Annotated in this window: 49 protein-coding genes, 2 tRNA genes, 1 other RNA gene and 1 pseudogene (1 of these 53 only partly in view); 30 read left to right on the forward strand and 23 right to left on the reverse strand. The window is 72.1% G+C overall.

Annotated features, from left to right (window positions below):
* Positions 1-485: 485 nt before the first annotated feature.
* On the forward strand, positions 486-1,034 hold the full coding sequence (locus ABZU53_RS08915; RefSeq protein WP_355064808.1) for a cyclase family protein: 549 nt from the start codon (positions 486-488) through the stop codon (positions 1,032-1,034).
* A 27-nt stretch (positions 1,035-1,061) separates the two neighbouring features.
* On the opposite strand, the gene ABZU53_RS08920 is transcribed toward ABZU53_RS08915, so the two are convergent.
* Positions 1,062-2,885: a VanW family protein gene (locus tag ABZU53_RS08920; protein WP_355064810.1), complete on the reverse strand. Its 1,824-nt coding sequence runs from the start codon at positions 2,883-2,885 to the stop codon at positions 1,062-1,064.
* A gap of 197 nt (positions 2,886-3,082) precedes the next feature.
* Between ABZU53_RS08920 and nudC the strand changes: the two genes are divergently transcribed.
* Positions 3,083-4,003, forward strand: coding sequence for an NAD(+) diphosphatase (nudC, locus tag ABZU53_RS08925; RefSeq protein ID WP_355064812.1), 921 nt, complete (start codon positions 3,083-3,085; stop codon positions 4,001-4,003).
* Positions 4,004-4,022: 19 nt separating this feature from the next.
* On the opposite strand, the gene ABZU53_RS08930 is transcribed toward nudC, so the two are convergent.
* Positions 4,023-5,228, reverse strand: a complete 1,206-nt coding sequence (locus ABZU53_RS08930) for a polysaccharide biosynthesis protein (protein WP_355065023.1) — start codon at positions 5,226-5,228, stop codon at positions 4,023-4,025.
* 77 nt (positions 5,229-5,305) lie between these two features.
* A complete protein-coding gene (locus tag ABZU53_RS08935) occupies positions 5,306-7,528 on the reverse strand; it encodes a hypothetical protein (protein WP_355064814.1) in 2,223 nt (740 codons plus the stop codon).
* 137 nt (positions 7,529-7,665) lie between these two features.
* Between ABZU53_RS08935 and ABZU53_RS08940 the strand changes: the two genes are divergently transcribed.
* Positions 7,666-9,381, forward strand: a complete 1,716-nt coding sequence (locus ABZU53_RS08940; protein WP_355064816.1) for a hypothetical protein — start codon at positions 7,666-7,668, stop codon at positions 9,379-9,381.
* Positions 9,378-9,545: a hypothetical protein gene (locus ABZU53_RS08945; RefSeq protein ID WP_158609830.1), complete on the forward strand. Its 168-nt coding sequence runs from the start codon at positions 9,378-9,380 to the stop codon at positions 9,543-9,545. The genes ABZU53_RS08940 and ABZU53_RS08945 overlap by 4 nt, the downstream gene beginning before the upstream one ends.
* A 57-nt stretch (positions 9,546-9,602) precedes the next feature.
* Here the strand turns inward: ABZU53_RS08945 and ABZU53_RS08950 are convergent, their stop codons facing one another.
* On the reverse strand, positions 9,603-10,763 hold the full coding sequence (locus ABZU53_RS08950) for a glycosyltransferase family 4 protein (protein WP_354859328.1): 1,161 nt from the start codon (positions 10,761-10,763) through the stop codon (positions 9,603-9,605).
* 257 nt (positions 10,764-11,020) lie between these two features.
* Here ABZU53_RS08950 and ABZU53_RS08955 point away from each other — a divergent pair, with 257 nt between their 5' ends.
* The 6 genes from ABZU53_RS08955 (at position 11,021) to ABZU53_RS08980 (ending at position 21,617) form a co-directional block, all read left to right on the forward strand.
* Positions 11,021-12,691 carry a substrate-binding domain-containing protein gene (locus ABZU53_RS08955; RefSeq protein ID WP_355064818.1) on the forward strand — a complete coding sequence of 557 codons (1,671 nt, stop codon included), beginning with the start codon at positions 11,021-11,023 and terminating at the stop codon, positions 12,689-12,691.
* Positions 12,688-16,962 (forward strand): alpha-(1->3)-arabinofuranosyltransferase, encoded by a 4,275-nt coding sequence (locus ABZU53_RS08960; RefSeq protein ID WP_355064820.1) that lies wholly within the window; start codon positions 12,688-12,690, stop codon positions 16,960-16,962. Before ABZU53_RS08955 ends, ABZU53_RS08960 begins: the two co-directional genes overlap by 4 nt.
* Positions 16,959-17,756 carry a class I SAM-dependent methyltransferase gene (locus ABZU53_RS08965; protein WP_354859333.1) on the forward strand — a complete coding sequence of 266 codons (798 nt, stop codon included), beginning with the start codon at positions 16,959-16,961 and terminating at the stop codon, positions 17,754-17,756. Before ABZU53_RS08960 ends, ABZU53_RS08965 begins: the two co-directional genes overlap by 4 nt.
* 91 nt (positions 17,757-17,847) lie before the next feature.
* Positions 17,848-19,014, forward strand: a complete 1,167-nt coding sequence (locus tag ABZU53_RS08970) for a DUF3068 domain-containing protein (RefSeq protein WP_354859335.1) — start codon at positions 17,848-17,850, stop codon at positions 19,012-19,014.
* Positions 19,015-19,397: 383 nt separating this feature from the next.
* A complete protein-coding gene (locus ABZU53_RS08975) occupies positions 19,398-20,021 on the forward strand; it encodes a DUF6230 family protein (RefSeq protein ID WP_354859338.1) in 624 nt (207 codons plus the stop codon).
* A gap of 75 nt (positions 20,022-20,096) precedes the next feature.
* Positions 20,097-21,617, forward strand: a complete 1,521-nt coding sequence (locus ABZU53_RS08980; protein WP_354859340.1) for a DUF6114 domain-containing protein — start codon at positions 20,097-20,099, stop codon at positions 21,615-21,617.
* 82 nt (positions 21,618-21,699) lie between these two features.
* Here ABZU53_RS08980 and ABZU53_RS08985 read toward each other — a convergent pair whose 3' ends face one another.
* Complete coding sequence (locus ABZU53_RS08985; RefSeq protein ID WP_355064822.1) at positions 21,700-23,370, reverse strand: DUF885 domain-containing protein; 1,671 nt, start codon at positions 23,368-23,370, stop codon at positions 21,700-21,702.
* A gap of 120 nt (positions 23,371-23,490) precedes the next feature.
* Between ABZU53_RS08985 and ABZU53_RS08990 the strand changes: the two genes are divergently transcribed.
* On the forward strand, positions 23,491-24,480 hold the full coding sequence (locus ABZU53_RS08990; protein WP_355064824.1) for a DMT family transporter: 990 nt from the start codon (positions 23,491-23,493) through the stop codon (positions 24,478-24,480).
* 18 nt (positions 24,481-24,498) lie between these two features.
* Here ABZU53_RS08990 and ABZU53_RS08995 read toward each other — a convergent pair whose 3' ends face one another.
* Positions 24,499-25,569 (reverse strand): PHP domain-containing protein, encoded by a 1,071-nt coding sequence (locus ABZU53_RS08995; protein WP_355064826.1) that lies wholly within the window; start codon positions 25,567-25,569, stop codon positions 24,499-24,501.
* A gap of 29 nt (positions 25,570-25,598) precedes the next feature.
* Positions 25,599-26,360 carry a M23 family metallopeptidase gene (locus tag ABZU53_RS09000; RefSeq protein WP_354859350.1) on the reverse strand — a complete coding sequence of 254 codons (762 nt, stop codon included), beginning with the start codon at positions 26,358-26,360 and terminating at the stop codon, positions 25,599-25,601.
* Positions 26,361-26,422: 62 nt separating this feature from the next.
* Here ABZU53_RS09000 and ABZU53_RS09005 point away from each other — a divergent pair, with 62 nt between their 5' ends.
* The 4 genes from ABZU53_RS09005 (at position 26,423) to ABZU53_RS09020 (ending at position 28,380) form a co-directional block, all read left to right on the forward strand.
* Positions 26,423-26,812 carry a hypothetical protein gene (locus ABZU53_RS09005; RefSeq protein WP_355064828.1) on the forward strand — a complete coding sequence of 130 codons (390 nt, stop codon included), beginning with the start codon at positions 26,423-26,425 and terminating at the stop codon, positions 26,810-26,812.
* Between the two features lie 112 nt (positions 26,813-26,924).
* A complete protein-coding gene (locus ABZU53_RS09010) occupies positions 26,925-27,092 on the forward strand; it encodes a hypothetical protein (protein ID WP_167626078.1) in 168 nt (55 codons plus the stop codon).
* Positions 27,093-27,209: 117 nt separating this feature from the next.
* Positions 27,210-27,737, forward strand: coding sequence for a tRNA adenosine deaminase-associated protein (locus ABZU53_RS09015; RefSeq protein WP_355064830.1), 528 nt, complete (start codon positions 27,210-27,212; stop codon positions 27,735-27,737).
* 196 nt (positions 27,738-27,933) lie between these two features.
* Complete coding sequence (locus tag ABZU53_RS09020; RefSeq protein ID WP_355065025.1) at positions 27,934-28,380, forward strand: nucleoside deaminase; 447 nt, start codon at positions 27,934-27,936, stop codon at positions 28,378-28,380.
* A 151-nt stretch (positions 28,381-28,531) separates the two neighbouring features.
* Here the strand turns inward: ABZU53_RS09020 and deoD are convergent, their stop codons facing one another.
* The gene (gene deoD / locus ABZU53_RS09025) at positions 28,532-29,239 is read right to left on the reverse strand and encodes a purine-nucleoside phosphorylase (protein ID WP_030328147.1); all 708 of its coding nucleotides are present in this window, start codon (positions 29,237-29,239) and stop codon (positions 28,532-28,534) included.
* Between the two features lie 75 nt (positions 29,240-29,314).
* Between deoD and ABZU53_RS09030 the strand changes: the two genes are divergently transcribed.
* Positions 29,315-29,401: transfer RNA gene (locus tag ABZU53_RS09030), tRNA-Ser, on the forward strand.
* 57 nt (positions 29,402-29,458) lie between these two features.
* Here ABZU53_RS09030 and ABZU53_RS09035 read toward each other — a convergent pair.
* Positions 29,459-30,046 (reverse strand): annotated as a pseudogene (locus tag ABZU53_RS09035) (SDR family oxidoreductase); the annotation flags it as partial.
* Positions 30,047-30,126: 80 nt separating this feature from the next.
* On the opposite strand from ABZU53_RS09035, the gene ABZU53_RS09040 reads away from it, so the two are divergent.
* Positions 30,127-30,471, forward strand: a complete 345-nt coding sequence (locus tag ABZU53_RS09040) for a hypothetical protein (RefSeq protein ID WP_355064832.1) — start codon at positions 30,127-30,129, stop codon at positions 30,469-30,471.
* A 4-nt stretch (positions 30,472-30,475) separates the two neighbouring features.
* On the opposite strand, the gene ABZU53_RS09045 is transcribed toward ABZU53_RS09040, so the two are convergent.
* The 6 genes from ABZU53_RS09045 to ABZU53_RS09070 form a co-directional block, all read right to left on the reverse strand.
* The gene (locus ABZU53_RS09045; RefSeq protein WP_355064834.1) at positions 30,476-30,613 is read right to left on the reverse strand and encodes a hypothetical protein; all 138 of its coding nucleotides are present in this window, start codon (positions 30,611-30,613) and stop codon (positions 30,476-30,478) included.
* Positions 30,610-33,039 (reverse strand): hypothetical protein, encoded by a 2,430-nt coding sequence (locus ABZU53_RS09050; RefSeq protein ID WP_355064836.1) that lies wholly within the window; start codon positions 33,037-33,039, stop codon positions 30,610-30,612. The genes ABZU53_RS09045 and ABZU53_RS09050 overlap by 4 nt, the downstream gene beginning before the upstream one ends.
* A 158-nt stretch (positions 33,040-33,197) precedes the next feature.
* The gene (locus ABZU53_RS09055; RefSeq protein ID WP_355065027.1) at positions 33,198-33,692 is read right to left on the reverse strand and encodes a hypothetical protein; all 495 of its coding nucleotides are present in this window, start codon (positions 33,690-33,692) and stop codon (positions 33,198-33,200) included.
* A 93-nt stretch (positions 33,693-33,785) separates the two neighbouring features.
* Positions 33,786-34,340 carry a hypothetical protein gene (locus tag ABZU53_RS09060; protein ID WP_355064838.1) on the reverse strand — a complete coding sequence of 185 codons (555 nt, stop codon included), beginning with the start codon at positions 34,338-34,340 and terminating at the stop codon, positions 33,786-33,788.
* A 214-nt stretch (positions 34,341-34,554) separates the two neighbouring features.
* A complete protein-coding gene (locus ABZU53_RS09065) occupies positions 34,555-34,746 on the reverse strand; it encodes a DUF397 domain-containing protein (protein WP_355064839.1) in 192 nt (63 codons plus the stop codon).
* A complete protein-coding gene (locus ABZU53_RS09070; RefSeq protein ID WP_355064841.1) occupies positions 34,737-35,504 on the reverse strand; it encodes a helix-turn-helix transcriptional regulator in 768 nt (255 codons plus the stop codon). The genes ABZU53_RS09065 and ABZU53_RS09070 overlap by 10 nt, the downstream gene beginning before the upstream one ends.
* A 196-nt stretch (positions 35,505-35,700) precedes the next feature.
* On the opposite strand from ABZU53_RS09070, the gene ABZU53_RS09075 reads away from it, so the two are divergent.
* A complete protein-coding gene (locus ABZU53_RS09075) occupies positions 35,701-35,943 on the forward strand; it encodes a flavin reductase (protein ID WP_354856438.1) in 243 nt (80 codons plus the stop codon).
* 193 nt (positions 35,944-36,136) lie between these two features.
* Here ABZU53_RS09075 and ABZU53_RS09080 read toward each other — a convergent pair whose 3' ends face one another.
* On the reverse strand, positions 36,137-36,976 hold the full coding sequence (locus tag ABZU53_RS09080; RefSeq protein ID WP_355064843.1) for a class I SAM-dependent methyltransferase: 840 nt from the start codon (positions 36,974-36,976) through the stop codon (positions 36,137-36,139).
* Positions 36,977-37,053: 77 nt separating this feature from the next.
* A tRNA-Ser gene (locus ABZU53_RS09085) sits at positions 37,054-37,138 on the reverse strand.
* A gap of 82 nt (positions 37,139-37,220) precedes the next feature.
* Between ABZU53_RS09085 and ffs the strand changes: the two genes are divergently transcribed.
* Positions 37,221-37,310, forward strand: an RNA gene (gene ffs / locus ABZU53_RS09090) — signal recognition particle sRNA small type.
* 189 nt (positions 37,311-37,499) lie between these two features.
* Entirely contained in the window at positions 37,500-40,436 is a 2,937-nt protein-coding gene (locus ABZU53_RS09095; protein WP_355064845.1) for a DNA polymerase III subunit gamma and tau, read from the forward strand.
* A 16-nt stretch (positions 40,437-40,452) separates the two neighbouring features.
* On the opposite strand, the gene ABZU53_RS09100 is transcribed toward ABZU53_RS09095, so the two are convergent.
* Positions 40,453-41,145, reverse strand: coding sequence for a DUF998 domain-containing protein (locus tag ABZU53_RS09100; RefSeq protein WP_355064847.1), 693 nt, complete (start codon positions 41,143-41,145; stop codon positions 40,453-40,455).
* Between the two features lie 274 nt (positions 41,146-41,419).
* Between ABZU53_RS09100 and ABZU53_RS09105 the strand changes: the two genes are divergently transcribed.
* The 8 genes from ABZU53_RS09105 to ABZU53_RS09140 all read left to right on the forward strand — a co-directional run bounded on the left by ABZU53_RS09105 (position 41,420) and on the right by ABZU53_RS09140 (position 49,063).
* Positions 41,420-41,728, forward strand: coding sequence for a YbaB/EbfC family nucleoid-associated protein (locus tag ABZU53_RS09105; RefSeq protein ID WP_220090758.1), 309 nt, complete (start codon positions 41,420-41,422; stop codon positions 41,726-41,728).
* A gap of 8 nt (positions 41,729-41,736) precedes the next feature.
* Entirely contained in the window at positions 41,737-42,330 is a 594-nt protein-coding gene (gene recR, locus ABZU53_RS09110; RefSeq protein WP_355064849.1) for a recombination mediator RecR, read from the forward strand.
* A gap of 103 nt (positions 42,331-42,433) precedes the next feature.
* Complete coding sequence (locus tag ABZU53_RS09115; RefSeq protein WP_355064851.1) at positions 42,434-42,892, forward strand: hypothetical protein; 459 nt, start codon at positions 42,434-42,436, stop codon at positions 42,890-42,892.
* Between the two features lie 227 nt (positions 42,893-43,119).
* Complete coding sequence (locus tag ABZU53_RS09120; protein WP_355064853.1) at positions 43,120-44,793, forward strand: ABC transporter substrate-binding protein; 1,674 nt, start codon at positions 43,120-43,122, stop codon at positions 44,791-44,793.
* A gap of 98 nt (positions 44,794-44,891) precedes the next feature.
* Positions 44,892-45,899 carry an ABC transporter permease gene (locus ABZU53_RS09125; protein ID WP_354856450.1) on the forward strand — a complete coding sequence of 336 codons (1,008 nt, stop codon included), beginning with the start codon at positions 44,892-44,894 and terminating at the stop codon, positions 45,897-45,899.
* A 65-nt stretch (positions 45,900-45,964) separates the two neighbouring features.
* Positions 45,965-46,924 carry an ABC transporter permease gene (locus tag ABZU53_RS09130; RefSeq protein ID WP_354856549.1) on the forward strand — a complete coding sequence of 320 codons (960 nt, stop codon included), beginning with the start codon at positions 45,965-45,967 and terminating at the stop codon, positions 46,922-46,924.
* A 55-nt stretch (positions 46,925-46,979) separates the two neighbouring features.
* Positions 46,980-47,966, forward strand: a complete 987-nt coding sequence (locus ABZU53_RS09135; RefSeq protein ID WP_355064855.1) for an ABC transporter ATP-binding protein — start codon at positions 46,980-46,982, stop codon at positions 47,964-47,966.
* Complete coding sequence (locus ABZU53_RS09140; RefSeq protein WP_354856455.1) at positions 47,963-49,063, forward strand: oligopeptide/dipeptide ABC transporter ATP-binding protein; 1,101 nt, start codon at positions 47,963-47,965, stop codon at positions 49,061-49,063. The genes ABZU53_RS09135 and ABZU53_RS09140 overlap by 4 nt, the downstream gene beginning before the upstream one ends.
* A 128-nt stretch (positions 49,064-49,191) precedes the next feature.
* Here ABZU53_RS09140 and ABZU53_RS09145 read toward each other — a convergent pair whose 3' ends face one another.
* A complete protein-coding gene (locus ABZU53_RS09145; RefSeq protein WP_355064857.1) occupies positions 49,192-49,584 on the reverse strand; it encodes a hypothetical protein in 393 nt (130 codons plus the stop codon).
* Entirely contained in the window at positions 49,584-50,225 is a 642-nt protein-coding gene (locus ABZU53_RS09150; RefSeq protein WP_355064859.1) for an HNH endonuclease family protein, read from the reverse strand. Before ABZU53_RS09150 ends, ABZU53_RS09145 begins: the two co-directional genes overlap by 1 nt.
* 107 nt (positions 50,226-50,332) lie before the next feature.
* Here ABZU53_RS09150 and ABZU53_RS09155 point away from each other — a divergent pair, with 107 nt between their 5' ends.
* Positions 50,333-51,835 (forward strand): MFS transporter, encoded by a 1,503-nt coding sequence (locus tag ABZU53_RS09155; RefSeq protein WP_355064861.1) that lies wholly within the window; start codon positions 50,333-50,335, stop codon positions 51,833-51,835.
* Between the two features lie 32 nt (positions 51,836-51,867).
* On the opposite strand, the gene leuA is transcribed toward ABZU53_RS09155, so the two are convergent.
* On the reverse strand, positions 51,868-53,619 hold the full coding sequence (leuA, locus tag ABZU53_RS09160; RefSeq protein WP_355064863.1) for a 2-isopropylmalate synthase: 1,752 nt from the start codon (positions 53,617-53,619) through the stop codon (positions 51,868-51,870).
* 237 nt (positions 53,620-53,856) lie between these two features.
* A complete protein-coding gene (locus ABZU53_RS09165; RefSeq protein WP_355064865.1) occupies positions 53,857-55,128 on the reverse strand; it encodes an MFS transporter in 1,272 nt (423 codons plus the stop codon).
* A 79-nt stretch (positions 55,129-55,207) separates the two neighbouring features.
* Here ABZU53_RS09165 and ABZU53_RS09170 point away from each other — a divergent pair, with 79 nt between their 5' ends.
* Positions 55,208-56,206 (forward strand): ArsR family transcriptional regulator, encoded by a 999-nt coding sequence (locus ABZU53_RS09170; protein ID WP_355064866.1) that lies wholly within the window; start codon positions 55,208-55,210, stop codon positions 56,204-56,206.
* Here ABZU53_RS09170 and ABZU53_RS09175 read toward each other — a convergent pair whose 3' ends face one another.
* Positions 56,207-56,703, reverse strand: the 3' portion of a protein-coding gene (locus ABZU53_RS09175; protein ID WP_355064868.1) for a nitroreductase family protein. It continues 34 nt past the right edge of the window; only the last 497 of its 531 coding nucleotides appear in the window; the start codon falls outside the window, past its right edge; it ends in the stop codon at positions 56,207-56,209.

Below are 56,703 nucleotides of genomic sequence, written 5' to 3' on the forward strand. Positions count from 1 at the left end.
GTACTGCACTCGTGAGGGTGTGGGAGAGTAGGACACCGCCGGACAATCTTCCAGAAAAGGCCACCCCCAACAGGGGTGGCCTTTTCTGCGTTTCCGCGCTTGGCACCCGATGCCGGTGACCGATACCTGGCCTAGGCTCGTTCCTGTGGATGACCTCCTGGCGAAGGATCAGACCGCGTGACCGGAGGAGTCGATGCGGGGATGACCCCAGAGCGACCGATGCCCACTCAGGACGACGTGCTCGGATACTTCGACACGCTGTCGAACTGGGGACGGTGGGGTGACGACGACGAGCTCGGCACCCTGAACCACATCACCGACGACGTTCGGCTGGCGGCGGCGCGGGCCGTGCGCCACGGCCGGAGCGTGTCCCGCGCGTGGGAGGTCGCCGTACCGCAGGAGATGGAGCGGTCGACGATGTCGTGCCCGTGCGCCGCCGACATGCCGGGCGCGGAGAACATGCCGGTGGCCGCCTTCCACGCCGATTGGTCGACGCCGCGACGGGATCGGCGTGGGCGGCCGTCACGGCCGCGGCGAACGGCATCGTCACCCGTGGTGTGCTGCTGGACGTCGCGGGGGCCCGCGGTGTGCCGTGGTTGGAGCCGGGACAGGGTGTCGTTCCCGAGGATCTGGAGAAGGCCGAGCGCCGCCAGGGTGTCCAGGTGCGACCCGGCGATGCGGTGCTCCTGCGGACCGGCTACGGCCGCTTCCGGCACGAATCCGGTGTGGCCAGCGGTTTCACGCAGGCCGGCTGGCACGCGTCCTGCCTACCGTGGCTGCGTGAACGCAAGGTCGCGCTGATCGGCGCCGACACTCCGCAGGACGTTCAGCCGTCGGGGTACGACGACGTGTTGATGCCGGTGCACGCCGTGAGCCTCGTCGCGATGGGTCTGTGGCTGCTCGACAACTGCGACCTGGAGGCGTGCGCGACAACGGCCGCCGAGCTGGGCCAGTGGGACTTCCAGCTCGCCGTCGCGCCGGTCCGCTTCGCCGGCACGTCCGGCAGCCCGGTCAACCCGATCGCCACCTTCTGACCACGGCGTGAGGGCGGCCGTGGAGGCTCAGGAGGGCTTGGGGCCGCAGACGTAGCGGGGCTCCGCGTCGTAGCGCCAGGTGAACTTCTCCCGCTTGACGACCACGCCGCCCTTCTTGATGACCCGGAAGGCGTCCTGGGCGAAGCCGTTGATGCCGTTGCTCGGAATGCACGACGGGCCGGGTTCGAGGTGGATGACCTTCGGGGTGGTGATGTCGCGCCGAGGGCCGTACTCGGTCTTCACGCTGTCGTAGATCTTCGTGCTCCAGATCGAGACGGTCACCGAACTCGACGTGTACGAGGTGTCGATGAGCAGGCCGTACTCGGTGTTGTTGCGGAACTTGAAGTCCAGGCTCGGCCAGAAGATGGTCGACTCGATGATGGCCGGGTACCTGTCGAACCAGTACGAGTGTGGCTTGTGCTCGACGTCCTCCAGGCCCGCGTAGTAGGTGGCGTTGAACAGGGTGGTGGTGAACTGCGAGGTGCCACCGCCGACGCCCGGCACCAGCTTGCCGTCCAGGATGACCGGCGCGTCCCGGTAGCCCTGCGCGTAGCCACGTTCGCCGGTGTGCCCGTTCAGGGAGAACGTCTTGCCCGGCAGTACGACCGTGCCGTCCACCTCCTTGGCGATGGTGGCGATGTTCTGGCTGCGCGACGACGCCATGCCACCGGTGAACCGCGTGGTGAAGGTGGACACCCGCTCCTTGATGCCCAGACCGGCCAGCTTCTCCGCGGTCAGCTCCGGCGGTGTCGCCTTCAGCTCGCCGGTCACCTCGCGTCCGTCCGACTTCGGCAGCACGGCCAACAGGTCACGACCCAGGGCTGCGGTGTCGAGCTGCTGGCCGGCGCGACCGTCGGTGACCTTGGGTCGGCCGCCGGAGATGGTCATCGACGCGTCCTTCGGGGGCACCTCGATCGCGAGCAGGTCGTCGCCCAGGGCTGCGCGCAGCCGCTTGACGTCGACCAGCGGGGTGAGCTTGCCGGCCTTGTCGGCGGTGAATCGGAGGCTCTTCGCGATGGCCGCCGGTGGCACCTGCACGGAGCCCTTGTCGGTGCGCAGGGTGACCGGCGCGGCGACCGCCGGCTTGGCCAGCTCGGCGACCAACCGGTCCAGCTCCTCGGCGGTGGTCGCCGGCTGACTCTCCACGAGCGGCACGGCGACCGGGGTGCCGGCCAGCCACCCGGTGCGGACGGCGTCGGCGGAGCGCTGCGGGTCGAACGCCAGGCCCGGCTTGGGGCGTACGACCTTGGGGGTGGTGCCCTGGTAGGTGATGGCCGGCATCGTCATCGGGCGGACCTGGTCGCCGAGCACCTTGCGCAGGGCCGCGTCCAGCCGGTTGGCGTCGATGGTGACCACCGGGTCGACGGTTCGGGAGCCGACCAGCCGACTGACCGGGTGCGCGTCGGCCTCGGCCGCCGCGGCCACGCTGGCCGCCACGTCGACGCTCAGCCCGACCTCGGCGGGGTTGATCTCGGCGGTGCGCTCCCCGACCGTGACCCGCAGTGGCGCGGCGAGGGCCGCCGCCCGCCGGTCCAGCTCAGCCCGCAACTCCCGGTCGGCGGCGCTGCGGCTCCGACCGCCCAGCTCGGCGCCGAGCACGCTGGTGCCCCGGGGCACGTCCCCGGCGTACGCCCAGGCGCCGGCGCCCGCCACGGCGGCGAGGACGGTGCCGGTGACGCCGGCCGCGAGCAGCATCCGCACCCGGCGGGGACGGCGTCCACCGTTGCCCGGCTCGGCGGTGGCCGTGGGCGGCGTGACCGGATCCGGCCCGTCGTCCGGCCAGGTGACCGCGGTGACCTGCACGGTGGGTCGGTCGTCGGTGGGTGGACGTTTATCACCGTACAGCGTCACTGCAACCTCGATCGCCAGGTGCCACGGGAGGTCCCCCCTCCCGGAGGACACCACGGTAACCAATGCTCGGCCGTCCGCGCGGGCTGCGCCCGCTCTGCGCTGGCACCGCGTGTCGTTCGGCGTGTCGCGTGGGCCGGGGGCGAGCCAGGGCCAGGGTCGGTGCCGACGCCGGGTCGCCGCCGTGGCACGGTGGCGGGGTGGACGCTGCGGAGCGGGTGTTGGCGTACGGCGGCGGTTGGCTGGAGCGGGCGGGCGCGCTGCGTACCGACGCCGCTCGACTGGACGCGCTGCTGACCGACCCGACGACCGTGGTGCTGCCGCTGTGGCGGGACCGCTGCCTGGTCGACGGGGTCGGGCCGGTCCGGTTGACGGCCGAGCGCGCGTCGCTCGTCCGGTCGGCTGCCGCCGAGACCGTCTTCCTGGGGCTCGACGGGGACGTCGCGGTGTTCGCCGTGGACCTCTCCGGGCTCAGCGAGCCCGCCGCCGTCGAGATGGCGGGCGCGACGCGGGCGGTCGACGTACGGGCCCTGGTCGGGCGGCTCGACCCGGCTGCCGCGGCGGTCCAGGCGTACGCCCGGGGGTTGCTGCACTGGCACCGGCAGCAGCGGTACTGCGGCACCTGCGGCGCGGCGGCCGTCGCCGGCGGTGGCGGGCATGTGCGGACCTGTTCCGGCGCGGAGTGCGGTCGGCTGCTGTTCCCCCGGATCGAACCGGCGATCATCGTGCTGGTCGAGGCGCCCGGCTCGCCGGAGCGCTGCCTGCTGGCCCGGCACGCGGGCGCCGCCGAGGACTCCTACTCGACGCTGGCGGGCTTCGTCGAGGTGGGCGAGAGCCTGGAGGACGCGGTCCGGCGGGAGATGGCCGAGGAGGCCGGTGTCACCGTGACGGACCTGGCGTACCAGGGGTCGCAGGCGTGGCCGTTCCCCGCCGGGCTGATGGTGGGCTTCCGGGCCCGCGTCGCGTCCGAGGAGGTGCGGGTGGACGGCGTGGAGCTGTTGGAGGCGCGCTGGTTCAGCCGGGCGGAGCTGCGCGAGCGGGTCGCCGCCGGTCGTCCACTCGGCCGGGTCGACTCGATCGATCACCAGTTGCTGAGCACCTGGTTGGCAGCGGGCGACTGACCCGGGCAGCGCCCAGGGGTCAGCCACGCGCGGGGCGGGCCAGCCAGACCAGCACGGCTGCGGTCAGCGCGGCGGTGACCAGCGCGCAGCTCAGTACGCCCTCGACCGTGCGCGGCGCCACCAGCAGGGCCGCACCGACCAGGCCGGCGGTGGCCACCCAGAGCGGCGCGGCCGGCCAGCGGGCACCGGTCGCCACTCTTTCGTTGACCAGCATGAACACCACCGCGTAGAGGGCGCCGGTGGCGGCGAAGAGCGGGGCCTCGCCGGCCAGGTGCAGGTAGTCCGCCCCGCCCACCAGCCGGAAGGCCAGCTCACCGGCGACCGCTGCGGCGGCCACCAGCACCGCACCGCAGGCCACGATCAGCCCCAGCGCGAGCGCCCGGGCCCGCCGGTCGCCCGAGGCCAGCCGCGGCAGCACCAGCAGGGTGACCACCTGCGGCGCCCAGAGCGCGCCCTTGGTGAGGACCGCGCCGACCGCGTAGCCGCCGGAGCCGCTGGCCGGCAGGAGTTGGCGGGCGAGGAGCAGGTCGGCGTACGAGATGACCAGCATCGCGAGGGTGGCACCGCACGCCGTCAGCACCTGCCGGCCGCTCAGGGTGCGGTCGCGGTCGTCGGCGAGGGTTGGTGCCACCCCGGGTCCGGGGACGCCGAGGGCCGGACCGCTGGGGGCGGCGGGCGCGGCGAGCCGGGCCAGCAGCGGGAGGACGACGAAGCCGGCCAGCGTCCCGAGCAGCAGGGAGCCGACCGGTCCCCAGCCGAGGGCGAGCCCGACGATGAGACCGCCGTAACGCCCGGCGGCGAGCCCGGTCATCGCGCCCGAGAGCCGCAGGAACCGCTGGTCACCCTGGAGCTCGCCGAGCCAGCGACCGGCCAGCACGGTGGCGAAGGTGGTCGGGGCGAGCAGCAGGGTCAGCGCGACCGGGAGCCGGAGCGCCACCGTGAGTACCGGTGCCGCGACGAGGGTCATCCCGGCGGTGAAGGCGGCGGTGCGCAGCGCCAGTCGTGTCGTCCCGCTGGGCCCCGACCGGGCGCGATGGGCCGCCACCGCGATCTGCAGGCCGAACCCGGGCACCGCCGCGATGGCGCCGAGTGCCAGCACCGTGGCCAGCGCACCCAGGTCGGAGGCGGTCAGCTGGCGGGCACCGAGCATCGGAACCAGGTAGGCCAACCCGTTGGTCAGCATGGTGGCGGCGGTGACCGCCGCTCCGGCGACACCGAGCCGCACGACCCCTGTGTCGCGGGCGGGGCGCTTCGCCGCACCGGGCTGGGCCGGGTCCGCCACCAGCCGGGGTTCCTCGGTGGTCACTCGGGCTTCGGTACCACGTCGCCGACGCTGATCTCGTTCGTGCAGAGCGTCAGGTCCGGCCCGCCGGTCACCGTCAGCTCCACCGCGCCGTCACCGCCGGTGATCTCGAAGAAGCGCTGGTTCAGGCCCCTCTTGACCGGGAACGTGTGGCTGCCCTGCCCGAAGCGCAGCACCGCAGTGCCATCGGCCGAGCTGAGGTACCCGATGCGGACGACCCAGTCCCAGTGGTGCCGTGGCTTGTCCAGCGGTATCCGGACGGTCTGACCGGCTTGCACCAGGTAGCCGCAGCCCTCCTGCGGGCCGGGCACGACGTTGCTGCCCTGGATGATGGCCACCTGGACCCGCCCCAGCCCGTCGAGTATCGAGGCGTTCTCCGTGTCCTCCACGAACTCCGGGCGGGAGCCGGCGGCGGCGAAGAACCGGGACTGATAGTTGTACGGCCAGGACAGATTCGACAACACCTCGCTCGGGAGCGGCGTGTCGAAGAAGACGGTGCCGGGCGGGGCGCTGGCCAGCTCGATCCGGGCCGTGTCGAGGTAGGACCGGCCGTACTTCTTCGCCCACTCGTCGCCGTAGCGCGACGTGGTCCAGACCGTGCCGAACATCGCCGCCACCAGCAGGAGCGCCAGACCAGCCGTCACGACCTCGCGGTACCGCTCGGGCACCGGCCCCAGCCAGTCCGGCGGCACTGGTGTCGAAGGCCGCCGCTCCCGTCCGCCGGCCGCGGACGACGCCGGGACGTCCGGCTCGCGCTCCGCGGAGGGCCGCGCCGTCGCCGGGGCCTCGGCTGCCGGCTCCGGATCGAACTCGGGATCCGGCTCGGTCCTCGGCTCGGCGGCCGGCCCGTGGTACGGGTCGTCCGGGGCCTCGGCGTGGATCACACCGGCCCGGGACGAGTAGGCCGCGACGCCGGAGCGCGGTGCGGCCGGCGACGGCTCCGAGCGCGGCACGTCGGGCTCTGCCGCGCTCGGTGCGGCGGCCGGCTCCGCGTCAGCGGACGGTGCGGGAGCCCCGGCGGGCGGGGACGCCTCGCCGTCGGTCGGTTCGCCGTCGGTCGGCGTCGGTCGGGCAACCCCGACGAGAGCGACACCGACACAGACGGCGGCGACCACCACGGCGTCGCTGACGTAGCGGGGCACCCCGCCAGCGACGCCGCTGAACACGGAGCCGAGCCGGGTGGCCGCCAGCAGCGTCGTGGCGATGATCAGGTAGCCGCCGAGCAGGACCCAGGCGCGGGTGGCCCTGCGGTCCCGCTTCACCGTCAGTACGATCAGCGCGGCGAAGACCGCCCAGGAGATCCAGCGGCCGAGGTCGGGCGGCGCGACCACCGGCGACCCGTCCCCCGCGCCGAGCCAGCCCCAGGGCCCGCCCAGCAGACCCGGCACGAGCGTGGAACCGAACAGTTGGGTGAAGAAGGACAGCACCTCACCCACCGACTCCGGCCGGCGCACGGACGACTCGGCGCGCTGCAGGTAGACCGCGGCGAACGCGCCGACCAGCGCGGTCAGCACCAGCCAGGACGGCCACCAGCGACGCAGCGTCGTCAGCACCGAGCGGACCGGCCCGCCGTCGGTGAGGAAGCAGACGGTGAAGAGGAAGACCAGCGGTACGACCAGCAGTGCCTTCTCGAAGAAGAGCAGACCCAGCAGTACGGCGAGAGCCAGCGACAGCAGGTGCCGCTTGCGGCGGGTGCGGACGTACCTGAGCTGGGCGCCGACGGCGAGCACCATGCTCAACTGCATCGGCAGCATGTTCGCCCCGACCGCCCACCACGAAGTCGCCTCCAGCGTCAGCGGGCTGAACAGGAACATCCCGAGCGGGACGAGCAGCAGCCTGCTCGGTCGCAGCAGGTCGCGCAGCAGCCGGTAGAACGCGACGGAGAGCACCGCCTGACCGGCCGCCATCAACAGCACGTACGGCCAGTAGGTGAGCCCGAAGGCGTCGGTCACCAGCCAGGTGAGCAGTCGGCCGCCCGGCATGAAGTGGTTGTTGTAGAGGGTGAGCAGGAAGCCCGGGGTGAGGGCCGATTCGCTGGACTGCGTGACCAGCACGTAGTCGTCGGCCGCCAGGTAACCGCGGGAGGCGATCTGGGCCCGCCACAGCACGCTGACCACGATCATCGTGACGGCGAGGGGCCGGATCGGATCGGTGCGTACCCGTCCACCGGCCCCGCCGGTTTCGCCACGCGCCGCGCCCACCTCGGATCCGGTCAATGCCATGGCGGGAAGACTGCCACACGGATGACGGGCCGCCCCATCAGGTCAACGGATGGTTCGGGGGCCGCCGGGTGGTCCGCGTACAGTGGCCGCCACCAGCGCGACGGGTGGTCGGGCCGGATCGGGGTGGGGTCGTCAGGATGCGCGAACGGATGGTGCCGCACGGCGTCGCCGCCGCCGTCACGGCGGTGGTCCTGACGCCGCTGCTGCTCCCCGGTTACGTGCTCCGCTACGACATGGTCTTCGTGCCCCGGCAGGCGTTGAGCTGGGAGGTGATCGCCCCGGCCTCGGCGCTGCCCCGGGCCGTCCCGCAGGACGCCGTGGTGGCGCTGGCCAACCAGCTCGTGCCGGGCTGGTTGCTGCAACGGTTGGTGCTGGTGGCGATCATCTACCTCGCGGCGCTCGGCGCGGCCCGGCTGGTGCCGACCGACCGGGTCGCGGTCCGGGTGGTGGCCGCCCTCGGGTACGCCTGGACGCCGTACCTGGCCGAGCGGCTGCTCGTCGGCCAGTGGGGACTGCTGGTCGCGTACGCCGCGCTGCCGTGGCTGGTCCGGGCGGCGATCGGGGTACGGACCGGCCGGCCCGGCGCGCTGCCGCGGCTGCTGCTCGCCGCGGCGGCATCGGCGATCACCCCGAGTGGCGGAGTGATCGCGCTGGTGGCGATCGCGGTGCTGCTGCCCGGACGGTATCCGGGAGCGGCCCGGGCGGTTTCGACCGCGCTGGGCGCGACGGTGCTGCTCAACGCGCCGTGGCTGGTGGCCGGTTTCGTGAGTACCGGCAGCGGCAGGTCGGACCCGGCCGGTGTGCTGGCGTTCGCGGCCCGGGCGGAGAACTGGGCGGGGCCGCTGGTGGCGCTCGCCGGCACCGGTGGCATCTGGAACGGGCAGACCACGCCAGCCTCCCGGGGTGCGCTGCTGGTGCCCCTGGTCACCGTGCTGGTGCTGGCCGTCGCCGGGTACGGCGTACCGCTGCTGTTCCGGCGCTGGCCCGCTCCGGTGGCCGGCCGCCTCGGCCTGCTCGCGGCAGGTTCGTGGCTGGTGGCGGCGCTCGGTGCGCTGCCCGGCGGCGCGGATCTGCTCGGCTGGCTGGTCGCGACGCTGCCCGGCGCGGGTCTGATCCGGGACGGTCAGAAGCTGCTCATCCCGTACGCGTTGGCCCTGGCGGTGGCCGGGGCGCTCGGCGCGGAACGCCTCGCCGACCGGCTCGCCGCCCGGTTCGACCCGGCCACCGGTCGGGTGCTGCTGGTCGGTGCCGCGCTGCTGCCGGTGGCGCTCCTGCCCGACCTGGCGTTCGGCGCTGCGGGTCGGCTCCGACCGGTGGCCTGGCCGGCGGACTGGACCGCGGTGGCGCGGCTGGTCGAGCAGCGGCCCGGTGAGGTGATCTCCCTGCCGTTCCAGGAGTACCAGCGCTACGGGTGGAACCGCGGCCAAGTGGTGATCGACCCGGCGCCCCGGTACCTCGGCGTGCCGGTACTGATCGACGACACGCTGCGCGTTGGTGGGCTGGCGGTGGCCGGCGAGGATCCGCGCGCCGCGCGGGTGCGGGAACTCCTCGCCGCCGGGACGCCGGTGTCGGCGGCCGGCCCGCGCTGGGTGCTGGTGCAGCGGGCGGCGGGGCCGGCGCCGCCGACGTCCCTGGTCGGGCTGCGGATCGTCCACGATGGGCCAGAGCTGACCCTGTACGAGAACCCGCGCTGGTCTCCACCGCCCGCGCCAACCCGGCCCGGACCGGTCGGGCTCGCCCATCTGCTGGCCGGAACGGTGGTGCTGGCCATCGGTTTTTCGGGCACTGCGCGCGCACGCTACCGCGTGGTAGCGTCCCGGCACGCGAGTCCCGCGGAAGGAGAAGGTGGATGAGGAACCTGCCCGCATTCGTTGCCGTCGGGGTGCTCGGGGTCGTGCTCGGCCTGCTCGGTAGCGTCGGTCTGGCGAATGTGCTCAGCCCGTCCGCCAAGGAGGCTGCCACCACGAACGTCAATGGTGAGCAGGGCGCAGAGCCTCCGCTGTACGGCACGCGCTAAGTCAGACGACGAAAGGGCGCCCGCTGGTCGCGGGTGCCCTTTTCGTGGTGCTCGGAGTCAGTCGGCCCGGCCGGTCGCTTGGGTCACCAGTTGGGCGAAGCGGGCCCCGGTCGCCGTCCAGGTGAAGCGGGACGCGTGGTGCAGCGCCGCCTCCCCCATCGCCTTGCGCCGCACGTCGTCGGCCAGCAGTTCGCGCACCTGGTCGGTGAACTCGGCTTCGTCGTCGACGAGCAGGCCGGTTTCGGTGTCGACCATCGCCTCGGCGACCCCGCCGGCGTAGCGGAAGGCCACCGTCGGGGTGCTGCGCGCGGCGGCCTCGACGATGGTGAGCCCCCACCCCTCCTTGATCGACGGGGTGAGCGCCACCCAGGCCGAGGAGAGTACGGCGTGCTTCTCCTCCTCGCTGATGAAGCCGGTGAACCGGACGCGGTCGGCGATGCCGAGCGAGTCACACAGCTCCCGCAGCGGCTGCTCCCACCAACCCTGGCCCGCCACCACCAGCTCCAGGTCGGGCAGCTCGCCGATCAGTTCGGCGACGGCGCGCAATGCGATCTCCACCCGCTTGTGCGGGACCAGACGGCCGAGCACCAGCAGCGACGGGTGTGGGGTGCGCGGCAACGGTGGGCCGGTCACCGGGGGCGTGCCGTTGGGCACCACGTCGATCCGCTCGGCGGCCACCCCCAGTGCGGCCAGCTCCGCCCGGCTGGCCTCCGAGACGGTGACGTACCGGCAGCGGCGGTAGAGCCGGACGGCCAACCACGACTCGATCCACCAGCCCAGCCGGGCCATCCACGGGCCGAAGACGACCGGCCACTGCTCCCGGTGCACGTGGTGCACCAGCGCGATCACCGGGCGGCCGGCGTACAGCGGCGCGAAGAACGGCACCCCGTTGCAGACGTCGATCACCAGGTCGGGCCGGCCCAGGCCGCGCCGGCCGAGCGGGCCGAAGCCGAACCGGCCGGCGAGACAGGTAAGCGCGGCGCGGGCGTACACGGTGTGCCGGGAACCGCGGCGCAGCACGCGGACGCCCTCGGCGGTGGTCTCCGCCGGACCGGCGTTGCCGTGCGCGGCGCAGAGCAGGGTCACCCGGTGGCCCATGGCGACCAGTTCGGCGGCGATCCGCTCGAGGTAGACCTCGGAGCCACCACCTTCCGGGTTGGTGGTGTCGCGCCAGTTGAGGAACAGGACGTGGCGTGTGGGGGCGACGGAGGGGTCCACGCTGCTCCTACCGATGAGTAAGTGAGCACGATCGCGCCACCCTAGGGCTGCCCGGCCGGTGGGCGCAATGGGTCGCACCGGCAGCGAAACTCGGATAACCGCTCGTCGATCGGGGTTTGCCGGCGACGGAAAACCTTGGCAGGGTGTGCAACGCAACCGCGTGCGGCGGCCGGCGTCCAGGTGGCGCCGCCCGACCGCCGCGATGGATTCCGACCTGCGCACGGACGCGCCGGTACGCGACGAGGAGGTGGCCGGCGGTGCTGCGCGACGGACTCGCGCCGGTGCGCTCCCTCTTCCGTCGCTCCCCGGTGGTGCTGCTCAGCGCAGCCCTGGTGCTGCTGTTGACCGGCTGGGCCGCCGTGGCCTACGTGCGAGCGGACCGGGGCGTGCCGGAGTGCGCCGAGCGGGTTCGGCTGCGGGTGGCCGCCGCGCCGGTGATCGCTCCGGCCCTCGACCGGATCGTGCGGGCAAGCGTCGGTCGGCAGCCGTGCGTGTCGATCGACGTGCAGGCCCGGGAGTCCGCCACCGTGGCCGGGGACCTGGCCAACGCGGTGGACGTCGCCGACGCCTGGCTGCCGGAATCCACGTTCTGGCTGCGCCGGGCCCGGGCTGGCGGGGCCTTCGAGGTGCCTGGCGAGGGCACCTCGGTGGCGAGCACCCCGGTGGTGCTCGCGGTGACCGAGCCGACCGCGCGCCGGCTGGGGTGGCCGGCGAAGCCGGTGACCTGGGCGTCGCTGATCGGCCCGAAGGCCCGTCCGACTCCGGTGGGAGTGCCGGACCCGGCCGCCGACCCGTCCGGGGTCGCCGCGCTGCTCGGGGTACGCGCGCTGGTCGCCGGTGAGCGGCAACCGGCTGCCGCGATGGCGGCCGTGCTGCGCCGGCTCGCGGGCGAGACGTTCTCCGCCGGCGAGGGCGGGGGCGTCCTGGCGCCTGGGGGCGGGCTGGCCAACAGGGCCCAGGCGGTCGCGGCCAGCGAGCAGGCCGTGCTCGACCACAACGCGCTGGCCGGCTCGAACAGGTTGGTCGCCGCGTACCCGGAGATCGGCGTGCCGTCGCTGGACCTGCCGTACGTGGTGCTGCCCGCCGCGCGTGGTCACGTCCGGGATGCGGCCGCGGGCTTCCTGACCAACCTGCTCACTGTCGAGTCCCGGGACACGCTGCTCGGGTTCGGCTTCCGGACGGCGTCCGGCTTCCCTCCGGCAATTCCCGACGACGGTCGACTGCGGGCCGAGGAGCGCCGACCGGTGCCGTTGCCCGCCGAGGAGACGGTCACCGAGGTGCTGAACGGCTGGAGCGGCGTGCAGCGCAGCGCGCGAATCCTCACCGTCATCGACGTCTCCGGCTCGATGGCAGCCCCGGTGCCCGGCACCGGCGAGACCCGGCTCGCGGCGACCGTGAAGGCCGCCCGCGAGGGAGCCGGTCTGCTGTTGGACAACAGCGAGCTGGGTATCTGGGTCTTCTCCACGAAGGTGGACGGGGACCGGGACTACCGGGAGATCCTGCCCGTCGCCCCGCTGCGCGCCCAGCGTGCCCGGCTCGCCGACCGGTTGGCCGCCGTCCGGGTCAAGACCGGCGGGGGCACCGGGCTGTACGACGCGACGTTGGCCGCGTATCAGGACGCCCGGCAGCACTGGACGCCCGGCCGGATCAACCTGGTGCTGGTCATGACCGACGGGCGGAACGAGGACGAGGACAGCATCGGCCGGGCGAAGTTCCTGGCCGAGCTGACCCGGTTGCAGGACCCCCGCCGGCCGTTACCGATCATCTTCATCGGGCTGGGTCGGGACGTCGACCCGGACGAGCTGAACGCGATCGTCAAGGTCACCGGCGGCCGGGTGTTCCGTACCGAGCAGCCCAGCGGCATCCGGCAGATCTTCTTCTCCGCGCTCGCCGACCTGAGCTGCCTGCCGCCGGACTGCCGCCGATGAGCCGACCGCACGTCCGCCGGCTGGTACGCGGGGCGCCCTGGACCCCGCTGTCGCTGCTGCTGCTCGTCGCGATCGCCTTCGGGCAGCGGCCCGGCCAGGTCACCTTCGACACCAAGCTCGACCTGGCCGCGAACCCGATCCACTTCCTGAACCGCGCGCTGCACCTGTGGAACCCGGAGGCGACCTCCGGCGAGCTGCAGAACCAGGCGTACGGCTACCTCTTTCCGATGGGGCCGTTCTTCGCCGGCGGGCAGCTGCTGGGTGTGCCAGCGTGGATCACGCAGCGGGCCTGGACCGCGCTCCTGCTGGCGGTGGCGTTCTACGGGCTGCTCCGGCTGGCCCGGGCGTTGAACATCGGCACCGAACCGACCCGGTACGCGGCCGCGCTCGGCTACGCGCTCGCACCCCGGATGCTCACCGAGATCGGCGCCCTGTCCTCGGAGACGCTGGCCGCGGCGCTGCTGCCGTGGGTGCTGCTGCCGCTCGTGCAGGCCCGCCGGATCGGCTCGCCACGTCGGGCCGCGGCGCTCTCCGCGCTGGCCGTGCTCGGCATGGGTGGGATCAACGCGGCAGTGGTCGTGCTGGCCCTGCTGCTGCCCGGGATCTGGCTGCTGACCCGTCGCTGGGACCGGGCCCACCTGCGCCTGGTCGGCTGGTGGTGCCTCGGTGTCGTCGCGGTGTGCCTGTGGTGGATCGTGCCGCTGCTGCTGCTCGGCGAGTACAGCCTGCCGTTCCTGGACTACATCGAGTCGTCCACCACGACCACCGGGGTGGCCTCGCTCTTCCAGGCCGTCCGGGGCACCAACCAGTGGGTGGCGTACATCGTCCAGGGGGATCCGTGGTGGCCGGCGGGCTGGCTGCTGATCGACCACCCCGTGCTGATGGCGCTGACCGCGCTGGTCGCGTTGATCGGGCTGGCCGGGTTGGCCGGCAACCTCCTGCCGGAACGGCGTTTCCTGGTGCTCGGCTTCCTGGCCGGGCTGACCCTGCTCACCATGGGCTACGTCGGCAGCCTGGACAGCCCGCTCTCGGGGCCGGTCCGGGAGTTGCTGGACGGCCCGCTGGCCCCGTTCCGCAACGTGCACAAACTCGACCCGGTGCTGCGCCTGCCGCTGATGCTCGGCTTCGCGCACGGCGTGGACGCGGTGGTCACCCGGCTGCACAACGCCGCCGCCCGGCGCCGGCCCGGCATCCGGCTGCGACCGTTGGCGCTCGTACCGGTGCTGCTGCTGGTCCTGGGCGCCGCCGCGCCGGCCTGGCTGGGGCAGCTGCGACCCGGGCCGGGCTGGTCGGACCTGCCGCCGCACTGGCGGTCCGCGGCCACCTGGCTGGCCGACCGGGACGCGCTGGCCCGGACGTTGATGGTGCCCGGGTCCGGCTTCGGCCAGTACGAGTGGGGGCGCACTGTCGACGAGCCGCTCCAGGCGCTGGCCGGAGCACCCTGGGCGGTGCGGAACCAGATCCCGCTCGGCTCGGCCGGCAACACGCGGGTGATGGACACGGTCGAGACCGTCCTGGCCGGTGGTCGGGGGTCGGCCGGGCTGGCCGACTTCCTGGCTCGTGCCGGCTTCCGGCACGTGCTGCTGCGCAACGACATCGACCGGAGCCAGGTGGACGCTCCGCCGGTCGCGGTGCTGCGCCGTGCGCTGACCGACTCGCCGGGCCTCGCACGGGTGGCGACCTTCGGGAGCACGACCGCTGCCGGTCGCACGCCGGGCAGCCCGGTGGACGACGACGCCGGGCCGGTGCCGGCCATCGAGGTGTACGAGGTGCAGCGCCCGGTACCGGCCGCCTCGGCGGTGCTCACCGACGATGTGCCGACGGTCAGCGGCGGTCCGGAGTCCCTGCTGCCCCTGCTGGAACAGGGGCTGGTGGAACGGGACCGGCCGGTGGTGCTGGCCGGGGACCGCGTCGAGGTGGGGGACGAGCGGTGGATCGTCACCGACGGGCTGCGCCGCCGGGAGCGTGACATCGGCCGGGTGCGGGACAACGTCAGCCAGACGCTGACCGCCACGGAAGCCGGCCGGCAGGGTCGGGTGGCCCTCGACCTGCTGCCGTTCCCCGGCAAGCGGCACCAGACCGTCGCCACCTACCAGGGGGTGCGGGAGGTCAGCGCGAGCACCGCGACCAGCTTCGTGGACAACCTCGCCCCCGCCGACCCGTCGCACCTGCCGTTCGCCGCCGTGGACGGCGAGTACGCCACCGCGTGGCACTCCGCGCCGCTGGCCGGGCCGGTCGGCCAGTGGCTCCAGGTGGACCTGGACACCCCGCGCGCGGTGGACACCGTGTCGTTGGCGTTCGTCGACGACCTCGGGGTGGGCTGGCCGGTGACCCGGTTCCGGATCACCACCGACCGGGGCTCGGTGGACCACGAGGTGGCCGACACGCTGGGTGGGCACTCGTACTACACGCTGCCCGGATCCACCAGCCGCGTACGGGTCACGGTTTTGGGCGTCGCCGGGGAACGACGCGACGGCGGGGTCGGCATCCGGGAACTCACCATTCCCGGCACCACCGCCCGCCGCGCCCTCCAGGCGCCGAACGACCTGCCCAAGGGCTTCCACGGGCCGGTCGCCTGGTCGTTCAGTCGAGGCCCGGCCGACCGGTCCGCCTGTTTCCCGGCAGCCGCTCCCGGCACCGGTTGGGACGCGGCGGGCGCCGGGTCGGCGGGCGACACCGGACTCCGACCGGCCGGCTCGGTGGTGCGGTGCGACCGCTTCCTTGCGCGTGCCGGCGAGGAACCGCTCGGCGTCGACCGGGTGTTCCGCAGCACCACAGCGGGCAACTACCGATTGGCGCTCACCGCCGTGCCCCGACCGGCCGGTCAGCTCACCCTGACCGGCGTACCGGTGGTGGCCACCGTCTCCTCGTACCTGACCGGCGACCCGGCCGTCGCCGGCTACGCGGCCGTCGACGGCGACCCGGGGACGGCCTGGCTGGCCGACACCGGCGACCTCCGCCCCACGCTGCGGTTGCGGTGGCCCGGGCAACGACGCCTCGCCGAGGTGCGGCTACGGCCCGCGGAGCTGCCGGTCGGCTCGCTGCCCACCCAGGTCGAGGTGCGGACCCCGGGCCGCAGCCGGGTGCTGCCGGTCGCCGCGGACGGGACGGTCCGCTTCCCGGCTGTCCGGACGGACCGGATCGAGATCGTGGTCCGGGAAACCGCCACGCGGGTCGCCGACCGGCGCGGTAACGGCTGGACCGCCACCGCCGGCATCGCCGAGGTGGAGATCCCGGCGCTGGACGACCTGCTCCGCCCGCTGTCCGGCGGCACCCGGATCACCGAGAAATGCGGCACCGGACCGGCCATCGAACTGGACGGCTACCGCTACGAGACCTCGGTGGCCTCCACCCTCGCCGACGTGCTGGCTGGCCGGCCGGCGCCGGTCACGATCTGCGGCACCACGGGAGCGGTGGTGGACCTCCCGGCGGGAGGCCACCAGCTGGCGACCGTACCGTCGGCCGGTTTCGTGGTGCAGGACGCCACCCTGCGTCCGGAGGCGGCGGTGCCGGCGGCCCGGCACCGCGAGGTGACAGTGCTCGACTGGGACCCGACCGACCGGCGGGTCCGCGTGGCCGCCGGTGGCGCGGCGCTGCTGGTGGTGCCGGAGAACGCCAACGCCGGCTGGACGGCCACCCTCGCTGGTCAGAAGCTGGCCACGACCCGGGTGGACGGCTGGCAACAGGCGTGGGTGCTACCCGCCGGCGACGCCGCCGACGTCCGGCTGGTCTTCGCGCCGGACCGGACGTACCGGGGCGCTCTGGCGGCGGGTGCGTTCTCCGCGCTCGTGGTGTTCCTGCTGGCCGCGTGGCCGGTCCGCCGCCGCGCCGGGGTGGACCGAACGATTCCGGCCGAAGGCCCGGCGTGGGCGATCGGCGTCCTGCTGGTCGTGCTGCTCGCCGCCCTGGGCGGGGTGCTGCCGGTGGCGATCGTGCTGGCCGCGATGCTGCTGCGGCAGCTCGCCATCCGGGCGTTGCCGGTGGTGGTGCTCGGCGGCCTGGCGGTCGCCACGGTGACCGCGGTGGCGGGCCGGTTGCAGGGCCACGGGCAGGAGTGGGCGTACGGCCCGTGGGTGCAGGCGGCGATGCTTGTCGCGATCGGTGCGGTCACCGCGGCGGTGATCCCGGCACCCGGCACACCGGCCGCGCGAACGGCGGCGGGCGGGGACGAGCCGGCGACGGACCCGCCCCCGCAGCGGACGACTGTGGGCCCGGCGCGGCCGGAACCACGGACCAGGGACCAGGACGAGGACGGGACGATGGCGCGATGACCACAGCAGACGGGGTGGCTGACCGGGGGGCGTACCGGCGGTTCGCCACACTGGGCCGCTCGGTGACGCTGTTTCGGGCGTTCCTGGTCGAGCAGACCGACCCGGACCACTTCTACGGTCTGCTGGCCGGGGATTCGGTACGTCAGGTGGCGGGCTACACCGCGCTCGCCGGGCGGACCGTGCTGGACGTCGGAGGCGGGCCGGGGTACTTCGCCTCCGCCTTCCGCGCCGCCGGTGCCCGGTACGTGGGCCTCGACCCGGACGTCGGCGACTTCTCCGCCGCCGGGGACTCGGTCGCCGGCATGCTGCGGGGCAGCGGCACCGCCCTGCCGGTCCGGTCCGCCAGTGTGGACGTGACGTTCTCCTCGAACGTGCTGGAACATGTCTCCGCGCCGAGCCGGATGCTTGACGAGATGGCCCGGGTGACCCGGCCGGGTGGTGTGCTCTTCGTGTCGTTCACCCCGTGGCTGTCGCCGTGGGGCGGGCACGAGACGGCACCCTGGCACTACCTCGGCGGCGACCGGGCCCGCCGGCGTTACCAGCGGAGGATGGGCCGGCCGCCGAAGAACCGCTACCGCGAGACACTCTTTCCGGTCACCATCTCGGACGCCCTGCGCTGGGCGCGCGGCAGCGGTGACGTCGAGGTGCTGGACGCGCTGCCGCGTTACCACCCGTGGTGGGCCCGCTGGGTGGTCCGAGTGCCCGGCGTACGCGAGGTCGTGTCCTGGAACTTCGTGCTCGTCCTGCGGCGAACCGGTCAGGAACCGGGCGGCGCGGCGGAAAAACAGAGCTGACCGGGGGTCGCGTTGCAATGTGACCAGGTAGTAACCTCGCGGCCACATCACTGATCGATAGCGGCGAAATTAGCTCCTCCAGGGAGGAAACATGAAGCACCGCGCCATAGGTGCCGTGCTGTTCGGTGGCGGCGTACTGCTCCTGGCGTTGGCCGCCGGATTGGTGTTCGTCGTCAAGCCCGCGATGACCAAGCTGCCCTACGATCTGGAGGCGTCGACGTCCGTCGCCGAGGCGAAGGGTGCCACTTTCCTTCAGATCGCCAACGGCGCCATCGCGATCCACCAGGGCGATCTCAAGTCCACCGTCCTGGTCACACCGAACCGCGAGCAGACCGCCAAGCTCAGTGGCGACCTCAAGGGCGACACGGTGGTCTGGACGGTCGGTCAGACCGTCGACCGGACGGACACCAAAGAGCTGGTGAACGCGTACGGCGCCACGCTGGCGCTGGACCGGGTCTCCGGCGCGGCGGTGAACTGGGACGGTCAGTACCTCGACGACACCGGCACCCGGGAGAAGGTGACGTTCGCCGGCCAGGTCTACAAGTTCCCGTTCAACACCGAGAAGCGGAGCTACGACGTCTTCGACCGCGATCTGCGGAAGGCGCTGCCGGCCGAGTTCAAGGGCACGGAGGACGTCAACGGGCTCGAGGCGTACCGGTTCGAGCAGGTGATCACCGACCAGCAGCTGAACCTGGCCTCCGACCGGATGGCCCTGCTGCTGGGTGCCCTCGCCCCCGGTGCGACCCAGGGCAGGATGACCTACAGCAACACCCGGACGCTCTGGGTCGACCCGGTCACCGGGTCGTACGTCAAGGTGCGTGAGGTGCAGAGTAAGGCCCTGGTGCCGGATGTCGGCACCCCGATCTCGCTGCTCAAGGCCGACTTCACCTACAACGACGCCACCATCGAGGCGTCGGTGAAGCGGGCCAACGAGAGCCGTGGCCAGCTCACTATCCTCGGCGTCTACGCCCCGATCGGCGTGGCGGTGCTGGGTCTGGTGCTGATCGTCGTCGGTCTGCTGGTGGCCCGCCGGGGCGGGACCGCGCCGGCGACCGAGGCGCGTCACCGGGCCGACCCGATGCCCACGGGTGACCCGACGCCGACCCGGGTCGACCAGCCGGCGGTGCGGGACGACGAGCGCGAGCGGGAGGGCGGTCCGCTGACCGACGAGATCCCGCCGGCAACGACGAACTGGAAGTCCGAGGATCCGACGGTCCCGTCCCAGCGCTCGACGCCGGGCGGGGTGGAGCAGCGCTGACGCGCGTACGACCGGACGTATGACGAAGGGGTGGGCCGCACTGCGGTCCACCCCTTCGTCATGTCCCGCGACCTGCGCACTTTACATCCGTTACCAGATTGTAATCGGTCTATGCGGCTGTCACTCTCCGTCGCTCTGCCGGGAATGATCACCTGGTTTATACCCTTTTGAAACTCCTCTGTGGTCGATGGTCTCCACATTTCGTGACGGCGCGACACCGCGTGGGCGGCAGTGTGTTACCGCCGGGTAATCAAGGGGTTGTGAGCCGCGCCGCAACGGGTGCACGATCAGGCTCGATCGTTACCCGCCGGTAATAGATGACGGGCCCGGCGTGGGCCGCCGCCGCGAACGGCCGCCGCGCACATCCACCCGAGGAGGAACCCGTGCAGGATCGGTTAGACAATCAGGGTCGTACCCGGTGGCGGCGCTTCGCCGCCATGATGGTGCCCGCCACGGCGGCTGCCGGCGCCATCCTCTTCGGCATGTCGACCGGCGCGATCGCGTCCGACATCACGGTCTCCGGGCAGACGTTCAAGATCGGTGCCGACCGCCTGGAGGGCGACGGCTTCAAGCAGTACGGCGGCATCGTCAAGGAGAAGAGCAAGGACGGCAAGGACGGGCAGGTGCATCCCATCGCGCTCTCCGAGATCAGGAGCGCCGACCTGTACAACCTCTGCCAGTCCGTCCGCGCCGACCTGCCCGGTACGGACGTGGTGCTCACCATCAACGCCGGCGAGGGCAAGCAGCCCGCCCACGCCGAGGACCTGCTGATCGCGATGGACTCGCTCGACGGCAACGCGACGTTCACCAAGATCCAGATTGGTCGGGATGCCACCGACCTGAACCCGACGGCGCAGGAGGGTTCGTTCGGCCAGAACGCCGACCACGTCACCATCACCAACCTGCAGCAGGTGTCCCGGTACACGACCGCGGCAACGTTCAACCTGGTCGGCCTGCGGCTCAAGGTCAACGTGGGCGACGACGCCAAGGGCAAGGAGTGCTTCTGAGCTGAGCGCGGCCCGCGGTGACCGACCCGCCGCGGGCCCGCCCCATCCCCGTCCCCGCTCCGCCAGGAGGAGTACGTGACAACCGCCAACCCGTCCCATGTCCGGCCGAGCAACGCGGCCCAGGCGTGGCGGAGGTTCCGCCGCTGGCGACGGAGCCGGCCGTTCTGGGGCGGCCTTTTCACCATCCTGGCCGGGGTGGAGATGTTCGCCTCCACCCGGATGACCATCAACGGCCTGAGCTTCCACAGCGGAGCCACCGGGCTGCTCTCGCTGCTGATCCCGGTCATCCTGGTGACCTGTGGCCTGCTGCTCTGGTTCACTCCGGCGCAGCGGCTGTTCTACTCGATCGTCGCGGCGGTCACGGCGGTCTACGCGCTCATCGGGCTCAACCTCGGCGGCTTCTTCGTCGGCCTGCTGCTCGGCATCGTCGGCAGCGCGCTCGCCTTCGCCTGGACGCCGACCCGACCGGCGTCCGCCGCCCCTGACCCGGCCGCTACCGAGCCGACCGCCACCGAGCGGTCTGCCAGCGACCCGACCGCCGCTGACCCGGCTGTCGTCGAGCCGGCGGGCACGGGTGAGGCGCCGCAGCACCCGGACGAGCACCGACCCGAGCGGGGCGCCGACTCCGCACCGGCCGGGATCGCCCCGGCCGACGCGACCGACGGCCGGACCGGCTCTGTGGCGGACCCCGACGCGGGCGCGTCCGGCCGTGCCGTTGATCCGCGTACCTTCGGTGTCGCCCTGGTGGTGCTCGGCCTCGCCACCGCCGGCCTGGCCGCCCAGCCACGGCCGGTGCAGGCCGCCCCGACCCTCCCCGCCGCGACCGTCTGCCCCACCCGGCCGGCGACTCCATCGCCCACTCCGAGCGCGCCGACCGCCACACCGGCACCGAGCGCGAGCCCGCACCGGGACGGCAACGTCGTCACCGACATCCTGGACGGGATCGGTGACCTGCTCACCGGCGGCCACCGCCGCGACGCCGCGACACCGTCGACAAGCCCGACCGCCACGCCCTCGGCGAAGCCGACCGCCACACCGACGGCCCGTCCCGGGTCCACGGCCTGCCCGGCCCCAGGCCGGCCGGGCCGACCGGGCGCGACGACGCCGGGTTCGGCGAAACCCGGCAGCGTGGAGCCGGGCAAGCCGCTGCCGCGCATCGCCGACGACCCGACCCTGCCCAGGGTGGCGCAGACACCGTCCAAGCTCACCGGGTCCTCGGTCCGGATGACCGAGCTGCGGTTCGAAGGCGTCACCGAACTGGACACCGAGAAGGGGCACCTCAAGGTCCTGAAGTTCAGCATGCGGGAGGCGGTGACCGAGGACTTCCTGCTGCAGGCCGACGGCCCGCAGGGGCGCAGTCAGCGGTACGCGACCGACCGGCTGACCGTCAGCGGAGACGTGGCCTTCTACGCCACCCGGTTCGTCGGCCGCCTGCTCGGCATCAAGATCACGCTGACTCCGGACCTGCCGCTGCCGAACGGCCTCCCGGTCACCTCACCCATCCCGATCACGTTCACCGACCCCGTCATCGACCTGGCGTACGTCACCAGCAACACCCTGACGGCGAGGCCAGCGCTGGCCCTCACCCTCGCCTGAGTGGTGGGTGGTCGACCGGACCGGGCGCGGACGCGACGGGTGCCGGCGGCCGGCCCGCCGGCACCCGGAGTCGTCGACGGGCTCAGAGCCGGGCCAGCGCCTTACGCAGCGGGTCGAGGCCCAGCGCGCCCAGGTCCAACGCCTGCCGGTGGAACTCCCGCAGGTCGAAGTCGGCGCCCTTGCGGGCCTTGGCGTCCTCGCGGGCCTGCAACCAGATCCGCTCACCCACCTTGTACGACGGCGCCTGCCCCGGCCAGCCCAGGTAGCGGTTCAGCTCGAAGCGCAGGTTCTCGTCCGGCACCCGGCAGTGCGCCCGCATGAACTCCCAGCCCAGCTCGGGCGTCCACCGCTCGCCCGGGTGGAAGCCGAACGGGTTGTCCTTCGGGATTTCCAACTCCAGGTGCATGCCGATGTCGACGATCACCCGGGCGGCGCGCATCGCCTGGCCGTCGAGCATGCCCAGCTTGTCGCCCGGGTCCTCCAGGTAACCCAGCTCGTCCATCAGCCGCTCCGAGTAGAGCGCCCAACCCTCGCCGTGCCCGGAGACCCAGCAGAGCAGCCGCTGCCAGCGGTTGAGCAGGTCGGCCCGGACGGCGGTCTGCGCCACCTGAAGGTGGTGACCGGGCACGCCCTCGTGGTAGACCGTCGTCACCTCCCGCCAGGTGGAGAAGTCGGTGATGCCCTGCGGCACCGCCCACCACATCCGACCCGGCCGGGAGAAGTCCTCGCTCGGGCCGGTGTAGTAGATGGCTCCGTCGCTGGTCGGCGCGAGGCAGCACTCGATCCGGCGGACCTGCTCCGGAATGTCGAAGTGGGTGCCGTGCAGCTCGGCGATGGCCTTGTCGGCGAGCGCCTGCATCCAGTCGCGGAACGCCTCCTTGCCCCGGATGGTCCGGGCCGGGTCGGCGTCCAGCGTGGCCACCGCCTCGTCGACCGTCGCGCCCGAGCCGGCGATGCGCCCGGCCACGACCCGCATCTCCGCCTCCAGGCGGGCCAGCTCCGCGAAGCCCCAGGCGTACGTCTCGTCCAGGTCGACCTTCGCGCCGAGGAAGTACTGCGAGGCGAGTTCGTAGCGCTCCCGGCCGGCGGCCTGCTTGTCCCGACCGTGCGGGGCCAGCTCGGCCCGCAGGAACTGGCCGAACTCGGCGGTCGCCGCGGTGGCCGCCGCCGCGCCCCGGCGCAGCTCGGCGCCGAGCGTGCCGTCCGCGCCCAGTCGTTCGACCAGGCCGTGGAAGAAGTTGTCCCCGGTCGGGTCGGTCCAGGTGTCGCACTGCTTGGCCACCTCGACGAGCTGCACCTTCGAGCTGACCCGCCCGTCGGCGAGCGCCTCGCGCAGCGTGGTCTTGTAACCCTCCAGCGCGCCGGCCAGGCCGTTGAGCCGGGCGGCGATGTTGGCCTGGTCGTCGGCCGTCGCGGTCGGCATCAGGTCGAACACCATGCGGACCTCGTGCAGCCCGCTCTCGATCACGCTGATCTCGCTCGTCGTCTCGCCGGCCTCGTAGCGGGCCAGGTCGAGGCCGAGCCGTTCCTGCATGGCCTCCTTGGCGGTGCGTTCCGCCTCGGTGTCCGGCTCGGTCACCTCAAGCTCGGCGAGTGTGCGGCGGGTGAGGTCGGCCTTGGCCTGGTAACCGTCGGGGGAGAGGTCGTCGAGCTGGTCGTCATGGCCGGCGATGCCGACGTAGGTCGCGCCGGTGGGGCTCAACGGCGCCCACTCGGCCACGTAGCGGTTGGCGAGTTCATCAATTCGTCCCACAGTGCGACACTACGTGACCACCCCGCCTGGATGTCGACGACGTTTGTCGTGTTCAGGTGCCAGATCCAGAGGGCGGAAAGCCGCGGGACTTTGTCGTACCCGTCCGGCAGACTGTCAGGAGTGACCACCGACATCGCTCCTGACAAGGCGCCGTTGCGTGCCTGGCTGCCGGGCTTCTTCGCCCTCGCCGCCATCTGGGGTTCCAGCTTCCTGTTCATCAAGGTCGGCGTGGCCGAGCTGCACCCCGTCCAGCTGACCCTCTACCGCGTCGTCGCCGGCGCGCTGACCCTGCTTGTCGTCCTCGCGGTGCTGCGCGACCGACTGCCGCGCGAGCCCCGCGTGTGGGCGCACCTCTTCGTCGTCGCCGCGTTCGGCGTGGCCGTGCCGTTCACCCTCTTCGGTTACGGTGAGCAGCGGGTCGAGTCGATGCTCGCCGGCATCTGGAACGCGACGACGCCGCTGATCGTGCTGCCGCTCGCGGTGCTGGTGTTCCGCACCGAGCGGTTGACCGTGCGCCGCGCGATCGGCCTCGGGCTGGGCTTCCTCGGCGTGCTCGTGGTGCTCGGGGTCTGGGAGGGCATCGGCGGGGCGCACTTCGTCGGGCAGTTGATGTGCTTCGGCGCGGCCGCCTGCTACGGCGTCGCCATCCCGTACCAGAAGCGGTTCGTGGCTGGCAGCGCGCACTCCGGCCTGTCGCTGTCCACGGCGCAGTTGCTGCTCGCCGCCGTCCAGCTCGCCGTCGTCACGCCGTTCGTCGCGGGTGCGCCGCCGTTGCCCACCGAGCTGTCGCCGAAGGTGGTGGCCAGTGTGCTGACCCTCGGTGCGCTCGGCACCGGGCTCGCCTTCGTCATCAACATGCGCAACATCCGGGTGGCCGGTGCGAGCACCGCCTCCACCGTCACGTACCTGATTCCGATCTTCGCGGTGCTGATCGGCGCCGTGGTGCTCGACGAGCGGCTCAACTGGCACCAGCCGGTCGGCGCGCTCATCGTGCTGCTGGGGGTCGCGGTCGCGCAGGGCCTGTTCGGCCGTCGCAAGCCTCGCCCGGTGGTCGGCGTCGGCGCGCCCGCCGCGCCCGCCGCGCCCGCCGCCGAACCCGCCCGTAGGTGACCCCGACCGGGCCGCTGGTCAGGCCCGGCCGTGTGTCCACTCCACCAGTTGCTCGGCCGACCAGGTGTTGACCACCCGGTCGGCCGGGACGCCGCAGCGGGTCGCCCGCTCGCAGCCGAAGCGCTGCCAGTCGAGCTGACCGGGCGCGTGCGCGTCCGTGTTGATCGCGAAGCGGCAGCCCGCCTCCAGGGCACGACGGATCAGCCGCTTCGGCGGGTCCTGCCGCTCCGGCCGAGAGTTGATCTCAACGGCGGTGTCGTGCTCCGCGCAGGCGGCGAAGACCGCGTCCGCGTCGAAGTCGCTCTCGTTCCTGGTCCGCGCCCGGTGCCCCCGATCACCCGGGCCGGTCACCCCCGCCGGCCGGGACGACACCATCCGCCCGGTGACGTGACCGAGAATGTCCAGGTGCGGGTTGGCGACCGCCGCCAGCATCCGCCGGGTCATCTTGGCCCGCTCGTCCTTGAGGCCGCTGTGCACCGAGCCGACCACCACGTCCAGCCGGGCCAGCAGCTCGTCGTCCTGATCGAGTGAGCCGTCGGCGAGGATGTCCACCTCGATCCCGGTCAGGATCCGGAAGCCCTCGGGCAGCGCCGCGTTGACCTGCGCCACGTGGTCGAGCTGCCGGCGCAGCCGCTCGGCGGTCAGCCCCCGCGCCACCGTTAGTCGGGGCGAGTGGTCGGTCAGCACCAGGTACTCGTGGCCCAGCTCAACCGCGGCCAGCGCCATCTCCTCGATCGGGGAGCCGCCGTCAGACCAGTCCGAGTGGGTGTGGCAGTCGCCGCGCAGGGCGGCGCGCAGCGCCGTGGCCTCGGCGTCCAGGTCGCTGCCCTCGGTCGCCACCAGCCGGCGCAGATAGACCGGTTCCTCGCCGGCCAGGGACTCCGCCACGCAGCGGGCCGTCACGTCTCCCACGCCCGCCAGCTCGGTGAGCGTGCCGTTGCCGGCCCGCTCGGCCACCTCGGCCGTCGGGAGGCCGGCCAGCGCCTTCGCCGCCGAACGGAACGCCCGCACCCGGTAGGTGGCCTCGTTCGCACGCTCCAGCAGGAACGCGATCCGGCGCAGGTCGGCAATGGGGTCCCGGGCGCTCATCCCACCGAACCTAGTGCGTACGAGCCGCGTCAGGGAGCCTTCGGGCAGCCGTGTTCGCGCTGCCACGCGGTCACCTCGGCGGCGGGTTCCCGGTTGCCGCCGCGCCGCCACGAGTCCAGGTAGCGCGCCGGCCAGAGCACACCGCGCCGGATCCACCACCCGTCCTTGCCGGTGCACGGCGGCGAGATGCCGAAGTGCACGTGACAGACGTTGTTCGCGTTGCCGGTGCGGCCCACCTTGCCGAGCTGCTGCCCGGCACGGACCCGAACCCCCGCCTCGATGCCGGCGCCGACCACGCTCAGGTGCGAGCCGTAGTAGCGCACCCCGTCGTCGCCGAGCAGCGACACCGACAGGCCGCCGTTGTCCGGGCCCTGCGGCCCACTCTTGGAGTACCGGTCGACACGACTCACCTCCAGGACCTTGCCGTCGGTCACCGCCACGAACGGCTCACCGCAGTCGGCGAACACGTCCGTCGCCGGGTACGCCCCGTGCGTCGTGTGGTAGTCCACGTTGTCGGCGCGTACCGGAAAGACGTGCCGGAGCCCGGCGCGGGGTGCGGTCGGCGACGGCCTGGCCGACGACGGCGTCGGGCTGGCCGGGCGGGTCGTCGGCGTGGCCGTCGGCGCCGCCGGCTGCTCACCGGTCGCCCAGACCGCCGACGGCGACGCCGCGGCGCCATCCGGCGGCACCCCCGGCCGGGTGGTCGCGCAGCCGGCGGCCAGCACCGGGGCGAGCAGCAGCAGGATCGGGTACGCCGGACGCACGCGGCGACCGATCGTCGGCGAGGGCATTCGGTCATCCTGACAGACCGGTACCGTGGGCACGAGCGACGCGCGTGAGGGGAGGGCAGCCGATGACCATCGCCCGACCCGACCCCGTCCCGGATCCCGGGCCCGCCCGCCCGGCGTCGCGTACCCCGTCGGGGCTCTTTCCGGCCGGGCCGCCGACCAGACCCACCTACCGCGAACCCCACCCGGTGACCGGCGGCGGTGTCGCCGCCGGCGGCGGCGCGGCGGCTGCCTGGCTGCTGCTGTTCGGGATGCTGGGCACCGACGTCGCCAGGTACGCGTGGTGGACGGTGGTGGCCGGCCTGCTGGCCTGGCTGACGGCTCTGGTGCTGGTCCGCTACGGCGATCGCGGCGTGGCCACCGGGGTGGCCATCGTCACCGCCGGTGGTTGGAGCATCGCCGCCGCCGTGGTGGCGGTCCGCTGGGCGACCAGCGGTGACTGGCCGCTGTGGTGAGCGTGTTCCGACCGGCCCGGATTCGGGGGCGGACGACTGCGCCGCGTGCCCGGTTGGCTGCGTAGCGAACGCCGTCTTGACGTGGCTGTCGAGACTCGGCACCCTCGGCACTATGGCCTGGACCACCCCGCGGCAGGACCCGGATCGCAACCGCCGCCGCCTCCAGTTGCTCGCCGAGTTGGCGGGCGCTCGGGCGGTACGCCAGCGCAGCCGGCCGCAGCGACAGCGCACCGAGCGTCTGCGCCAGCTCATCGCCACCCGCCGTCGGGTAGCCGGCTGATCCGACTTTGTCAGGTTTGGCTGGCGTCTCGGGGCGTTGACCGGTCGCCTGCCGATCCGACCGGCTAACGTGCACCCTTGACGAGTCGGCGCTGTGCCGAGGGCTTTTGGGGGAACCGTGTCGTACTTCGCTGCGGCCGTGGTGCGTGACGACAGTGGCTGGACCGCCGCCGAGGTCAGCCTGCGGGGCGCCACCGACATCGATGAGGTCGCCGACCGGCTGCGCGACGTCGACCAGGAAGCCGACGTGTCGCTGCTGTTCGTCGAGGCCGACGATGCGTACCTGGTGATCCTGCGTCTCGACGAGGGCGAGGATCTGCGGGTGTTCGGCTCGGACTCGGCGTTCGCCGAGGAGTCCCGGCTGGGTCAGCTGCTGGTCGGTGACCTGAAGACGTCCGTGACCGGGCTGGACGGCGACGACGAGCCCCGCCTGGCCGCCGGCGGCGACGACGAGAGCGAGCAGCCCGCCGTCGATCCGGAGGCCGATCCGGTGGGCGACGCCGACCTGCTGGCCAACCTGGGCATCTCGGCGCAGAAGCTGCTGACGCTCTGCGGCACCGAGGGGATGCTGCCGGCGGACGTCACCGCCGAGATCTGTGAGGTGCTCGGATGTGCCGACGAGGTCGAGGAGTTGCGTGAGGTCTGACCCCGCCGGGTCGGCAGCACGCGGTGGGATCGTTCCGGCGGGTGGCGCGGAGCCGGCCGACGCCACCGATCCGCTGTTGGAGGCGATCCGGCCGGGGCAGCCGACGCCCGGCGCGGTGGGTCGAGCCGGGCCAGGCGCGCATGAGGAGCTGGCCGACCCGGGTGACCTCGGCCGGCGGCAGCGGCACGAGCTGTGGATGCGCCGGGCCCTGGAGGTCGCCGTCACCGGCCCGACGGTCGACGACGCGGGCCCGGCCGACGTGGACGACGTGCCGGTGGGCGCGGTGCTCTACGGTCCGGACGGCACCGAGCTGACGATCGGGCGCAACGAGCGGGAGTTGACCGGCGACCCCACCGCCCACGCCGAGGTGCTGGCCCTGCGCCGGGGCGCCGAGCGCGTCGGTCGGTGGCGACTGGACGGCTGCACCCTGGTGGTCACCCTGGAGCCGTGCACCATGTGCGCGGGCGCGCTGGTGCTGGCCCGGATCTCCACCGTCGTCTTCGGCGCCTGGGAGCCCAAGACCGGCGCCGCCGGCTCCCTGTGGGACGTCCTGCGCGACCGCCGGCTCAACCACCGCCCCGAGGTCTACGGCGGCGTGTTGGAGACCGAGACCGCCGCCGTCCTGCGCGCCTTCTTTCGCTGAGGCTGCCGCGCCCCCGTCCGCTGTTTCGGCCGCCGGCTGGACGTCGCGCGGCCGGGGGAGGCCGCGCGCCAATGAGCCGTATGACTCAGAGGAATATTTATGACTCTGAGTCATACGGCTCTCGGCAGTGACACCGCCCCGCCGGGACGGATCAGGCGATGATCGTGTCGAGCGCGATCTCGACCATCTGGCTGAAGGTCTGCTCGCGCTCCTCCGAGGTGGTCTTCTCTCCGGTCTTGATGTGGTCGCTGACGGTCAGCACGGTCAGCGCGCGGGCCTTGAACCGGGCGGCGATCGTGTAGAGCGCCGCTGACTCCATCTCCACCGCCAGCACGCCGTAGTCGGCGAGCGTGTCGTAGAGGTCCGGCCGGTCGGTGTAGAAGGCGTCCGCCGCCAGGATCGGTCCGACGTGCATGCTGATGCCGCGCCGCTCGGCCACCTCGACCGAGGTACGCAGCAGCCCGAAGTCGGCCACCGGGGCGTAGTCGATCAGCCCGTCGAAGCGCATCCGGTTCATGTTCGAGTCGGTGGACGAACCGATCGCCGCGACCACGTCGCGCAGTTGCAGGTCGGTGCTGAGGGCGCCGCAGGAACCGACTCGGATCAGCGTCTTCACGCCGTACTCGTTGATCAGTTCGTGGGCGTAGATGGAGGCGGACGGCATGCCCATGCCGGAGCCTTGGACCGAGACCTCGACGCCGTTCCAGCGGCCGGTGAAGCCCAGCATGCCGCGAACCGTCGAGTAGCAGGTGGCGCCCTCGAGGTAGGTCTCCGCGATCCACTTGGCCCGCAGGGGGTCACCCGGCATCAGGACCCGCTCGGCGATCTCGCCCGGCTTCGCGCCGATGTGCGTACTCATGGCAAAGATCCTGCCAGGCCGGCCCGAGCGATACCGGTTCGGCGTCCGAACCGGCGGTCCTGTACCCTCGTCGGCGGTGGCGTGTCCGAGCGGCCTAAGGAGCACGCCTCGAAAGCGTGTGAGGGTTAACGCCCTCCGAGGGTTCAAATCCCTCCGCCACCGCTCGTGAAATGCAGAAACGCCCGGTCGATCCGTGAGGATCGACCGGGCGTTTTCGCGTCAGAGCTGCTGCTGGCCGCCGTCGACGAACAGCTCGCCGCCGGTCATGAAGCTGCTCTGGTCGGAGGCGAGGAAGAGCGCGGCGTTGGCGATCTCGTCCGGGTGGGCCATCCTGCCCATGGGCACGCCGGAGGCGATGCCCTTCAGCAGCCCGGGGGCCTCCTCGGGGCTGGCCGCCAGGCCCGCGAGGCCGGGGGTTTCGGTCGAGCCGGGCACCAGGGTGTTGACGCGGATCTTCCGGCCCATCAGCTCGGCGGCCCAGGTGCGGCCGAACGAGCGGATGGCGGCCTTGGAGGCGGCGTAGACGCTGAACGCCGGAATGCCGCTGACCGCCGACGTCGAGCCGGTCAGCACGACCGAGGCACCCTCGTTGAGCAGGGGCAGCGCCTTCTGCACGGTGAAGATGGTGCCGTAGACGTTGGTGTCGAAGGTGTTGGCGACGTGCTCGACCGTGATCGAGTCGAGCGGGCGGAACTCGCCGCTGCCGGCGTTGGCGAACACCACGTCCAGCCCCGCGCCGCGCTCCTCGATCGCCCGCATCACCCGGTCCAGGTCGTCGAGGTTGCCGACGTCGCTGACGATGCCTGTCGCGTTGGCGGCGGAACGCTTTCGCCCAACCCACCGCGTACGAGGTCGTCGCCACTCTGCTGCGCGAGAACGTGCTCGCCGTGACCCGGCCCGACCGGCCGGCCGGCTGCCTGTCGATCCAGGGCGGCACCGCCTGCTCCGGCGAGAACGCCGCGGTCGCCGGGTTCCTCGCCAGCAGCCGCCTGGCCGGTGAGCTGGCTCTCGCCGACCGGTTCACCCGCGCCGTGGCCGAAGGCGACCTACCCGCCGACGCCGATCCGGCCGCGCTCGCCCGCTTCGTCATGAGCGTCACCGAGGGGCAGGCGATACACGCCGCCGCCGGGGTCGCGCGGGAGGACCTGCGTCAGACGGCGGAGATCGCGCTCGCCGGCTTCGCCGCCGTGTCCGGGGCGCGGCCCCCCGCATCCGCGGACAACCCGGCCTGAACGGTCACGGTCGGACGAGCACCGCCACCCCGTCGAGGAGCCGTTGCAGCCCGAACTCGAAGAGGCTGTCGACGTTGAGGTCGATTGCCGACCGGCGGGCCAGCCCTCCAATGTGGTGGAGGGCCGGCCCGCCGCCCGTCACGCAGTTGGGGCGGTGCCGTCCCGGTGGGTCAAGCGGTACGAGGCATCGACGGCATCCGTCTCCAGGATCACCGTCACCGGACCGGCGGGCAGGGTGCAGGTGATCGTCCGTTCGACGGCCGAGCTGCCGGGGCCGCAGTACCGGATGCCCTGGCTGTCGAAGACCGACATGCGGGCGTCACCGGAGCCGGCGGTACGCGTCCACGTGAAGCTCTCCCGGCTGGCGCGCTGGTCGGCCGGTACTGTGTAACAGACCGCGAAGTGGTCCGCTCCGGTGTTCACCGTTGCGCCGGCCGCGTCCCCCGGCAGGACCGGGCAGGCCGGCGGCCCGTCGGTCCGGGCGAAGCCCACGGCGTACGAGCTGGTGGGGGATCCCTCATCCGCGGTGAGCAGCACGGAGAAGGGTGCCTCGCCGGTCAGCTCACAGCTGTACTGACGCAGCGAGGAGTAGTCGCACACCTGCTCGCCGGCGGCGTTCAGCACGCTGATCTCCGGTGAGGTCGCGGCCGTCACGTCCCCGGCCAGCAGCTCGGCGACGTGGGCCCCCGCCGGACTGGGCAGCTGGAGGCAGTTGTGCTGCCCAGCGGCGTCGAACCCGCCCCGGTGCGGGGCGTCCTGCCAGCCGGTGTCGGACACCGGCGTGCAATCCGACGGCTTCCACGGCAGCAGCGCGACGGCGTAGCGGAAGTCAGTGTCGATCACCGTGCCGGTTACGCCCCCGCTGAGGACCATCGTGTACTTCCCCGCCGCGGGGACCTCGCACCAGGTGTCGGTGCAGACCTTGATTCCGGCTGAGTCGTAGACGGTGGCGTACGACCGGTAGTTCTCCCCGTCCACCGCCGTGACCCGGTACACCCCTGCGCTGGGAAGGTCCAGGGTCCGGCAGCGGATGCCGCCGAGGGCGCCGGCCGGTGCCGAGTTGTACGTGCCCGGGGTGATGGTCGGGCAACCGACCGCGTCGGAGAGTCGACGGACCTGGACCTTGTACGTGAGGTCCACGCTGTCGGCGTCCCAGTTCGCCAGGTAGGAGACGACGCGGTAGGTCCCGGTAAAGGGCAGTACGCACCCGTCCTGCTCCGACCAGTCGGTACACAGCACCGCACCCTGCTCGTCGACGATCGAGGAGGAGACGTCGTTGTACCGGTCCGGGGCCCGGTAGACCATGACCCGCTCTCCGGCCTCGCCGTGGAACGGCTGGCAGTTGGTCTGCACCGCCGAGGTCTGGTGCACCGTCAGGGCCGGCTGGTCCCAGTTGAGTCCGGTGGGGGCGGCGCAACCTTCGGTCTGGTCGAGGCGGGCTGCCGCCACCCGATAGGTGACCGGCTCCCAGTTCCAGTTCTGCGCCACCAGCGTGTAGGCGCCGGCTGCCGGTACCGCGCAGGACCGCGAGGAGTCGTACTCCGTGCACACCACCTGTCCGGCGTCGTCGTACAGCCGCCAGTCGAGGTACTGGTTCGCGTACTGGTCCAAGCGGACGATCAGTCGGCCCGGAGTGGTGACCCGCAGCGACTGGCAGCCGATCCCCTGGTTCGGTGGCACGGTGCCGGTCCCGACCGCCGCGCCCGGGTCTCCGAACGCGGTCAGCGGCAGCGCCGGGCAGCCGACCGACTGCGAGATCCGGGGCATCTTGAGGGTGTAGGGGGCCTTGTTGCCGTAGGTCTCCTCCAGGAACAGCCGGTACGGTCCGGCCTCGCGGAGGGTGCACTCGGTGGGGTAGCGCACCGAGCAGACCGGCTGGAACTGGGCGTCCAGGATGTTGCCCTGGATGTCCTCGACGCCGCCCGGGTCGGCGAGGTGCAGGACCGTGCCGGTGGGCTGCTTGAAGGTGAAGCAGCGGGCGGCAAGGCCGACGGGCAGCGTGCCGCTGCGACCGGCGGAGGCGAAGGAGAAGAAGCTCGCGGGCAGGCTGACGCAGGTGGACGGGGTCCGCATCGACTCGGCCGACAGCGAATAGGCGCCCTTGCCGGTCCCGTAGTCGAGCGTCACCGTGACCGTGTAGGTGCCGGCAGCGCCGAGCTTGCACTCGGTGAGGTACGGACCGACGTAGCAGATGGTGGTGCCATCGCCGCCCTTGACCTGTGCGCCGACACCGTCACCGGAGACCTCGCGGAGCCGGATGAACAGGGTGTCCTGGTCAACCGTCGAGGTGATCGTCCACTTCTGCTGTGCGGCGCCGGCGATCGACGCGCAGTTCTTGACCTGGCCCAGCGGGAGATGGCCGCCGCAGGCGGCCGAGAGGCCAACGACAGTCGTCGGACCCGCGGTGGCCCGGCCGGGGGCGGGAGTCGTGGGTGCTGGCTTCGAGGGTGCGGTGACGGCGGGCGGTTGCTCGGTCGTCAGTGTCGGTCGCGGCGACGGCTGGGCCGTCGGGGCGGCGGTGGCGGGGCCGGCCAGCAGGCCCGCCCCCGTGAGGCTCAGGGCCGCCACGGCGGCCCACCTTGCGAGGTGTCTCCACCATGGATCGGACGCGTTTGTACGCACGATGTCCCCCCGTGTTGTGTCGCGCGATCTGCGCGAGCGAGGGGATAGTTTCACGATGGTCGATCGCGGACAATCGGCTTGTCGGGTCGGACGGGGCGGGTCGTTCAGCAGGGGGCCGCGCCCTCGTCGAAGAGGCGGCGGGCCCAGTCGGCGTACCCGGCGATGGTTTTTCGGACCGTGCGCCCGTCGTGCAGGAACAGGTACGCGCGGTCGCCGCTGCGGGCGAGCAGTCCGTCGAGCCGATGCGTCCCCTGTGGAGCGGGCAGCCGCGTGACGGACGGGTAGCGGGCCCAGACCTCGTCGATCGGCGAGCCGGCGGTGATGCCCTCCGGTGTGCGCATCGGGTCACCGACCCACAGCAGCACCAGTCTGTCCTCGATGAAGACCGGGCTGACCGTGTCGTGGCCGGTGAGCACGGGCCCGCAGGCGTCCTGGTCGGTACGCAGGACGCCCCGGCGGGTCAGCTCGGCCTCGGTGTCGCCAAACTCGATGTTGCGCAGGCCGTTCAGGTCGATGATCTCGACGTTGCCGGCGGGCCGGTGCGGTGGCATCGGGCCGGGTGGTGGCGTCCCGCTGCCCGCGATCGAGGCAGCAGTCAGCAGCATGGCAATAAACGCTAATTGTCGCAATTTCATGGAATCCCCCAGTCCCCCAACGGGACGGGGCCGCTCAGGTTGCTGGCCAGCGCCGGATTACTGGTTTTCCCACTGTTCGACCAGCTCGTCCCAGTAGTCGGCGCTGAGTCGCCGCCGGCCGTGCGCCAGCCAGCCGTCGGTGTTGCGCTCCAGATGCAACCCCACCTCGGCGAACGGGTCGATCCACGCGCCCCGCTCGACGCCGAGCTGAACCAGCGCCGCGTTGATCGGCCACTTTTCGCGCGGCGCGTCGAGGACGTCGTCGAAGCTTGGACCCCAGGACAGGGCGCCGCCCAGCCACACCGCCGCCGACTGGTGGCCGACGCCACCGCCGAACTCGGCCTCCACGTACGCCACCGGCCCCGACCGCGACCAGCGGGCCAGCAGGTCGGCCAGCGCCGGCGACAGCACCAGCTCGAACGGGTGCGCGGTGCTGCGGTCGTCGGTCGCGTAATCCGGCAGCGAACCGGTCAACTCCACCACCAACTGCGGGGTGATCGGCAGCAGCGCGAAATCCTGCCGCAGCTCGCCGAGGACCGCGTGATCCAGCTCGGCGGTCTGCTCGCGGAGCAGGTCCACGTCCGCGACCACCGCGCTGAGCTGGTAACCCATCGAACCCTCCGCCGTCCACAGCCTGTGGATAGAACATGTGTACGACGGTTCTCCGGGTGCCGCCGGTCCCTGGAACGGTACCGGTGTTGCCGGTGATCCGAAGCGGTCAGACCCGTTCCGGCGGCACCGCGACGGCCGCGCAGATCTTGGACAGTTTCCGTTCGGCGCGAACGGAAACTGTCCAAGATCTGCGGCGGTGAGCCCTCTGCGGGCGTCAGGCGCGGCGGGCGAGCTGGGTGACGAACGCGCGCCAGGCCGTCGGCGCGAAGGCGAGCGCCGGGCCGCTCGGGTCCTTGGAATCCCGTACGCCGATCACGCCGGGCAGGTTGTCGGCGACCTCGACACACGCGCCGCCGTTGCCGCTGCTGCGGCTGCTCTTGCGCCACCGGGCGCCGTTCAGCTCCATGTCTCCGCCACTTCCGTCATCAGATCGACCGACTGCCAGTGCGACAGCGCCTCGCCGCGCACGTTCTCCCATGCCGCCATCATGGCCGCGATGTCGTCGGGGTCGCTAGCCACTTGTCCCTGAAGCTGGTTGTCCAGGTAGCCGGCGACCCGATGGTCGTGGCTGTGCGCGATCACGAACGGCCCGTTGAGGCCGGCGTACGCGCCGACCGCGCTGGGCACCACGTGCACCCGGATGTGCGGCTCCGCGCAGGCGGCGACCACGGCCAGCAGTTGCTCGCGCATGGTCGCCCGGCCGCCCACTGGCCGGCGGAGGATCGCCTCGTCGATGACGGCCGTGAACTGAGGCGGGTCGTCCCGCTTCAGCACGCCCTGCCGGTTGAGCCGCACGGTGAGGTGCCGCTCGATTTCGCTCGGCGGGATCAGACCCGCGCCGCCGAGGACCGCGCGGGCGTACGCCTCGGTCTGGAGCAGCCCCGGCAGGACCGTCGATTCGAACCAGCGCAGCGACACCGCCTCGCGCTCGATCTCCTGCCACGGACGAAACCAGATGGGGTCACGACGTCTTGAAGTGTCCGGCCAGATGTCCGACACGTCCTTGTGGAGGGCTTCCGCTGCCGCGAACCGGTGCCGAGGATGCGGGATGCGGCCCTCGGTCAGCCAGCGCGCCACGGTCTTCGGGTCGACGCCGACGGTCTCGGCGAGCGATTCGGTGGTGTGCCCGGTGTCGTTCAGTGCCACCCGCAGCGCGTCGTTCACGGCCCCTCCATCGGATGTCTCGAATATCTGAGAACCATATAGCTACGCCCTGTATCTGCCCGGTGACGCGCCCGAGGGTGGTTGCAGAAGACGGCGTGGCCGGTGGAGGCGCAGCAACCCGGCGGTCGGCGTCAGTCCGGGGTCGCCCCGACGCGGAGGCGGGGTGACTCCCTCCACCAGCGAAGGAGGCTGACTCTTGCCCCGCCGTCGCCACCGGAACCACCTGCCGATCCGACCCACCTGGCGATGTCAGGCGTGCGGCATCGCCTGGCCCTGCTCGCCAGCGAAACTGCGACTGCTCGGGGAGTACCGGCAGGACCGGCTGGCGTTGACCATCTACCTGGCGACGCTCCAGGCCGAGGCCGGTGAACACCTCCGGGACGTCGACCCGGCCCGGCTCACCGAGCGCTTCTTCTCCTGGACTCGCGCCCGGGGGTGAGAGTCTGGGCACGGTACGCGCCGCCGTGGACCTCTGCCGGCCCGCCGACGGGAGGTCCGGCGGGCGGTCTGGCTCCAGATCTTGGACAATTTCCGTTAGCTCCGAACGGAAACTGTCCAAGATCTCGTCGTTTCGGCGCGCGGGCCAGCCGCGCCAGCCCTCGAAGACGCGGCCGCAAAGCTCGCTCCGCCGGTCAGGGTCGCCAGATCACGATGTCGATGTCGCGTCGTCGCTCGGCGAAGCGGCCGTCCCGCGCCGTCGCCGTCAACAGCTCGCGCAGGTCGGCCTCGAACGCGGGCCGCCGATCGCCGAACAGGTGCGGTGCCGAACTGGACAGCGAGAACACCGCCGAGACGACCTCATCTACCGACCGTTTTACGACCATCCCCTGCTCGACAGTCAGTCGGGTGGGACCGGAGAAGCCCGCCGCCAGCATGATCTCCCCCTCGCCCCCGGGGGTGCCGGAGGGCAGTGCTCCCTGACCGGCCCGGCGAATTGGCCCCAGGTAGCGCGCGACCAGCTCGGTGATCTGCGGCCAGGGCGGTCGCGGGTAGGGCAACCTGTCGTCGTTTCCGGTCACGCCCTGATGAGTGGTGGCGCTGACGTGGACCCAGGCCCCGTCGGGCGCGAGCATGTCGCGGACTCGCCGGGCCACCAACGGCCGGTCCATCCAGTGGAACGACTGGGCGAACGTCGCCACCCGGAACGTACCCAGGTCGGCCGGCAGAGCCTCGGCGCGCAGGTGCCGCCACTCGACGGCGGTGGCCCCCGACTCGGCGGCTCTGCGCTGCGCCTCGGCGAGCATGTCCCGGTCGGGGTCGACCCCCACCGCCGCCTCGAACAGCGGCGCCAGCAGCAGCGTCAACGACCCGGGGCCACACCCGACGTCCAGGAGGCGACCGGTGCCATCCAGGTCGAGCGCCGTACGGATGGCGTCGACGAGTTCGGGCGGATAGGGCAGCCGGCCCACGCTGTAGTGGTGCGCGCTGCCCGCGTACAACGTCTCGTCCCACTCCCACGCGGTCTCGGCCATGGCGTCGATGAGACCACAGCAGGAACGCCCAGCCGACCTGTTATCGGTCTGCTGGGCGTTTCTGCTGCTCAGGCGAGCGGAGGATACGAGATTCGAACTCGTGAGGGTGTAAACCCAACACGCTTTCCAAGCGTGCGCCCTAGGCCTCTAGGCGAATCCTCCGCGAGCCAGGATACAGGCCCTTGCCGGCCGGGCCACCCCACCACCCCCTGAAGATCGACGAGCCGTCGGGTAGGGTTGGCGTCACCTCCCGTGCGGCGGTATCTCGTGAACCTCCCCAGGGCCGGAAGGCAGCAAGGATAAGCGAGCTCTGCCGGGTGCACGGGAGGCCTTTTTGTCTCCGGGGCCTTGATCCACTCCAGGTCGCCGATGTGGGGCTGTTCTGGGCCGTGGATACCGCCACGTCGCCGAGATGGAGTCGATCAAGCGCGGCAACCCGGGGTAACCCAAGCTGCCCGGCGGGGTGGGTGGTCACCCGCGCCCGACCGGCGCAGAATGGCTCGGTCGAGAGGAGGCGGGACGAGTGACGCTGGCGCTCTACCGCAAGTACCGGCCACGTACCTTCGCCGAGGTCATCGGGCAGGAGCACGTCACCGAGCCGTTGTCGCAGGCGTTGCGCAGCGGCCGGCTCAACCACGCCTACCTCTTCTCCGGCCCCCGTGGCTGCGGCAAGACGTCCAGCGCCCGGATCCTGGCCCGCTCGCTCAACTGCGAGCAGGGCCCCACCCCCGAGCCGTGCGGCAAGTGTGAGTCGTGCCGCTCGCTCGCCATCGACGGCGCCGGCTCCATCGACGTGATCGAGATCGACGCGGCCAGCCACGGTGGTGTCGACGACGCCCGTGAGCTGCGCGAGCGCGCGTTCTTCGCGCCAGCCAGCAGCCGCTTCAAGATCTACGTGATCGACGAGGCGCACATGGTCTCGACCCAGGGCTTCAACGCCCTGCTCAAGCTCGTCGAGGAGCCCCCGGAGTACGTCAAGTTCATCTTCGCCACCACCGAGCCGGAGAAGGTCCTCGGCACGATCCGGTCGCGGACCCACCACTACCCGTTCCGGCTGATCCCGCCGAAGATCCTCCGCCCGTACCTGGAGCAGCTCACTCAGGCCGAGGGCGTCGCCGTCGAGCCGGCGGTCTTCCCGCTGGTGGTTCGCGCCGGTGGCGGCAGCGCCCGGGACAGCCTCTCCGTGCTCGACCAACTCATCGCCGGCGCCGGCCCGGAGGGCGTCAGCTACGCCCGCGCCGCCGCGCTGCTCGGGGTCACCGACGCCGCGTTGATCGACGAGATGTGCGACGCGCTGGCCGCCGGTGACGGCGCCGCCGCGTACGCCACCGTCGACCGGGTCGCCGAGGCCGGGCACGACCCGCGCCGGTTCGCCTCCGACCTGCTGGAACGGCTGCGCGACCTGATCGTGATCCAGCAGGTGCCGGACGCCGCCGCGAAGGGCCTCATCGACGGCCCCGCCGACCAGATCGAGCGGATGGCCGCCCAGGCGTCCCAGCTCGGCCCGGCCACGCTCTCCCGCTGCGCCGACATCGTGCACGACGGCCTGGTGGAGATGCGCGGCACCACCGCGCCCCGCCTGCTGCTGGAGCTGATCTGCGCCCGGATGCTGCTGCCCGGCGTGGACGACTCCGCTGGCGGCCTCCTCCAGCGCCTCGAACGGATGGAACGCCGGCTCACCCTGGGCGGCACCGACGCGCCGTCGGCCGCCGCCGGTTCCGCGTCAGCAGCCCAGCAAGGGGTACGCCCACAGCACGCCCCTCCGGTCCCGGCTGCCGCCACCCCGGCACCCGCCAATGCCCCGACCTCAGCACCGCCGTGGGACGTCGACCCGACCGCGTCCCCGACCCCGGGCGCGCGGGCCGCAGACACTGCGGGCTCGGGCGTTGTGGGTTCGGGCGTTGTGGGTTCGGGTGCTGCGGGCTCGGGCGCTCGCGTTCCCGGCGTACCGGCCGCGCACGCGCCCTCGGGGGCCGACTCACCGATTCCGGCCTCGCCCGGTGCGTCGGCCGTCGCCGCGTCGACCTCCACTGATCCGGCCGCTGCACCCGTCTCGCCGGCCCCGCGTCGCGTGGTGCCGCCGTCGGCCGTGCTGCCCGACCCGGCGACACCCGTGCCGCCTCGCCCCGGTGCGCCGGCCGCCGCGCTGGACGCGGTGGCCGTTCGCCGGGCCTGGCCCGACGTGGTCGGCAAGGTCAACCGGACCAACAAGCGGATCGCCGCCCTCATGCGCGACGCGGTGGTGCGGGAACTCGACGGCGACATGCTGGTGCTGACGGTGAAGTCCACCGTGCTGGCCAAGATGATGGCCGACCACTCGGCGGTGCTCACCGACGCGCTCTACGAGGAGCTGGGCGGACGCTGGCAGATCCGCTGCGAGGTGGCCGGCGAGCGGGGTGGCGTGTCGCTGTCCGGCCCACCGCGCTCCCAGCCGGCCGCGCCGCCCCGCCCGACCGCTGCCGCGCCGGCACCGACCGCGCCGACCTCGGCCGCTCCGACCGCTGCCGCGCAGCCGTCCGCGCCGGCCGCTGCCGTGCCGGCCGCTGCCGCCCAGCCGTTCGCGCCGACCCCGACCGCTCCGACCTCTGCCGCGCAGCCGACCGCGCCGACCCAGGCCGCGCCGACCGCGGTTGCGCCGACGTCGGCCTCGGTTGCCGCGCCGGCCGCTGCCGCCGCGTCGCCTGCTTCGGCGGATGTCCGACCTGCCCCCACGAACACATCGCCCAACGTGTCTCCGGCCTCGACGAACACGGCCGCCGCGGCTGGCTCGACGAACACCCCGGCGGCTGCGACACCTGACGACGAGGACGACTGGCCGGAGGCTGCGCGCCCCGGTGGCAATGCTCCCGCCGCCCAGGCGACGGATGACGACGACTGGCCGGAGGCCGCCCGGCCGGGCGGTACCGCCGTGGACGACCGCGACTCCGCCTCGGGCGGCTCCTCCGCACCCGTGTCGACCAGCGTGAACGGCGCCGACGCGGCCCACACCAGATCGAACGGCGCGGCGAACGGTGCCGGCCCGGGGGCGAACGGTGGCGGCTCCGGCGGCTCCGGCGCCGTGACCGGTCAGCCGGACGCACGGGCGGCCAACCCGACGCCGGCGGCCCGGCAGCCGGCGGCAGCCGGTGGCGCACCGGTGAGCAGCGCCATCGCCGCCGCACGAGCGGCGGCGGCGGGGCGCGGCGCGCGTACCGCATCGGCGGCCCGGCCCGTCGCGGACGCCGAATGGGCGGGCGAACCGCCTTACGACCCGGACTTCGACGGCCCGCAGCGCGGTAGGCGCCCGGGTGGCGCGGCACCGGCGGCGGTACCGACCTACGAGGGGTTCGACCCGGGCGACGAACCGTTGGACGAGGTCATCGACGAGAAGACCGCCCGGGAGTCGAGCGAGGAGCAGGCGGTACGGCTGCTCCGGGAGACCTTCGGCGCCGAGAAGATCGACGAGGTGGACGCCCGCTGACGCCCTGCCCCGTCGATCATGAAGTGGTGTGGCTCTCGGCCGACACCGCGGCCTCCTGAGCGACGGGGCCGGGCGGGGTTTCGGCGAGCAGGGCGCCCAGGCAGCAGGCCCACACGGGGAAGGGCAGCACTGCTACGCGTTCCATACCGCCCACTCCGATCCCGAAACCCTGCTGGGCGAAGAACAGCACGGTCCCCGCAAGCGCGGTCAACCCGGCGGCAAGGGTGAGCGCTCGCCACCGGCCGAGCACCGTGGTGTGCGGCGCGAAGCCGGCGAGGAGCAGCCCGACGTTGCCCAGTCCCATGATCAGGAATGCGCCGAGGACGTGCAGGTTCTCGTCGACGTCGGCCGGGTAGCGGGCCGCCAGGGCGTACCCGCCGGCTGCCAGCAACAGCAGCGTCTGCGCGGAGCGCACCACCGCGCCGCGACCGAGCAACCGCCAGGTCAGCAGGAGCCCGGCGGCGAGCAGCACGGCCGTGGCCAGTGTCGCGGCGTTCATCAACGGGTGCCAGGGGGAGCAGACGTACCGGGGTCGGGTGGTGTCCCAGATGCCGCAGTGGACGTTGCCGAGGTCGCTGATGTTGTGGCTGGCCCAGCTGTAGGCCGGCCCGCGCCAGCGCAGGCCGGCGACCAGGCTGGCGACGAGGAAGACCGGTGCGGCGATCACCCAGCACAGTGCGCCGACCCGGCCCGCGGGGTTGAGGTTCATGCTGTCGAGCAGACCAGCGCGGTGGGTGCCGACGCACTACCCCCAGATGGCCGGTTCGGGGTGGTGCCAGCCATACCTCGCAGGTCGTTCGGGCGGGCGGCTCGTCGACGGCTGTGAACCGGGTCATCCCCGGTCCGCGTGGAGGAGCCGGCATGGCCCGGCGTGGGCGGACGCACCGGGCGGGGCGGGGTCGGTCCCAGCGGTTAGGCTGGTCGGCGGCCGAGCAGACGAGTGCGAGAAGGAGCCATCCGTGCGCCCAGGTGGACAGCCGAACATGCAGCAGATGCTGAAGCAGGCGCAGAAGATGCAGCAGCAGATCGCCGCCGCCCAGGCCGAGCTGGCCGAGGCCGAGCTGACCGGCACGGCCGGCGGAGGGCTGGTCACCGCGACCGTCTCCGGCTCCGGTGACCTGAAGGCCATCAAGATCGACCCGAAGGCCGTCGACCCGGACGACGTGGAAACCCTCGAAGACCTGGTGGTCGCGGCCGTGCACAACGCCGCCGAGGCCGCGCGCGAGTTGACCGAGCGCAAGATGGGTCCGGTCGCCGGCGGCATGGGCGGCCTCGGCCTGCCCGGTTTCTGAGCCGGCAGATGTACGAAGGCGCCATCCAGGATCTGATCGACGAGCTGGGACGACTGCCGGGCGTGGGCCCGAAGAGCGCCCAGCGGATCGCGTTCCACGTCCTGTCGGCCGACCCGGCCGACGTCAACCGGCTGGCCGGCGCGCTGCGCAAGGTCAAGGAGCTGGTGCGCTTCTGCACGACCTGTTACAACGTGGCCGAGTCCGAGCAGTGCCGGATCTGCCGCGATCAGCGCCGCACCGACGAGGTGCTGTGCGTGGTGGAGGAACCCAAGGACGTGGTGGCCATCGAGCGGACCGGTGAGTTCCGCGGTCGCTACCACGTGCTCGGCGGCGCGATCAATCCGCTGGAGGGGATCGGCCCGGACAATCTGCGCATCCGGGAGCTGCTGATCCGGCTCGGTGGTGGTGCGGTGCGGGAGTTGATCCTGGCCACCGATCCGAACACGGAGGGCGAGGCGACCGCCACCTATCTGGCGCTGATGGTGAAGCCGATGGGGATCGCGGTGACCCGGCTGGCCAGTGGGCTGCCCGTCGGCGGCGATCTGGAGTACGCCGACGAGATCACCCTGGGCCGGGCCTTCGAGGGCCGCCGAGCCGTCTGATCCCGTACGCCGTCAGGGCTGTCGGCGGCCGATACAACTGAGGTGATCCGGTGGGTCCGTGCGACGAGCGCGGGCCCACCGGCGTACCTCGGGGAGGTGGCGTGTGGCGACGCGGCGGCCGGCCCAGCGGTCCTGGGCTCCGGCGGTGCTGGTGGTCGTGCTGGCCCTGGTGATCGCGGGCGTCATCGTGGCGATCGAGGTGGGGAGCCGGCGACTGGCCGCGGACACCCGCGCGGAGGAGGCCGGGGCCGAAGCCGCCGTGACCCGTGACGCCCAGGCGTACGCCGCCGCGGTGGTCGCCACCGGCGACCCGGCGCCGACCGACGAACGGTTGGCGGTGGTCGCGGAGGGTGCCCGGGTCGAGGTTCGGGAGGTTCGCCGGACTTCCGGCCTGGTGGTGGCCGTGTACGGTTCCGCCCCTGTCGGCACGTTGTTCGGAGCGAGCAACGTGACCGCCTGCCACCGCGTGACCTTCCACGACCTGGGTACCGCTGCGGCGGGTTCGGCCGTCGAGCGGCTGGCCGACTGCCCACCACCCGTGGCCTGGCCGTCGCCCTCCTGACGCGCCCCGAGTCGTCGACACCCGGCGTCGACGGCCGGCTTCGTGGCGTCGGGTTATGTGTCGCTCTATGTATTCGCCGTGCCGTCGACTGTCAGACGTCCGCGCAAGGTGTCGGCTTGGTAGCGATTGCCTGACGGCCGTTCCGCTTCCGGTGTTACATGTCATAGCCTCCCGCACACGGACCGAGCCACAGCTCGGCGTGGTCATGCGCATGACAGAGGTGAGAGATGCAGGCGAGAAGGCTTAAAACGGCCATGGCCATCGCGGCCGTAGCCGCTCTGGCGGTCGGCGCGGCCGGCTGCGCGAAGAGCGAGCGCGACGGCGACAGTGGCGAGGCCAAGACTGGCGGCACCTTCATCTTCGCGGGTGCCGGTGACCCGAAGAACTTCGATCCGATCTTCAACGATGACGGTGAGTCGTTCCGGCCGGTCCGGCAGATGTTCGACACCCTGGTGAGCCACAAGCCGGGCACCGCGGAGCTGCAGGGCGGCCTGGCCGAGAGCTGGGAGCACGACCCCGACGGCAAGGTCTGGACGTTCAAGCTCCGCCAGGGTGTGAAGTTCCACGACGGCACCCCGTTCGACGCCGCGGCGGTCTGCTTCAACTTCGACCGTTGGTACAACATGAAGGGCGCTGCCGCCCAGTCCCAGATGATCTACTACATGGACGTCTTCGGGGGCTTCGCCAACAACGAGAGCCCGGACGCCGGCAAGCCGATCTACAACAAGTGCGAGGCGAAGGACGGCGGCACCGCAGTCGTCACCCTCAACCAGTACAAGGGCGCCTTCCCGGGTGCGTTCGCGCTGACCTCGCTCTCGATCGCCAGCCCCGAGGCGCTGAAGAAGTACGACGCCAACACGGTGAAGCAGAACGGCGACTCGTTCGAGTACAGCGCGTTCGCCACCACCAACCCGGTCGGCACCGGCCCGTTCACCTTCGGTGGCTGGGACAAGGCCAAGAACGAGATCACCCTGAACCGCAACGCGGACTACTGGGGTGACAAGGCCAAGGTCGACAAGGTGATCATCAAGGTCATCAAGGACGAGAGCACCCGCAAGCAGGAGCTCCGCGCCGGCACCGTCCAGGGCATCGACTTCCCGGCCCCGGCCGACCGCAAGGCGCTGGAGGGCGAGGGCTTCCAGGTCATCAACCGCCCGGCGTTCAACGTCCTCTACCTGGGCCTCAACCAGAAGAACCCGAAGCTCAAGGACCTGCGGGTGCGCCAGGCGATCGCCTACGCGCTCAACCGCCAGCAGCTGGTGCAGACCAAGGGCCCGGGTGGCGCCAAGGTCGCCGACGAGTTCATGCCGGACACCGTGCTCGGCTACGCCCCGGACGTGCAGAAGTACGAGTACAACCCGGACAAGGCCAAGCAGCTCCTCAAGGAGGCCGGCGCCGAGGGTCTGACGCTGAACTTCTACTACCCGCCGGACGTCTCCCGGCCGTACATGCCGAACCCGCAGGAGATCTTCACCGTCCTCGCCAACGACCTCCAGGCCGTGGGCATCAAGGTCAACGGTGTGCCTCGCCCGTGGAACGGTGGCTTCAAGGACGACGTGCAGCAGTTCGGCAAGCAGGACCTGCACATCCTCGGCTGGACCGGTGACTACAACGACCCGGGCAACTTCGTCGGCACGTTCTTCGGCCGGGCCAAGGTCGAGTTCGGCGACCAGTCGATGACCGAGATGTTCGACGCGATCACCAAGGCCGACGGCACTGTCGACGACGCCGGCAAGAAGGCGGCCTGGGAGCAGGTCAACCGGGACATCGCCGCCAAGTGGCTGCCGGCCGTGCCGCTCTGGCACGCCCCGCCGGCCATCGTCGTCACCAAGGACGTCAAGGGCATGGTGGCCAGCCCGTTGACCGACGAGCGATTCAACACGGTCAGCGTCAGCAAGTGACGTCCCTCGGCTGAGGCCGTAGGCGTGATCGGCCCGGGTCCGGGGTTCCTCCCGGCCCGGGCCGATCCGCGATTCATCGAGAGTCTGGTGTGTGAGAGATGTTGCGAGTCATAGTCCGCCGCCTGTTGCAGCTGGTGGTGACCCTCATAGCGCTGTCGGCGCTGATCTTCATCTGGCTGCGGAACCTGCCCGGTGGCCCGGTCGAGGCGCTGCTCGGCGAGCGGGCCACGCCCGAGCGCCGCGTGCTGCTGACCAAGGCGCTCGGCTACGACCAGCCGATCCTGGTGCAGTACGGCAAGTTTATGCAGCGAGTCGTCACCGGCGACTTCGGCAACTCGATCCGGACCGGTGACCCGGTCACCGAGGTCATCAGCCGCGCCTTCCCGGCCACCATCGAACTGGCCCTCGCCGCGATGATCATCGCGGTCGGACTCGGGGTGCCGCTCGGCTACCTCGCCGCTCGCTGGCGCGGACGATCGCTGGACAACCTCACCATCGCCGGCACCCTGCTCGGCATCTCCATCCCGATCTTCTTCCTGGGCTATCTGCTCAAGGACGTCTTCACCCAGAACATCCACTGGTTCCCGCCGTCCGGACGGCTCACCACGGGTCTGGACAACACCCACGTCACCGGCTTCTTCGTGCTCGACGGCCTGCTCACCCGGGAGTTCGACGCCAGCGCGGACGCGCTGTGGCACCTGATCCTGCCGGCGATCACGCTCGCCACCATCCCGCTGGCGGTGATCGTGCGGATCACCCGGGCCAGCGTGCTCGACGTCCTCAACGAGGACTACGTGCGGACCGCCGAGGCCAAGGGCCTGCGGCACCGCACCATCCGCGGCCGGCACATCCTGCGCAACGCGCTGCTCCCGGTGGTCACCACCATCGGCCTGCAGACCGGCGCGCTCCTCTCCGGCGCGGTGCTCACCGAGAAGGTCTACAACTGGGGTGGCATCGGCACGCTGATCACTGACTCGATCAGCGGCGGCCGGGACTACCCGGTGCTCCAGGCGATCATCCTGCTCGCGGCGCTGGTCTTCGTGGTGGTCAACCTGCTGGTCGACCTCTCCTACGCCTTCATCGACCCCAGGGTGCGTGTGCGATGAGTGACCCCATCACCCAGGCCGGAGCGCCGACGCCCCGCAGCGGGGACGACAAGCCCCGCCCCGGCATGAGCGAACGCAGCATCGGCGTGCTCGGCGACCGCAAGAAGGCACGACTGGACGAGTTGGCCCGCGCCAGCGCGTCCGACCGGGGCGGCATCAGCCTCGTCCGCGACGCCGTGCGCCGGCTGCGGCGCAACCCGGTCGCCATCGTCGGCGCCAGCATCGTCGGACTGTTCGTCCTGGTGGCGATCTTCGCCCCGCTCATCGCGCCGCACGACCCGGTGCAGCGCTTCGAGGAGCTCACGAAGAACCTCACCGTGGACAGCATCCCGGGCGCCAGCGGTGACTTCCCGCTCGGCTCCGACCCGCTCGGCCGGGACTTCCTGACCCGGATGATCTACGGGGCGCGGCAGACGCTGTTCGTGGGCGTGCTCGCCACCCTCATCGGTCTGGCTCTCGGTGTGCTGATCGGCGCGGTCGCCGGCGCCTTCGGCGGTTGGGTCGACGTCGTCCTGATGCGACTCACCGACGTGATGCTGGCCCTGCCGAGCCTGCTGCTCGCGATCACCCTGGTCGCGATGGCCAGCCGATCGAGCCAGTGGACGGTCATCTTCGCGGTGGCCATCGTCAACGTGCCGATCTTCGCCCGACTGCTGCGCGGCTCGATGCTTGCCCAGCGGGAGAGCGACCACGTGCTCGCCGCCCGCGCGCTCGGCGTCAAGGAGCGCAACATCGTGCTGCGGCACATGCTGCCCAACTCACTGACCGCCGTGATCGTGCAGGCCACCCTGACCTTCGCGGTGGCCATCCTGGACGCCGCGGCGCTCTCGTTCCTGGGCCTCGGCGACCCGGACATCAACCGGGCCGAGTGGGGCCTGATGCTCGGCGTGGACGGTCAGCGCTACTTCGAGGTCCGTCCGGAGCTGGCGTACTACCCGGCGCTCGCGATCATCGTGGTCGCGCTCGGCTTCACCCTGCTGGGTGAGGCGATGCGCGAGGCGATCGACCCGAAGAACCGGCGGTGACCGCGGTGCGCGCAATCAGCACGGCCGGCGTGAGCCGGCGAGAGGAAGTGACCCGATGAGCCTGCTCGACGTCCGTGACCTGAGCGTCGTGTTCCAGCGGCGGGGCGAGCGGCCCTTCACCGCCGTCGACAAGGTCAGCTTCACCGTGGAGCCGGGGCAGACCGTCGGCCTGGTCGGTGAGTCCGGCTGCGGCAAGAGCGTGACCAGCCTGGCCATCATGGGCCTGCTGCCCAAGCGGGGCAACAAGGTCACCGGGGAGGTGCTCTTCGAGGGCACCGACCTGCTGAAGCTGCGACCGGACGACATGCGGGACCGGCGCGGCCGGGAGATCAGCATGATCTTCCAGGACCCGTTGTCGTCGCTGAACCCGGTCATCCCGATCGGCGTCCAGGTGGCCGAGGTGCTGGAACGCCACCAGGGCCGGGACCGCAAGCAGGCGCTGCGGGAAGCACGCGACCTGCTCGACGCCGTCGGGATTCCCGACCCGCAACGGCGACTCAGCGAGTACCCGCACCAGATCTCCGGCGGCATGCGCCAGCGCGCGCTGATCGCCATCGCACTGGCCTGCAAGCCTCGGCTGCTGATCGCCGACGAGCCGACCACCGCGCTCGACGTGACCATCCAGGCGCAGATCCTCACCCTGCTCAAGCAGTTGGTCGACGAGACCGGCACCGCGCTCGTGATGATCACGCACGACCTGGGCGTGGTGGCCGGGCTCTGTGACACAGTCAACGTGCTCTACGGCGGCAAGGTCGTGGAGCGGGCCCGACGGCACGAGCTGTTCGCGCACGCCCGGCACCCGTACACCCACGGGTTGCTCAACTCGGTGCCGCGGCTGGACTCACCGCGCGGTGAGCGGCTGCACGCCATCCGCGGGTCGGTCTCCGACAACATCCCGTGGACCGAGGGGTGCGCGTTCGCCCCCCGGTGCGACAACGTCGTGGACGCCTGCCTGGAGGGGCCTCCGCCGCTCGAACCCACCGCCACCGGCGGCGACCTGCGCTGCAACAACCCCGTCTCCGAGGAGGTGGCGGCCCGATGACCGAAGAGACCACCCCGCTGATCGAGCTGCGCGACGTCAAGGTCCACTTTCCGATCAAGAGCGGCCTGCTCTTCGACCGGACCATCGGCTACGTCTACGCCGTCGACGGCGTGTCGCTGAGCATCCGCAAGGGCGAGACGTACGGCCTGGTCGGCGAGTCGGGCTGCGGCAAGTCGACGCTGGGCCGTGGCCTGCTCCGGCTCGTCGAGCCCACCGACGGCGAGATCGTCTTCGACGGCACCGACGTCCGCTCCCTCAAGGGCGAGGCGATGCGGCACGCCCGCCGCCGCATGCAGATGATCTTCCAGGATCCGCTCTCCAGCCTCGACCCTCGACAGTCGGTGGAGTCGCTGCTCGTGGAGGGCCTGAAGGCGCACGGGCTGGCCGGCGACAAGGCCGAGACGAACCGGCGGTTGCGCGAGACGCTGGAGGCGGTGGGCCTGCCCGCGTCGGCTCTCAGCAAGTACCCGCACGAGTTCTCCGGTGGCCAGCGCCAGCGAATCGGCATCGCCCGGGCCCTGGTGCTCAACCCGGACCTGATCGTCGCCGACGAGCCGGTCTCCGCACTGGACGTGTCGATCCAGGCGCAGGTGCTCAACCTGCTCGAGGACCTGCAGAACGAGCGCGGCCTGACGTACCTGATCATCGCGCACGACCTGGCGGTGGTCCGGCACATCGCCGACACGGTGGGCGTCATGTACCTGGGTGGTCTGGTGGAGGAGGCGTCCAGCGACGACCTCTACCGCGAGCCGATGCACCCGTACACCCGGGCGCTGATGTCCGCGGTGCCGGTGCCCGACCCGGTCGTCGAGGACCGTCGGGAGCGCATCCTGCTCGCCGGCGACCTACCCTCGCCCACCAACCCGCCGTCGGGCTGCCGGTTCCACACCCGGTGCCCGTGGGCGCAGCCGACCCGCTGCGCCAGCGAGCGGCCGGCGCTGCGCGACGTGGTCGGCGGGCACCGGGTGGCCTGCCACTTCGCCGAGGACATCGCCGCCGGCCGGATCCGGCCACACGAGGTCGAGGTGGAGCTGGTGCGCCCGGCCGAGGGCACCGGCCCGCTCGACCCGCCGGGTGAGTTGATCCCGACGCCGTGACGACACAGTGCGGTGATCCGGCGCCGTGATGCCGCAGTGAGGTGATCCCGACGCCGTGACGAGACCGGGGGCCGTCCTGCCACAGGACGGCCCCCGGTCTCACGGGTCGACGGTGCCCGGGTGTGGCGTCAGCCCTCCGGGCGGTGCAGCAGGGCCACCGCCACGGCGTGCACCGCGTCCAGCCCCGCCGGGTCGGCGAGCGGCACCGAGCCGCCGGTCACCGCGTACCACTCGTCCGCGTCCTTGTACTGCACCCGCAGCGTGACCTTGCCGTCGGCGTACTCGGTGCGCAGGGTCAGCTCGCCGGTGACCACCCCGACCTCGTCGGTCATCACCCCGCCCGGACCGGGCACGATGTCGGCCGTGCGGCTCTGCGGGCCACCGGCGCCGTCGGAATCGGCGACCATGCCGGCCCCCGGCACGGCGGCCGAGGGTTCGGCGCTGCCATCCGCCGTCATGCCCGCCGCGGCCGGGCCTGTGTCACCCTTCGCCTCGCCGCCTGTCACGGCTCCCTCGCTCATCAGCAGCCCTCCAGCATGTCGGTCAGGGCGGCCTTCTCGGCACTGGTCACCGTCAGCCGCCAGTGGTGCTTGACCGCCACCCAGTCTTTGGCGTATTGGCACCAGTACGACCGGTTCGCCGGTTTCCACTGGGACGGGTCCTGGTCACCCTTTGCCCGATTGGAGGACGCGGAAACCGCGAGGAGCTGCGGTCGGGTCGTGTCGTTGGCGAAGTCGCCGCGCTTCGCGTCGTCCCACTCGTCGGCGCCCGAGCGCCACGCGTTGGCCAACGGCACCATGTGGTCGATGTCCACGTCGGAGGGATCGGTGGCGCTGCGACCGTCGTACGCGCTCTCCCAGCGACCGCCGACGACGTTGCAGCCGGACAGCTTCACGTCCTTGCCGTCGCGTTGCAGGATGCTGTCCCGCACGTCGCAGTTCTTACCCGTGTTCCGCCAGTGCGGAAAGCGGTCGCGGCTGTAGCCCTTCATCGAGCCGGCGTTGGCGACGGTCAGCTGGCCCAGCTGCTGCGCCGCGTTGCCGCCGTCCGTCGGTGGTGGCGGCGTTCCGGTCTCGTCCGGAGGGACGCAACCGGCTACGCCGAGCGCCAGCGCCGCGACGAGCGCGGTCACCGCCGCGCGCGGTCCTGATCTGGTACGCACAGACGACACCTCTCCAGCTTGCGGGCTCCCGGCGATTGCGCACAGTACCCGGGCATGGTTTCGGCGTTTCGTGGCGTCTCCCACATCGTGCAAGGCAGATTGGTGAGATGACCACAGCCGTACCGTCGCCCGCTCTGCGGATGGGCACCGCCGCCGGCCGGGGGACGCTGCTCGCCGCGGTGCTCGCCTCCGGCATGGTCTTCCTCGACAGCACCGTCGTCAACGTGGCGCTGCCGAAACTCGGCCAGGATCTCGGGGCCAACGTGGCCGATCTCCAGTGGACCGTGAACGGGTACCTGCTGATGCTGGCGGCGTTCGTGCTGCTCGGTGGGGCGCTCGGGGACCGCTTCGGCCGACGACGGGTCTTCCTGATCGGCGTGGCGTGGTTCACCCTGGCCTCGGTGCTGTGCGGGCTGTCCCAGGGCACCGGTTGGCTGATCGGGGCCCGGTTCCTCCAGGGCGCTGGCGGGGCGCTGCTCACCCCCGGCTCCCTGTCGGTGCTCCAGGCCAGCTTCCACCCGGACGACCGGGGGAAGGCGATCGGCGCCTGGGCCGGGTTGTCCGGTGTGTCCACCGCGCTGGGCCCGTTCCTCGGTGGCTGGCTGATCGACGCGCTGTCGTGGCGGTGGATCTTCTTCCTGAACCTGCCGATCGCCGTGCTGGTGGTGCTGGCCACCGCCCGCTGGGTGCCGGAGAGTCGCGACGAGAACGCCTCCCGGACGCAGGGGCCGGGCCGGACCCGACGCCGGTTCGACGTGGCCGGGGCGCTGCTCGGCGCGCTGGCGCTCGCCGGCGTCACGTACGCCCTGATCGACGCGCCCGCCCGGGGCTTCACCTCGGCGTCGGTGCTGATCTCCGCGCTGGTCGGGGTGGTGGCCGCGGTGGCCTTCGTCCTGCTGGAACGGCGGCGCGGCGACACGGCGATGCTGCCCACCGGGCTGTTCGGCAGCCGGCTCTTCTCCGTCCTGAACATCTTCACCGTGGTGGTCTACGCGGCGCTCAACGGCTTCACCTTCTTCTTCGCCGTCTACCTGCAGAACGTGGTCGAGTGGTCGGCCTTCCGCACCGGGATCTCGCTGCTGCCGATGACGGTGCTGCTGCTCATCGGGTCGGCCCGGGCGGGCGCGCTGTCGGCGCGGATCGGCCCCCGGCTGCCGCTGACCGTCGGGCCGGTGGTGGCCGCCGCCGGTCTGCTGCTGCTGCGCGGCGTCGGCCCGGGCGCGTCGTACTGGACCGACGTGCTGCCCGGGGTGCTGCTCTTCGGCCTCGGGCTGACCCTGGTGGTGGCGCCGCTGACCGCGTCGGTGCTCGCGGCGGTGCAGGACCGGTTCTCCGGGGTGGCCAGCGGCTTCAACAACGCCGCGTCCCGAGCGGGCGGTCTGCTCGCGGTGGCCGCGCTGCCGCTGCTGGTCGGCCTCTCCGGCGGCGGGTACGAGCAGAAGACCGAGCTGACCGACGCGTTCCGGGGAGCGCTGGCCTGGTGTGCGGGGCTGCTGCTGGCCGGAGCGGTGCTGGCCCTTGTGCTGGTGCACCGACCGCCCCGGGCGGCCCCGCCGTCGCAGCCCTGCCACTCGATGCCCGCCGCCACGCCACCGGCCCGCCGGGGCTGAGGGAGGGCACCGGATGCCCTCCCTCAGCCAGGTCAGCCGCGCGCGCGGTTGACGGCGCTGGTGACCGCCTTGATCGACGCGGTGACGATGTTCGCGTCGGTGCCGACACCCCAGACCGTCCGACCGTCCACCTCGCACTCCACATAGGCGGCGGCCTGCGCGTCCCCACCGGAGGACAGCGCGTGCTCGTGGTAGTCGAGCACCCGGACGCCCACCCCGACCGAACCGAGCGCGTTGACGTACGCGTCGATCGGGCCGTTGCCGACCGCGGTGAGCGACCGTTGCTCGCCGCCCACGCCGACCTGTGCCTCGATCTCGACCTTGCCGTCGGTGGTGCCGATCGTGTAGCCGCCGAACCGGATCGCCGGGTCGGGCTGGTGGTCGAGCAGGTAGTGCGTCGCGAAGATCTCCCACATGGCGCGCGGGTCGACCTCGCCGCCGTCGTGGTCGGTGACCTGCTGCACGACCCCGGAGAACTCGATCTGGAGTCGGCGGGGCAGGTCCAGTTGGTGCTCGCTCTTCATGATGTACGCGACGCCGCCCTTGCCGGACTGCGAGTTGACCCGGATGACTGCCTCGTAGGTGCGGCCCAGGTCCTTCGGGTCGATCGGCAGGTACGGGACCGCCCAGGTGTGCTCGTCCATCGGCACGCCGGCCGCCTTCGCGTCGGCGGCGAGGGCGTCGAAGCCCTTCTTGATGGCGTCCTGGTGGGAGCCGGAGAAGGCGGTGTAGACCAGGTCGCCCGCGTACGGGTGGCGCTCGTGCACCGGGAGTTGGTTGCAGTACTCGACGGCGCGGCGGATCTCGTCGATGTTCGAGAAGTCGATCATCGGGTCGATGCCCTGGGAGAAGAGGTTGAGCCCCAGCGTCACCAGGTCGACGTTGCCGGTGCGCTCGCCGTTGCCGAACAGGCAGCCCTCGATCCGGTCCGCGCCGGCCAGCAGGCCCAGCTCGGCGGCGGCCACCCCGGTGCCCCGGTCGTTGTGCGGGTGCAGGCTCAGCACCACGCTGTCCCGGCGCGGCAGGTGCCGGTGCATCCACTCGATCGAGTCGGCGTACACGTTCGGGGTGGCCATCTCGACGGTGGCCGGCAGGTTGATGATCAGCGGCCGGTCCGGCGTCGGGTCGATCACGTCGATCACCCGGGAGCAGACCTCCAGCGCGTACTCCAGCTCGGTGCCCGTGTACGACTCCGGCGAGTACTCGTAGAAGATCTCGGTGTCCGGGGTGTGGATCTCCGCGTACTTCTGGCAGAGCCGCGCACCGGTGGTGGCGATGTCGGCGATGCCGTCCTTGTCCAGACCGAAGACCACCCGCCGCTGCAGGGTGGAGGTCGAGTTGTAGAAGTGCACGATGGCCCGCTTCGCGCCGCGCAGCGACTCGAACGTCCGGTCGATCAGGTGCTCCCGGCACTGGGTGAGCACCTGGATGGTGACGTCGTCCGGGATCATGTCCTGCTCGATGAGCTGCCGGACGAAGTCGAAGTCGGTCTGGCTGGCCGACGGGAAGCCGACCTCGATCTCCTTGTAGCCCATCTGGACCAGCAGCTGGAACATCCGCCGCTTGCGCTCGGGCGACATCGGGTCGATCAGCGCCTGGTTGCCGTCCCGGAGATCCACCGCGCACCAGCGCGGGGCGGCCTCGACGGTGCGGGTGGGCCAGGTGCGATCCGGCAGGTCGATCCGGAACTGCTCCCGGTAGGGCTGGTAGCGGTGGTACGGCATCCGGCTGGGGCGCTGCCGGGCGATCGGATCGGTCTCGGCGTCGGTGACAGGTTGAGCCATCTCAGAGTGCTCCCTGGAACATGTGGCGTCAGCAGATCGGAAGGTGTCGGCGAGGTGCCGGGCGACGGTGCGCGGCGGTGCCGAGAGGAAACTCAGATGTGCTGGACGGCGCGATGCGACTCCGCGACGAGGTGCCGGCCGGTCAGGCCCCGTCGCGGCGGCTAAGGAGGAGAAGCGCCCGCCACATGACCAGGTCACCCTACGTGATGGAACGGGGGGTGCAAAGGCTGGTCCGGACTATGGGACCGGGGTCATGCTCGGCTCCGGGGCCTGGGAACCCAGCCGCGGCGTCCGTTCGGCCCAGGCCACGGCGGGCACGATCGCCACTCCGACCAGCACGAAGATTGCTGCCGTCGGTAACCAACCCCAGCCGCCGGTGCTGACGGCAAGCGCGGTCAACCCGGCCGGGGCGATCAGGTACTGCACCTGTCTGCCGAGCTCGAACGCCCCTACGTACGCGCCGCGCTGGGCGGCCGGCGGCAGGGCGGCGATGAGCCCCCAGGCGCCCGCCGAGTCGATCAGCTCGGCGAGGATCAGCAGGATCGCGCCGGCCACCAGCACCACCACGGTGAGCGCGCCACGGGTGACCCCGGAGATCGGCAGGACCAGGCAGGACAGGGCGATCAGCAGGCCACCGCGGCGGGAGGCCCGCGCCGCGCCCGCAGCGGTGTCGGCGCCCCGGCTGACGCGTACCTGGAGCAGCACGATCAGGACCGTGTTGAGCAGCACCAAGGCGGCGATCAGCGTCTTCGGGGCGTCGGTGTGGGTGAGGATCCAGAGCGGCAGCACCGTCAGGTAGAGCGTCTGGTGCGCGGTGAGCAACCCGGAGAGCAGGGACACCGTCATGAACGGGCGGTCCCGCAGCACGGCGAGCCGGCTCATCGGCTCCTCCGGCCGGGCGACCTGCGGCAGGCGGGGCAGTCGCCGGACGAACAGGGCCGTCACCAGGAAGACCGTCGCGATGAACCAGACCATCGCCCGGTACGCCTCGATCGTGTCCACGGCCAGCACCAGACCGCTGATCACCGCGCCCAGCCCGAAGCCGACGTTCAACGACGAGCGCTGGTACGCCATCGCGGTGACCCGTTCGGCCGGCGGGAGCGCGTTGATCGAGTAGACCTGCCGGGCCACGCCTGTCGACGCATCCACCGCCGCCAGCGCCACCACCACGGCGAGGAAACCGGCGAAGCCGCCCACGAACGGGTACGACGCGAAGAGCGCCGCGTCCAGCACCAGCCCGACCACCCAGACCCGCTGCGGTCCGTACCGGTCGGTGAGCCCGCCCAGCGGCACCGTGCCCAGCAGTGACACCCCCGCCGAGATGGACAGGCCCAGCCCGACCTGGGCGGCGCTGAGCCCCAGCGCCCGGGTGAAGAAGACGGCGCTGCCAGCGTGGAACAGGCCGCTGCCGACGGCGTAGACCATGGCCTGCACGGCCAGCGCGCGGGTCAGCCCGGCCGGCGGTACGACGTTCTGGACAGCGGTGCGGATGGTTTCTCTGGCCCCCATGGCCGAGAAGTGAACCGGGACCGAATAGATCGGTCGAGCCTTTTAGGCTGGACCGAATCCTGCTCCCGGGGGAGGGCGCGTGTCCGAGTTGCGATTCAGCCTGGCCGACGTCGCGAGAGTGCGGCTCGCCGTGTCGCCGGTCAACGAGACGGTAATGAGCATGTGGGCGCTGGCCAGCCCCGTTTACCACGCGGTGCACCTGCCCTGGATCGACCGCGCCCGGGTGACCATGCGTCGGCCCGAGGTGGCCGTCCGGGTCCGACCGCTGGTGGAGCTGGCCCGGCCGCGTAGTTGGCTGCCGGACTTCCTCACCCCGGCGGCCCGACCCAACGTGGAGATGACCGAGCAGCTCGACCAGATCGCCGCGACACCGCCGGCCGTGGTGGTCCAGGACCTGCTGGCGACCACCCCGCGCCGGCCGCTGAGCCCGTTCGGGCTGGCGCTGCTCGCCGACCCCCGTGGGCTGTTGCCACAGCTCGTCGACGCGGTGCGGGTCTGGTACGACGAGGCGATCGCCCCGGACTGGTCGCGGATGCGGGCGCTGCTCGACGCCGACGTGGCGTACCGGGCCGCACAGCTCGCCGAGAACGGCGCCGGACGGTTCTTCGAGCAGCTCCACCCGAGCCTGCGCTGGCTCGGCGACCGGGTGGTCAGCGACGACCCGTTCGCGCGGGACTTCGACCTGCGGGACCGTGGGTTGGCGCTGAACCCGACGGTGTTCAGCGAACGTCGGGTGCTGTGGAACCTGCTGGAGGACTCGTTGCCGGCCGCCGCGTACCCGGTCCGGGCGGTCGGGACGCTCTGGGAGGCGACCGCGCCACCGCCTGGCGACCCGCTGGCACGGGTGATCGGCCCCGGCCGCGCCGCGCTGCTGCACCTGCTCGACACGGCCACCACCACCACCGACCTGGCCCGGCTCACCGGGATGTCCGCCGGAAACGTCTCGCAGCACCTGGCCGCGTTGCACGCCGCCGGCCTGGTCGGCCGGTCCCGACAGGGTCGGCATGTGCTCTACCGCAACACCGACGCCGCGGGGGTTCTGCTGCGGGCCAGCGGGGCGGCTGACCCGATCAGGTGATCAGGCGAGCAGCAGGTCGGCGACCGGCCGGCGGTGCCGCAGGCCGGTCTCCCGGGCGCGCAGCTCGGCCGGGAGGGCGAAGGGATCTCCGAGCCGACCGACGGCGGCGACCACAAGCGGTCGGACGCCGCCGGGCAGGTCGAGTTCGGTGGCGAGGCCGGCCCGGTCGAAGCGGACGAGCTGGCGGACGTGCAGACCGAGCGCGGTGGCCTGCAGGGTCAGGTGGGCGATCGCCTGACCGAGGTCGTACGCGGCCCGCTCGGCGTCGCCGCCGGTGTGCGCGCCGACCACCAGGGTCGCGGCGTGCCGGGCCCAGCCTTGGTCGTCGGCGGGGAGGTTGATCAGGATCCGTTTCCAGTTCTGGTCGTGCCGATGGCCGAGGGCGAACCGCCAGGGCTGCCCGTTGTCCGCCGACGGCGCCCACCGCGCGGCCTCCAGCAGCGAGGCCGCCTCGTCCGAGGTCAGGGTGGCGCTCGGGTCGAAGGCCCGAGGGCTCC

This window comes from Micromonospora sp. NPDC005194 (assembly GCF_040608335.1).
GTDB lineage: Bacteria > Actinomycetota > Actinomycetes > Mycobacteriales > Micromonosporaceae > Micromonospora.

Excerpts from the sequence above, each read along its gene's own strand:
- ABZU53_RS08935 (WP_355064814.1), bottom strand. The coding sequence starts at position 7,528 with ATGGCATTGACCGGATCCGAGGTGGGCGCGGCGCGTGGCGAAACCGGC.
- ABZU53_RS08940 (WP_355064816.1), top strand. The coding sequence starts at position 7,666 with ATGCGCGAACGGATGGTGCCGCACGGCGTCGCCGCCGCCGTCACGGCG.
- ABZU53_RS08945 (WP_158609830.1), top strand. The coding sequence starts at position 9,378 with ATGAGGAACCTGCCCGCATTCGTTGCCGTCGGGGTGCTCGGGGTCGTG.
- ABZU53_RS08960 (WP_355064820.1), top strand. The coding sequence starts at position 12,688 with ATGAGCCGACCGCACGTCCGCCGGCTGGTACGCGGGGCGCCCTGGACC.
- ABZU53_RS08965 (WP_354859333.1), top strand. The coding sequence starts at position 16,959 with ATGACCACAGCAGACGGGGTGGCTGACCGGGGGGCGTACCGGCGGTTC.
- ABZU53_RS08970 (WP_354859335.1), top strand. The coding sequence starts at position 17,848 with ATGAAGCACCGCGCCATAGGTGCCGTGCTGTTCGGTGGCGGCGTACTG.
- ABZU53_RS08995 (WP_355064826.1), bottom strand. The coding sequence starts at position 25,569 with ATGAGCGCCCGGGACCCCATTGCCGACCTGCGCCGGATCGCGTTCCTG.
- ABZU53_RS09000 (WP_354859350.1), bottom strand. The coding sequence starts at position 26,360 with ATGCCCTCGCCGACGATCGGTCGCCGCGTGCGTCCGGCGTACCCGATC.
- ABZU53_RS09005 (WP_355064828.1), top strand. The coding sequence starts at position 26,423 with ATGACCATCGCCCGACCCGACCCCGTCCCGGATCCCGGGCCCGCCCGC.
- ABZU53_RS09010 (WP_167626078.1), top strand. The coding sequence starts at position 26,925 with ATGGCCTGGACCACCCCGCGGCAGGACCCGGATCGCAACCGCCGCCGC.
- ABZU53_RS09020 (WP_355065025.1), top strand. The coding sequence starts at position 27,934 with ATGCGCCGGGCCCTGGAGGTCGCCGTCACCGGCCCGACGGTCGACGAC.
- deoD (WP_030328147.1), bottom strand. The coding sequence starts at position 29,239 with ATGAGTACGCACATCGGCGCGAAGCCGGGCGAGATCGCCGAGCGGGTC.
- ABZU53_RS09060 (WP_355064838.1), bottom strand. The coding sequence starts at position 34,340 with ATGGGTTACCAGCTCAGCGCGGTGGTCGCGGACGTGGACCTGCTCCGC.
- ABZU53_RS09065 (WP_355064839.1), bottom strand. The coding sequence starts at position 34,746 with ATGGAGCTGAACGGCGCCCGGTGGCGCAAGAGCAGCCGCAGCAGCGGC.
- ABZU53_RS09080 (WP_355064843.1), bottom strand. The coding sequence starts at position 36,976 with ATGGCCGAGACCGCGTGGGAGTGGGACGAGACGTTGTACGCGGGCAGC.
- ABZU53_RS09100 (WP_355064847.1), bottom strand. The coding sequence starts at position 41,145 with ATGAACCTCAACCCCGCGGGCCGGGTCGGCGCACTGTGCTGGGTGATC.
- ABZU53_RS09105 (WP_220090758.1), top strand. The coding sequence starts at position 41,420 with ATGCAGCAGATGCTGAAGCAGGCGCAGAAGATGCAGCAGCAGATCGCC.
- recR (WP_355064849.1), top strand. The coding sequence starts at position 41,737 with ATGTACGAAGGCGCCATCCAGGATCTGATCGACGAGCTGGGACGACTG.
- ABZU53_RS09120 (WP_355064853.1), top strand. The coding sequence starts at position 43,120 with ATGCAGGCGAGAAGGCTTAAAACGGCCATGGCCATCGCGGCCGTAGCC.
- ABZU53_RS09125 (WP_354856450.1), top strand. The coding sequence starts at position 44,892 with ATGTTGCGAGTCATAGTCCGCCGCCTGTTGCAGCTGGTGGTGACCCTC.
- ABZU53_RS09130 (WP_354856549.1), top strand. The coding sequence starts at position 45,965 with ATGAGCGAACGCAGCATCGGCGTGCTCGGCGACCGCAAGAAGGCACGA.
- ABZU53_RS09135 (WP_355064855.1), top strand. The coding sequence starts at position 46,980 with ATGAGCCTGCTCGACGTCCGTGACCTGAGCGTCGTGTTCCAGCGGCGG.
- ABZU53_RS09140 (WP_354856455.1), top strand. The coding sequence starts at position 47,963 with ATGACCGAAGAGACCACCCCGCTGATCGAGCTGCGCGACGTCAAGGTC.
- ABZU53_RS09145 (WP_355064857.1), bottom strand. The coding sequence starts at position 49,584 with ATGAGCGAGGGAGCCGTGACAGGCGGCGAGGCGAAGGGTGACACAGGC.
- ABZU53_RS09155 (WP_355064861.1), top strand. The coding sequence starts at position 50,333 with ATGACCACAGCCGTACCGTCGCCCGCTCTGCGGATGGGCACCGCCGCC.
- leuA (WP_355064863.1), bottom strand. The coding sequence starts at position 53,619 with ATGGCTCAACCTGTCACCGACGCCGAGACCGATCCGATCGCCCGGCAG.
- ABZU53_RS09165 (WP_355064865.1), bottom strand. The coding sequence starts at position 55,128 with ATGGGGGCCAGAGAAACCATCCGCACCGCTGTCCAGAACGTCGTACCG.